This is a genomic window from Salinicola peritrichatus, assembly GCF_003206715.1.
GTDB classification, from domain to species: Bacteria; Pseudomonadota; Gammaproteobacteria; order Pseudomonadales; family Halomonadaceae; genus Salinicola; species Salinicola peritrichatus.
On the sequence record NZ_PZJU01000053.1, the window covers coordinates 1 to 56,246 of the forward strand.

Consider the following 56,246-nt stretch of genomic DNA (forward strand, 5'->3'; position numbering starts at 1 on the left):
ACTTGACCACTACAAGAGCCGAAGCCCTTGAGCGGCTTGACGTGACTATGTTTACCGCCGGTCTGAGCCAGATGCAGCGCATAGCCGAAAACGTCTTGGACATCTTCAGGCATGGCAAGCAGGTCTTTCTTGCTACTGGCGCCCCAGTAAAGCGGTTTGATGTCCTTCGCGTCCATGATAAGAAATTATACCTATACGGGTATAATGGCAAGGCGCCATTCGGTAATACCCGCATTTCCCGCTTCCGCCGCATTCCTACCAAGCTTTTCCCGCTGCCGGTACCAAGAATATCGGGCATGGCGGCGCCTTTGCCGTGCTTATACTGATCCTATCGACGTATCGAGCGGAGCTGCCATGAAATCGATCTTAGTCGTCGGGGTTGCACTGTGTCTGGCGGGCTCCGCGGCGTTTGCTGGGGGAGGCGAAGAGACGGAGGACTGTGCCAACTTCCGCTGCCGCTATGGCGATGTCCCACGTGGCGATCCGCCACTGATCGCGGAGCCCTTCACGGCGTTCTATACAGAGGCAGTGGTTCGTCCCATGACTCCATACCGAAATTTGAAGATGCCGATACCGCCGGAGAAGGGACGGGAGAAACAAAACAGGCAACGTGAACAAGTCGTGAGAGAGAGTCGAAATTAGCAAAACTTGTACAATCGGTTCGATTTATAGCAGTGCTAATGAAGGCTTGACGCAAGAGACGCATTACTACGCTTTGTAACAACAAAGCACTCATAATTATCAGGAATTCGCTTTTTCTCAGTTCGCCAAAACCATAGGCTGAGCGAGTCCATTGGATGGATGCTCGCTAGGAAGGTTGAGACACGGAAGTTTCACGCCACGGACGTTCGGAACGCGAGGGCCGTAATAGCCAGCACTGTCGGCATGCTGACTGAGGGTCCTGGCACCTACGTCATGATCCTCTTTTACTCAGGCCTTGTACCGCTGCGGTGCAAGGCCCTTTGCGTTGTCTGAAACTCTCGGTTGCGATCGGAGGTGTTGACTTGACTTGGGTTATCGTCGAGGAGCATAGCGCCTGCCACGGTGGGCATGCCCGAAGGTGGCAAGGGATACCAAATGCGAATGGTTGCAATTTCTCTATTCTCTTTTAGGCTGTAATCCCTTTTGTCATGAAACTGAGGATCCTACGACCCTTAGCCAATCTAACGGCGTTTGCGCCGAGGACTGGATCTGAACCCTGATCACAAACCCGGAGGTGATTGGATGTCAGTACAGACCGCATCCCCTAAATCCCAGACCGCTTGGACGAAGCCGGATCGTTATCCGACACGTTTGCGCCAGCCGCAGGACGCGCTCTGGCGTCAGCGTCAGGAAGACGTCGTCAAGGGACGCCATCTCGATGGCCCCCTGAGCGACGAGCAGCTCGATCGCTTCGAGCGCGATGGCTTTCTGTTCGAACCCAACTTCCTGGATCCCGCGGAAGTCGACGCGCTGAAGGCCGAATTGGCCTCCCTGCTGGCGCGCGACGATTTTCGCGATCGGGATTTCTCGATCACCGAACCGAACAGCCATGAAATTCGCTCGCTGTTCGCGGTTCACTTTCTCTCCCAACGTTTCTCCCAGTTGGCGAACGACGAACGCATGGTCGGCCGCGCCCGCCAGATTGTCGGCGGCGATGTCTACGTGCACCAGTCCCGGATCAACTACAAGCCCGGTTTTCACGGCAAGGGCTTCAACTGGCATTCGGACTTCGAAACCTGGCACGCCGAAGACGGCATGCCGGAAATGCATGCCGTCAGTGCCTCGATCGTGTTGACCGACAACCACCACTTCAACGGTCCGCTGATGTTGATCCCCGGTTCGCACAAGGTATTCGTGCACTGCCTGGGCGAGACGCCGGAGGACAATCACAAGCAGTCGCTGAAACAGCAGGAACTCGGCGTGCCGAGCAACGACGCCCTGCGCGAGCTGATCGAAGCCAACGGTATCGAGGCGCCGGTCGGCGAGGCTGGCGGGCTGCTGCTGTTCGACTGCAACACGCTGCATGGCTCCAATGCCAACATGTCGCCGGATCCGCGCAGCAACGCGTTCTTCGTGTACAACCGCCGTGACAATGCCTGCGTGCAGCCGTTCGGCGCCAAGCGCCCGCGCCCGTCGTTCCTGGCTCATCAGCCGGACGAGCAGTGGACGCCGCAACAGGGTACGCACTGAAGCCGCATGCTCAATCGTTAACCGAGCCTGGTTGGCGTGATGCCATAAGCCGCCGTTGGGGGTAGACTCGATGAGTCGCCGCCAACGGCGGCTTCTTCGTTTCGGGTTCTTCGTTCGTCTGTTTTCGTCATCGTTCATTGCCTAAGGAGCGCTGCATGGCTTTCACCACTCGATTCATCGACGGTCGCGACACCGGTCTACCGCTCGGCAAGATTCTCTGCGTCGGGCGCAACTACGCCGAGCATGCCCAGGAGCTCAACAATCCGGTACCCAGCTCGCCACTGCTGTTCATGAAACCGGCCACCAGCGCAGTCGAGCTCGAGGAGCCGATCGAGCGCCAGTTTAAGTATGGCGAAGTGCATTTCGAGACCGAGCTGGCTCTGCTGATCGGCAAGCGCCTGAGTGCGGTGAGTGCGGACGAAGCGATGGATGGCGTGGTCGGCGCTGGCCTGGCGCTGGACCTGACCTTGCGCGACGTGCAGTCGAAACTGAAGGAGAAAGGGCATCCTTGGGAACGCGCCAAGGCTTTCGACGGCGCCTGCCCGCTGTCGCGCTTCGTGCCGGTCGAGGGCGATGTCGACTGGGATGCAATCACCTTCCATCTCGACATCGACGGCAAGCGTCAGCAGAGCGGCAAGACCAGCGACATGCTCTTCGGCATGCCGGCGCTGCTGGAAGAGATGACCCGCACCTTCACCCTGGAGCCGGGCGACGTCGTGTTGACCGGTACGCCGGCTGGTGTCGGCAAGCTTCCGCGTGACGCCGTGCTCGGGCTTTCACTGTCGCTGGGGTTGGATGTGGGCACGCGCACGCGATAAATTCGGCTACGAGCGCAAGAGCTGTAAGCCATAAGCTGGAAGAGCGGCACTTCGTGCCTGGAAGAAGAAACAAGCGCCGCTTCGCGGCTAGAAGAGAGAAGAACGGTGCTTTGCATCTGGAAGATATAAGATGATTTCTTCCCTCTTCCCTCTTATTACTCCAGATAGGTATAACCGCTCAGGCCGGCGGAGAGTTCCTCGACGAACAGTTCGCGCTCCTCGACGCTCAAGGGGCTGGCGATCAATTGCTCGGTCAGTTGCTGCTTGAGCGCTTCGGCATCGAAGTTGACGTAGCCCAATACGTCGGCGACGGTGTCGCCCTGCTGTACGTGAGAAAGCCGCCATTCGCCATTGTCATCGAGCGCGACATCCACCGAATCGGTATCGCCGAACAGATTGTGCAGGTCGCCGAGAATTTCCTGATAGGCGCCGACCAGGAACAGCCCCAGCAGCTTGTCGTCGTCATCGTCCCATTCCGGTAGCGGCAGAGTGGTTTCCAGGCCCTGGCCGTCGACGTAGAGATCGATCCGGCCGTCGGAATCGCAGGTGATGTCCTGGATCACGCCGCGTCGGGTCGGGGTGCGGTCTAGCCCGGTCAACGGCAACACCGGAAATACCTGATCGATGCCCCACACGTCCGGCAAAGACTGAAACAGCGAGAAGTTGACGAATAGCTTGTCGGCCAGCTTCTCGGCCAGTTCGTCGGCGATCTCGCGATGCGCGCGGTTGCGGTTGTCGAGGCGGTCGCGCAGGCGCTGGCAGGCGGCGAAATAGACCGACTCGCCCTCGGCGCGGGCCTGAATGTCGGCCAGCCCGAGCACGAAGCGATCCTGCAGTTCCCCCACCGCCTGTACCACATCGTGATAGGCCTCGACCAGATCGCGCGGCTCGCGCATGCCCTCCAGGCGGTCGTAGACCCGCCACAGCTCGTCGACGTGCGGGTCGTCCTCGATCCGACGCTCCGGCTCGAGATGGCCGAGACGTTCCTCGCCGATGACGTTGGTCACCAGCACGGCGTGGTGGGCGGTCAGCGCGCGGCCGGATTCGGAAATGATCTGCGGGTGCGGCAGATCGTGGGTTTCGCAGATCTGGCGGAACGCCCATACCACATTGCTGGCGTACTCGCGCATTGAGTAGTTGATCGAGCAGAAACTGCGCGAGCGGGTGCCTTCGTAATCCACGCCGAGGCCGCCGCCGACATCCACCGTATCCACCGGGGCGCCGAGCGCGCGCAGGCTGTGGTAGAAACGCGCACACTCGCGCAGGCCGCGCTGAATGTCGCGGATATTGGCGATCTGCGAGCCGAGGTGGAAATGCACCAGCTGCAGGCTGTCCAGCGCATCGGCGTCGCGCAGGCGCTCGGTGATGGTCAGGACCTGGCTGGCGGTCAGACCGAACTTGGATTTCTCGCCGCCGGTATCCTGCCACTTGCCCTTGCCGACGGAGGAGAGGCGCGCGCGCAGGCCAATGCGCGGCTTGACCTGCAGCCGCTCGGCCTCCTCGAGAATCAGGCTCAGCTCGGAGTACTTCTCGACCACCAGATAGACTTTGTGGCCGAGCTTCTCGCCCATCAGCGCCAGGCGGATGTACTCGCGATCCTTGTAGCCGTTGCAGACGATCAGCGAAGGACCGTCACCGGAGAGTGCCAGCACCGCCATCAGTTCCGGCTTGCTGCCGGCCTCCAGGCCGACCCGACCGTGACCACGCTCCTGGGTGGCGAGGATCTCCTCGACCACGCGGCGCTGCTGATTGACCTTGATCGGATAAACCGCGGTGTAGTTACCCTGGTATTTTTCTTCGCGCATCGCCTGGTCGAAGGCCATGCACAGCTGTTCGACACGGTCATGGAGAATATCGATGAAGCGCACCAGCACCGGCAGGCGCAGCCCGGCATCACGCAGCTTGTCGACCAGGGTATCGAGCACCAGTGTCGGGCCGGGCACTTCCGTTCCCAGCGGGCGCACCAGCGTGCGGCCCTGATCGTCGACATCGAAATAACCGCTGCCCCACTGATCGATGTTGTAGGTGCGGCGAGCCTGTGCGGCGGGGGAAGGATTCGTCATGCAACTCTCCGGTCGACCGGCGGTGAACTCCCGGCGTGAAGAGTGGATGAAGGCCGGGGGTGCGAATGGCGCGCATTATGCCGTCGCGAGCGGGCCGCGACTACCAGTGTCAGAACAAAAGCTAGTCGAAAGCCATGAGAGGTAAAGCCGCCGTTCAGTTGGCGGATTAGGGAAACGCTGAATAAATTGGCGAGCAGGATGAAGCGCAAGGCGCACGGAGCGCAGACTCGAAGCGAAGCGGAGAGAACGTTCGAAGGACGGCCCCGAAGGGGCGAGAAACCGCAGGTTTCGAGTCAACCGGAGCCTATGAGGTATATGTGAGGATTCGACCGGGCTGGCGCTCCAGCACCGCGCAACGTAGCGATTCGCCTGCGCAGACATTTAGGCAGAGTTTCCTTAGGGCAGCCGGGGAGCGCCAGCTTCAATACGGCGCAGCAGCAGGTCACGGAAGCGTGCCGGATCGTGGGGCGTGATGTCGTGCGCGGGCGGGTCGACGTGGATCACCAGCAGTCGCGAAAGCCAGTAGCGCAACGCCGTCATGCGCAGCATGGTCGGCCATAGCGCCCGTTCTCGCTCGGTCAGCGGGCGATGCTCGCAATAGGCGCCCAGAATCGCCGCGTAACGCTCGGCGTCGATGTCGCCGGCCTCGTCGCTGGTCCAGTCGTTGATCACGATCGCCAGATCGAACAGCAGATCGCCGGTGCAGCCGTTGTAGAAATCGATGATCCCGCCGAGGCGGTCGCCGTCATAGAGCGTGTTGTCGCGGAACAGATCGCCGTGAATCGCGCCCCGGGGCAGCTCGACTGCGTGGAAGGCCTCGCGATAGACGGCCAGTTCCCCGGTCATCAACGCCTGGTCGCCTGCCGACAGGAACGGCAGCACTTCGCGGTGGCGGCGCTCCAGCCAGTCCAGATCGCGGGGATTGCGGCGGTGTCCGGAGAAACGCTGCGAGACCTGGTGCATCCGGCCCAGCGCATGGCCGAGCTGGGCGCACTGGGCGAGATTGGGATCGCTCGGATGGCTGCCCGGCATGCACGGAAACAACAGCGCCGGCCGTCCTGCCAGCCGTTGCAGCGCCACGCCATCGCGATCGTGAATCGGCCCCGGTACCGGCAGCCGATGCGCGGCCAGATAATCGAGCAGCTCGACGAAGAACGGCAGCTCCTCGAACTCTCCCTGCTCGAACAGCGTCAGCACCCACTTGCCGCGTTCGGTGGTAACGAAAAAGGTGCTGTTTTCGGTGCCGTGCGGGACGCCCTCGAGCGCCTCGAGGCTGCCGACGGTAAAGCGTTCGAGGAACTGGGCGACCTGGGCGTCGCTCAACGGGGTGAATACGGCCATGGGCTATCGGATCTGAAGGCGGAAACCGTGCATTGTAGCGGTTGGAACGACGCTCTCCTACCGCCGATCTATTCCTTGCGGACCCAATCGGGGACCGGAACCTGGGCGGATTCCCGGCGCTCGAAATTGCCGTCGCCGCTGGCGTCATAGAGATAGTAGGCCTTGCCGCTCCTGGGAATCACGCGGATGGCGTAGAGCCGGCCGTTGACCCTGTACTCCTCGACCGTGCGGTCGGCCTCGCGCTGCGTGGTGATGTCGGGCTGGGGCGTGGTCTGGGCCAGTGACGGCAGGCTCACGGCGCCGGCCAGGAGCGCCAGCAGCACCGTGGTTCGCATCAATCGTGTCATCAGGGCTCCTTCTGTCCCCGCCGTCGGGGGCTCGCCGTCGGAATTTGGCCCAGTGTAGCGCTTTGCGCCGTTACCGCGCAGCGGGACGAACGACCCTCATCCTGACGCCGGGCGATGGCTTGCGTATCATGACGACATCGAAAGCCAGCCACGGATCCCGCAGCTCATGGCAGATGCCCCCATCGTCCTCGTCGACGGCTCGTCCTATCTCTACCGCGCGTTCCACGCCCTGCCGCCGCTCTCCACCTCCGACGGCCAGCCGACCGGTGCTGTCCGCGGCGTGCTCGCCATGCTCAAGAGCCTGATCAAGCAATACCCGGACAGCCCCATGGCGGTGGTGTTCGACGCCAAGGGCAAGACCTTCCGCGACGAAATCTATACCGACTACAAGGCGCATCGTCCGCCAATGCCGGACGATCTCCGCCCGCAGGTCGAGCCGCTGCACGAATGCGTGCGTGCCCTCGGCCTGCCGCTACTGTGCATCGAAGGCGTCGAGGCCGACGACGTCATCGGCACACTGGCGCGGCTCGCCACCGAGGCCGGGCGCGACGCGGTGATCTCCACCGGCGACAAGGACATGGCGCAACTGGTCAATGCCCATATCACCCTGGTCAATACCATGAAGGGCGAGACCCTGGACGTGGCCGGCGTCGAGGCCAAGTTCGGCATCCCGCCGTCGCTGATCATCGACTATCTCGCGCTGATGGGCGACAAGATCGACAACATTCCCGGCGTGCCGGGGATCGGCGAAAAGACCGCACTGGGACTGCTGCAAGGCGTCGGCGGCGGCCTGGATGCAATCTATGCCGACCTCGACAAGATCACGACGCTCGGCTTCCGTGGCGCCAAGACGATGCCGAAAAAGCTCGAGGCGCATCGCGAGCAGGCCTATCTTTCCTATCAGTTGGCGACGATCAAGACCGACTGCGAGCTGCCGGTGGGGCTCGAGGATCTGCATCTGGCGGCGCCGGATCGCGAAGCGCTGAAGGCGCTCTATACCCGGCTCGAATTCAAGAACTGGCTCGCCGAGCTGCTCGAGGGCCGCGATGAGGGCGTCGACGACGTCGGGGCCGGGCAGGCGGGCAGGTCCGAGATCACCGAAGAGGTCACGCTGACCAAGCCGGCGCGTCACGACCAGACGCTGCTGACCCAGGCGGAGTTCGACGCCTGGCTGGCGCGGCTGAAGAACGCCGAGCGCTTCTGTTTCGACCTCGAGACCACCAGCCTCGACTACATGGAGGCCGAGATCGTCGGTATCGGCCTGTCGCTCGAGCCCGGTGAAGCCGCCTACATTCCGGTGGGGCACGACTATCTCGACGCCCCCGCGCAACTCGATCGCGCCGCCGTGCTGGCGGCACTCAAGCCGGTGTGGGAAAACGCACGGATCGGCAAGATCGGCCAGAACCTCAAGTACGACATCTCGGTGCTGGCGCGCTACGACATTCGCGTCGCCGGCGCGTTGACCGACACCATGCTCGAGTCCTACGTATTGAACTCCACCGCCACGCGCCATGACATGGATTCGCTGGCGTTGAAGTATCTCGGCGAGAAGACCATCAGCTTCGAGGAGATCGCCGGCAAGGGCGTCAAGCAACTCACCTTCAATCAGATTTCGCTCGAACAGGCGGTGCCCTACGCCTGCGAGGACGTCGACATCACCCTGCGCCTGCACCGCGAACTGCGCCCCAGGGTCGAGGCGGCGGGTCGGCTGGCCGAGGTGCTCGACAACATCGAGCGGCCGCTGATCCCGGTGCTCTCGAGCATGGAGCGTAACGGCGTGGCGCTGGATGCCGGTCGACTGCATGCCCAGAGCCAGGAGCTGGAAATCCGGATTCGCGAGCTGGAAACGGAGGCGTTCGATCTCGCCGGTCGCGAATTCAACCTCGGTTCGCCCAAGCAACTGGCGGAGATCCTGTTCGACGAACTGAAGATTCCGGTGATCAAAAAGACGCCCAAGGGCGCGCCGAGTACCGCCGAAGCCGTGCTCGAGGAGCTGGCGCTGGATTATCCGCTGCCCAAGCTGATCATGGCCCACCGTGGCATGACCAAGCTGAAATCGACCTACACCGACAAGCTCCCCCGGCTGGTCAATCCCGCCACCGGCCGCCTGCACACCAGCTATCACCAGGCGGTGACCGCCACCGGCCGGTTGTCGTCGAGCGACCCCAACCTGCAGAACATCCCCATTCGCACCGACGAAGGACGCAAGATCCGCCAGGCGTTCGTCGCCCGCGAGGGATACCGCATCGTCGCCGCCGACTATTCGCAGATCGAACTGCGCATCATGGCGCACCTCTCCGGCGACCGCGGGCTGCTGGAGGCGTTCGCCAACGACCAGGACATCCACGCCGCCACTGCCGCCGAAGTCTTCGGTGTGGCGCTGGACAAGGTCATCCCCGATCAGCGGCGCAGCGCCAAGGCGATCAACTTCGGTCTGATCTACGGAATGAGCGCCTGGGGGCTGGGACGGCAGCTGCGTATCGAACGCAATCAGGCGCAGACCTACATCGACCGCTATTTCGACCGCTACCCCGGCGTGGCCCGCTACATGGAGCGCATTCGCGCCCAGGCGGCCGAGGATGGCTTCGTCGAAACCGTGTTCGGGCGCCGGCTCTACCTGCCCGAGATCAAGGCCCAGAACCACGCCCGCCGCCAGGCCGCCGAGCGCACCGCGATCAACGCGCCGATGCAAGGCACTGCCGCCGACATCATCAAGCGCGCGATGATCGACGTGCACGACTGGCTCGATCCGGCCCAGGGCAGGGCCGAATTCGACGCCTGGATGGTGATGCAGGTGCACGACGAACTGGTGTTCGAGGTGAAGCAGGAACAGGTCGACGACTTCATCGGCGCCATTCGCCAGCGCATGCAGAACGCCGCCGAGCTCGACGTGCCGCTGATCGTCGACGCCAACAGCGGCGCCAACTGGGACGAGGCGCACTGAGGAGGCTCGAGCTTTGGTCGCGGCGACCCGAAGACCGTTGGCGGCGTGCTAGGCGCTTGCCTTTTTCGAATGATGACAACGACGGAGGGAGAGCGCGCATGGCGCAGTTGGAACGGGATCGAGTGCGGGCGCATCTGGCGGCTGATGCGCCGCCGACAATGGATGAGCGGGCTCGTGAGCACTATCGTACGCGTATCGCCGAGCGGCTGGAGGCGCGCAATGCGGCGCTGGTGGCGCACTACTACACCGATCCCGAGATCCAGGCATTGGCGGAGGCGACCGGCGGTTGCGTCGCCGATTCGCTGGAAATGGCACGTTTCGGCAAGAACCATCCCGCGACGACGCTGATCGTCGCCGGGGTGCGCTTCATGGGCGAGACCGCCAAGATACTGAGCCCCGAGAAGCGCGTGTTCATGCCGACGCTGGAGGCGACCTGCTCGCTCGACATCGGCTGCCCGGCCGAGGCTTTCTCCGATTTCTGCGACCAGCACCCGGAGCGCACGGTCGTCGTCTACGCCAATACCTCGGCGGCGGTGAAGGCGCGTGCCGACTGGGTGGTGACCTCGTCGATCGCGGTCGAGCTGATCGACCATCTCGACCGCCGCGGCGAGAAGATCTTGTGGGCGCCGGATCGTCATCTGGGCAATTACGTTCGCGAGCGAACCGGCGCCGATGTGCTCTGCTGGGACGGCGAATGCATCGTCCATGACGAGTTCAAGGCCAAGGGGATTCTCGATCTCAAGGCGCTACATCCCGAAGCTGCCGTGCTGGTGCATCCGGAATCGCCCGCGTCGGTGGTCGGGATCGCCGACGAGGTCGGCTCCACCTCGCAGCTGATCGCCGCCGCCCAGCGCCGCGACAATCCCGCGTTCATCGTTGCCACCGATCGCGGCATCTTCTACAAGATGCAGCAGTTGATGCCGGAGAAGACGTTCATGGCCGCGCCCACGGCGGGCAATGGCGCTACCTGTAAGAGCTGTGCCAACTGCCCGTGGATGGCGATGAACGGGCTCGAGAACACGCTGGCGGTGCTGGAGGATGCCAACGGTTGCGGGCAGGAGATTCATGTCGACCCCGGCATCGCCGAGCGCGCGCTGGTACCGCTGAACCGCATGCTCGAATTCGGCGCCGAATTGCGACGCCGTTGAGCCGTCTGCCAACCGATACGAAAGCGCCCGCCCTAGTCGAACCGAGACGGGCGGTGCTTCCTTGCGGCGATGATCCTGCGGTGCGAATCAGAAGTGGTAGTTGATGAAGGCGCCCGCCCGCCACTGTGTCGCATCGCCGATATCATCGACGATCGGGCTATCCTCGGCATCGCCGGTCAAGCGGGCCACGCCGACCAGACCGGTAACCGACCACTGGCGCGTGATGTAATAGCTGAGCGAGGCATCGGCGCCGACCGCGAAATAGCCGTCGTCCGGATCGTAGGCACTGATGCCGGAGCGCGCGCTATCACGATTCGAGACGCCGAACAGATCATCGGTCCAGGCCGCGCTGGTGTACTCGAAACGCGGGCCGATGGTGAAGGCGGCACGTTCGCCGAGACGGGTCACGTAGGTCGCTTTGAACTTGAGCCGATGGCCATCGAGATCGCCAGTGAAAGGAGTCTCCGCCGAGGCACTGTAGCGCCAGGCGTCATCGAGATAGCTCACCCGCAGCCCGGCGGTGGCGCCGCCGTCGACCTCGTCCAGATCATCGATGTCGCCGGTGTCGTCGCGGCCGAAGGTGTAGCCGATGAACGGCGCCAATCGCCATTTGTCCTGACGGACCACATTCCAGCCGATGCCATCCGTCACGCTGACGAAGAAGGTATCGCCGTAGCTTAAATCCAGTGACGGCCAGGCGTTCCATTCGTAATCGTCACTGCCCAGGTAATCCGGGCTATAGATGGCTCCGGCGCCGATGGTGCCTTCCCATTCGGGTTGGGCGGCGAAGGCAGCCGAGCTGACAGCGATACTGCTCGCGGCAAGCGCCAGTTTCCAGGCGAACTTCTTCCGTGAATCGATCATGTCATTCATCCTCGAGGCGGGTCTCGGTTCGTGGCGAAAACATACGGCAGGCTCGGAGAAAAGGCCAGTTCACGCCATGCCCTGCGCTTGTGCTGTCATCGATGATTGGTTGCGCTGCGGCGCTGCGAGTCACGGTGCGAGCGTCGCTTCTACCAGCTCCTGCATCGCCTGTTTCAGCGGAGCCACGGCGGGGCAGTCGCTGGCACCGTGACGTTCGGCAATCCAAGCCGGGTCGTTGTAGCCGAGCCAGGTCTGGCCGTCACTGTCCTGCCACACCAGTGCCTTCATCGGCAGATCGATACCCGCGGTCTGGGCGCACTGCATCAATGGGGTGTCACTCTTGGGGTCGCCAAAGACGATGACCTCCGAGGGCAGCAGCGCCATGTCGCGGGACATCGCGCCCTGGCGATGATCGATGCGGGCGAATACCGTCATACCACTGGTGCGGGCCTGTTCGGCGAAGCGAACGGCGGTGTCGTGCACGCTGGCGTCGCTGGGTTGGACGATCAATCCGGGCACCGGGGTCGCCGGTTCCTGTGCGATGGCGAGGCCGGCGATGCCCATTGCCACGGCGGCCAGTGTTCCCATGACGGTGCGTCGAAAGGCGAATCGGATCATTGAGGTCCCCTGAAAAAACGGTCAGCCAGTATTCGTGGAGCGGTCGCATTCCAGGCGCCGAGCTTAGCGGAACTCGATCTCCCTGTGGGAATTTCGCGACAGAAATTTCTTCGCGGCGGGCGAGTTCGGCCACGCCTGTCTATGCTGAGGCGAGAGGCGGCGCCAGCGTCCTGACAGCGCAGGCTGCCAAAGCGTCTCGAGGCGAGACGTTCGCTCCGTCCCGGTCCTGTCCGGGGCCGGCACTGAAAACGAAAGCTAGCACCGAACCGTGACCCACCGCAGTGACGCACCCAGGCGTTGCGGTTCCCGACATCTGATGAGGAGCCGGCATGATGGATGATTCCGCGCATTCCCCCAATCGTTCTTCGCAAACCAGCGATACCCTGACGGTCAATCTGACGCTCAATGGTGAACCGATCGCCCTCGAGGTCGAGCCCAACGTGGTGCTGCTCGACGCCCTGCGCGAACGCCTCGACCTGACCGGCACCAAGAAGGGCTGCGATCACGGCCAGTGCGGCGCCTGTACCGTGCTGATCAATGGCCACTCCGCCAACTCCTGCCTGACCCTGGCGGTGATGCACGAGGGCAGCGAGATCACCACCGTCGAGGGCCTGGCCCGCGACGGCCGGCTCCATCCGGTCCAGGAGGCCTTCCTCGAGCACGACGCCTACCAGTGCGGCTACTGCACGGCGGGACAGATGATGTCGACGGTGTCGATGTTCAATGACAAGCGCATCGGCACGGACGATGCTTCGGTCAAGGAGGCGCTGAGCGGAAACATCTGCCGCTGCGGCGCCTACAAGAACATCCTGAGTGCGGTGCAGAGTGCGCGCCAGAAAGTCGGGGAGGCCTGAGCCATGCGTCACTTCGCCTATCAGCGCGCCGGGGATGTCGCCGAGGCGACCGCCCTGCACGGCAGCGACCGCAGCGCCGATTTCATCGCCGGCGGCACCAACCTGATCGACATGGTCAAGCTCGATATCATGCGCCCCGAGCGCCTCGTCGACGTCAATCGGCTGCCGCTGACCGCGATCGAGTCCCTCGACGACGGCCGCCTCAGGATCGGCGCGCTGGTCACCAACACCGACCTGGCCTACGACGAGCGCATCCAAGCCGACTACCCGGTGCTCTCCGAGGCGCTGCTGTCCGGCGCCTCGACCCAGCTGCGCAACGTCGCCACCACCGCCGGCAACGTCATGCAGCGCACCCGCTGCCCCTACTTCCGCAACCCGTCGCGGCCGTGCAACAAGCGCGAACCCGGCTCGGGCTGCGGCGCGCTCGACGGCATCAACCGCAACCACGCCGTGCTCGGCGTCAGCGACAAGTGCATCGCCGTCCACCCCTCCGACATGTGCGTGGCGATGGCCGCGCTGGGCGCGACCGTCACGGTCGAAGGCCCCAGTGGCGTGCGCGAGATTCCCTTCGAGGAGTACCACCTGCTGCCGGGCGATACCCCCGAGCGCGAGCACGCCCTGAGCGACGGCGAGCTGATCACCCATGTCACCCTCGATGCGCCGATCACGGGCGCCAAGGGCCACTATCTCAAGCTGCGCGACCGCGCCTCCTTCGAGTTCGCGCTCGCCTCCTGCGCCGCCGTGGTGACGATGGACGGCGACACCGTCCGCGAGGCGCGCATTGCGCTGGGCGGCGTCGCCACCAAGCCGTGGCGCTCTTTCGAGGCGGAAGCGGCGCTCAGCGGCCAGCCGGCCAGCGAGGCGACGTTCAAGCAGGCCGCCGAGGCGGCACTGGCCGGCGCGGTGGCGCACCGCGACACCGCGTTCAAGATTCCGCTGGCGAAGCAGGCGATCGTCCGCGCCCTCACGACGGTGACCGCACAATAAGGAGGCTCCAGCATGACTGAGACAGTTATCGGCCACCGTACGGCCCGCATCGACGGTGAACTCAAGCTGACCGGCAAGGCCGATTACGCCGCCGATCACAACCTGCCCAACCAGGTCTACGGCTATCCGGTGCCGAGCACCATCGCCTGCGGCAAGCTGCTCGGGCTCGACCTCGACGAGGCGCGGCAGGCGCCCGGTGTGATCGACATCGTCCACCGCGGCAACTTCCCGCAGCTCCAGCCCTCCGACAACAACCCGGCCTGCGGCGCGGCGGCGCGGCTCTATCGCTCGCCGAGCACGATGGGGGAGGAGAACAAGGTCGGCGAGGTGCGCCTGCCGTTCGAGGACGACGGCATCCACTACGAGGGCCAGTACATCGCCATGGTGATCGCCGACACCTTCGAGCACGCCCGCGCCGCGGCGCGGCTGGTCAAGGCGCGCTACGAGGTGCACGAGGCGGTGCCGGGGCTCTTCTACACCGACGACGAGGGCGAGGAGGCTGGCGACGAGGCAGTGTCGCGCGGCGATCCCGCCGGGGCGTTCGATGCGGCGCCGGTCAAGCTCGACCAGACCTATACCATCGCGATGGAGACCCACGTGGCGATGGAGATGCACGCCTCGATCGCGCACTGGGAAGGCGACCGGCTGACCATCTATGAATCCACCCAGGGCGTGGTGTTCCAGCGCAACGCCCTGGCGCAGATCTTCGGCATCCCGCCCGAGAAGGTCACCGTCATCGCCCACTACATCGGCTCGGGCTTCGGCAGCAAGCTGTTCATGTGGCCCCATGCGGTGATCACCGCGGTGGCGGCGCAGAGGGTCGGTCGCCCGGTCAAGACGGTGCTGTCGCGCCAGCAGAACTTCTGCAACGCCGGCAACCGTCCGGCCTCGCGCCAGCACATGCGCATCGCTGCCGACCGCGACGGCAAGCTGTTATCGATCCGCCACGACAGCTACAACGAGACCTCCTTCGTCGATGAATATACCGAGTCGATCGGCAGCGGCACGCCGCGCGTCTACGCCTGCGACAACGTCTCGGTGTCGCAGCGCCGGGTCAAGGTCAACCACGGCACGCCGACCTCGATGCGCGCGCCGGGCGAGGTCTCGGGCAGCTTCGCGCTGGAGTCGGCGATGGACGAGCTGGCGATCGCGCTCGACATGGACCCGCTCGAGCTGCGGCGCAGGAACTTCGCCGACCGCGACCCCTCCGCCGATCTGCCGTGGTCGGGCAACCATCTGCGCGAATGCTGGGACGACGCCTCGCGGCGCTTCGGCTGGGACCAGCGCAATCCCCAGGTCGGCTCGATGCGCGACGGCCACGAGATCATCGGCTGGGGCATGGCGGATGCGACCTGGGAGGCGATGCGCAGCCACTGCAGCGCCCGCGTCGAGCTGCGCGCCGACGGCAGGGTGCAGGTTGCCTGCGGTACCCAGGACATCGGCACCGGCACCTATACCATCGTCGCCCAGACCGCCAGCGAGCTGACCGGCGTGCCGCTCGAGCGCATCGAGGTCAAGCTCGGCGATTCGATGTTGCCGGCAGGGCCGCTGTCGGGTGGCTCGATGGCGACCGCCACCGTCATGCCGGCGGTGGCCGGGGCGACGCGCAAGGCGATCGAGCGGCTCAAGCAGCTCGCCGTGGCCGAGGGTGCGCCCTTTGCCGGCAAGGAAGCCGATGCGCTCGAGTTCGAGAACGGCGCGCTCTCCGACGGTAGCCAGACGCTCTCCTTCGCCGAACTGCTCGACAAGCTGCAGCGCGGCATGGCCGAAGGGGAGGCCAGCGCGGCGCCCGGGGAGGAGAAGGACAAGTTCTCGTTCCGCTCGTTCGGCGCCCACTTCGTCGAGGTGCGCTGGGACCCGGGCATCTCGCGCCTGCGGGTCGCCCGCGTGGTCAGCACTATCGACATCGGGCGGGCGATCAATCCGCTCACCGCGCGCAACCAGGTCGAAGGGGCGATCGTGATGGGCATGGGGATGGGGCTGTTCGAGGCGACCGAGTACGACCCGGCGGGCAACATCTACAACAACAACTACGCCGACTACATCGTCCCGGTCCATGCCGACATCCCCGACATCGAGGTCGAGCTGCTCGACAGCCCCGACTACAACTTCAACGAGTTCGGCGCCCGCGGCGTCGGCGAGATCGGCATCACCGGCATGGCCGCGGCGATCGCCAACGCCGTCTACCATGCCACCGGCAAGCGCATCCGCGACATGCCGATCAAGATCGCCGACCTGATGGAGCCGTAGGCATTCTGGAAGCCTTGACGACCCCGTGAAGGAACAGATCGACGCAACGCGACACGCGGGATTCGATCGCCGCCCGCGAGGGCGGCGGCTCCAGTTGCAACAAGCGGATCAGTTGCCATTCGCCGAGCACCATGCCGAGAAAGATGCCGGCAAGCTCGACGGTGTCGCAACAGGGCAGGAGGCCACGTTCCATGCGACGACCGAAGTAGTCCGCCAGGGCTTCCCGCACGCGCCCCGGACCCGCCCCGAAGAAGAGCCGGGCCAGTTCGGGTTGACGCGGACACTCGGCAACCACCTCGCGGTAGAGGCCCAGGGCCTCGTCGTCCATTATCTTGATCAATAGACTGACACCGAGGCGCTGAAGTGCCGATTCGATGGGAAGATCGTCGATACTTTCCGAGGTCAGCGTATCGTAGATATGATGCGAGCGCCGTCCGATCACCGCCTGGAACAGGCCTTCCTTGTTGCCGAAATGGCGGTAAAGGGTCGACAGCGAGCCGCCCGCCTCGGCGACGATGTCGTTGACGCTGACCTGCCCGTAGCCACGCTCCAGGAACAGCCACTGGGCCGCATCCATCAACGCCTCTCGGCGTTGGCGGCCACGCTTGGTAGTGGGGGGCGCTGGGGCGCTGGCACGATCTGACGTCATGTTTTCCTCTTACGGACGATGCGCTACCGGCATCGGAGCGATGTTGTTGACGAATCGAGACGTTTGGAAACGATTTCGACGGGCTGGGTCGGTGGTGTTTTTTAAAAGATAGTGTAGCATACACTACACATTGTGCAGTCCTGTGATCCCGGCATGAAAATCAAGAAGACGATTTATTCGGCATTGGCGGTGCTGGTTCTACTGGTGGTGGCGCTGGTGTTCGTGTGGCACTGGTGGCACACCGGGCGCTACTTCATCGAAACCGACAATGCTTATGTGCAGACCGACAGCGTAGCGGTTCGTTCGGAGATTACCGCCCGGGTCACGCAAGTGGCGGTGGACGATAATCAGCGCGTTCAGCGTGGCGATCTGCTGGTCCAGCTGGACGATCGCGATACCCGCAGCCAATTGGCCCAGGCCCAGGCCCAACTGGCGGTGAGCAGCGCCAACGTCACCCAGGCCCAGCGCCAGGTCGAACTCGACCAGGCGAGCATCGACGAGGCCCAGGCTCAGGTGGTGGCGGCGCAGTCCGATGTCGCCCAGGCGCGCCAGCATCTGGAACGTTCGCAGTCACTGGCGGCGCGCGACTACGCCTCGCGTCAGCAACTGCAGGACGATCAGGCCGCGCTGCGTGTCGCTCAGGCGACGCTGGCCGCGCGTCAGGCCAGCGTCGAGTCGGCCAAGCGTCAACTGACCGCGGATCAGGCCGCGATCGACAGCGCCGAGGCCAATCGCGAGGCGGCCCGGGCCGACATCGACTATGCCCAGAGCCAGTTGGAGAAGACCCGCATCGTCGCCAAGCGCGATGGAGTGATCGGTAATCTCGCCATCGAGCCCGGCGATCTGGCCCAGCCTTCGCTGACGCTGATGCAGCTGGTGCCGGTCTCCAGCGCCTACGTGGTGGCCAACTACAAGGAGACCCAGATCGAGCGCATGCGCGTGGGGCAGCCGGTATCGCTCGAGGTGGATGCCTATCCGGACATCGAATTCACCGGCCGTATCGTTAGCGTGGCGCCGGCCACCGGGACCCAGTTCAGCCTGCTGCCGCAGGACAACGCCACCGGCAACTTCAACAAGATCGTGCAGCGGGTGCCGGTGAAAATCCTGGTGACCGGCCCTGAAGACCAGTTGTGGCGACTGCAGTCGGGGCTGTCGGTGGTGCCATCGGTGGATACCCGCGAGGTCGACGGCCAGGCGATCTACTTTGATCCAGGCCCGGGGCTGCCTGATGCGGATTCCGGCCCCGGCCTGGACGACGAGCCGCAATGAGAGGTCGAGCCGCAGCAATGGGAGGTAAGGAGGCATGAGCGAAGTGGCGGCTCCCTCCAACGGTGGCGGCCCGCAGGAAATGCCGCCGTGGCACTACCGGTTCGGGTTCATTGCGGCGGTGTTCGGCATGTTCATGGCGATCCTGGACATCCAGATCGTCGCCAGTTCGCTCAACGAGATCCAGGCCGGCGTCTCCGCCTCGAGCGATGAAATCTCCTGGATCCAGACCTCCTATCTGGTCGCCGAGATCATCATGATTCCGCTTTCCGGCGTGCTGATGCGCTGGTTGTCGACGCGGGTCGCGTTCGTCATCTCCTGTGTCGGCTTCACCTTGGCCAGCCTAGGCTGCGCGCTGGCATCGAGCATCGAGCAGCTGATCGTATTGCGGGCCATCCAGGGCTTCATGGGCGGGGCGATGATTCCGATCACCCAGGCGGTCAGCTTCTCGTTGTTTCCGCGTCGGGCAATGGGCGCCGTTCAGGGCGTGATCGGCATGGTGGTGACCATGGCGCCATCGATCGGGCCCACCGTCGGCGGTTACGTCACCGAACTGTTCAGTTGGCACTGGCTGTTCCTGGCCAACGTGGTGCCGGGGATCCTGGTCAGTCTGGCGGCGTGGCGTTTTCTCGATATCGACGAGGGCGACAAGAGCGTTGCCCGGCATCTCGATCTGCGCGGCCTGGTGCTGATCGCGTTGTTCCTCGGCAGTCTCGAGTTCGTGCTCGAGGAGGGTCCGGGCGACGACTGGTTCGCCAGTGACCTGATCCTGTGGATGAGCGTGCTCTGCGCGGCTTCCTGCATCGGTTTCTTCTGGCGGGTGCTGACCTACCACGAGCCGATCGTCAATCTGCACGCCTTCCGCAATCTCAATTTCTCCATCGGCACCGGGCTGGTGTTCGTCATCGGCATCGCGATGTATGGCCTGGTCTACCTGATGCCGCTGTTTCTGGGCGGCGTGCGGGGCTACTCGAGCCTGCAGATCGGCGAGGTGATGTTCGTCACCGGGGTGGCGATGTTCTGCACCGCGCCGATCGTCGGCCGCCTGACCAACTCGGTGGATCTGCGCGTGTTGCTGTTCTTCGGCCTGCTGCTGGTCGGCATCGGCACCGCAATGAACTCGAATCTGACCGATGAGTCCGGTTTCTGGCAGTTCTTCTGGCCGCAGATCGTGCGCGGCATCGGCATGATCATGTGCATCATCCCTGCCGCGCGCATCGCCATGGGCACGCTGCCACCCCAGGAGCTGGGCAATGCCGCCGGCCTGTTCAGCGTGATGCGCAACCTCGGCGGCGCCGTCGGCCTGGCGATGCTCGATACCGTGCGCGACTGGCGCGAGGACTATCACTGGAACCAGCTGATCCCGGCGCTCAATGACGGGCGCGTCGTGGTCCAGCAGCAGATCGAGCAGTACCAGTCGATGCTGATGGGACACGTGGTCGATCCCTACCACAGCGCGGTGGCGATGCTCGGCCAGCGTTTCGGCGTGCAGGCCCAGGTGCTGGCCTACAACGATATCTTCCTGTGGCTGGGCTGCATCTACCTGCTCAGCGTACCGCTGGTGCTGTTGCTCAATAAGATCGAGCATTGATCCGGCTGCGCCGGAGCTGTAAGCCGTAAGCGATAAGCCGGAAGAAAAGACAACATCATGGCTACGGGCACCGGTTTCGGGACACTGTAGACAGCGGTTTCAAAGCGCCATGCTCAACGCGACCGCGGCCAGCAGCGCCAGATAGATTCGGGCATGCAGGCCATCCGCCAATTTCGCCGCCAATGGCAGCGCGGCCTGGATGCCGAGCAGGGCGCCGAGGGCCAGGGCCGTGCCGGCGCCCACGTCGACCAGGCCGATCTGGAACATGCCGGGGCGCGACGCGGGAGGTATCTGCACGGCATAGGCAAGGGTTGCGCTCAGCGCGATCGGCAACGTCAGTGGATTGGCCATGGCAGCGGCCTTGACCATCGGCAGGCCGGCCCGGCGCATCATCGGCACCGTCATCACGCTGCCGCCGACACCCAGCAGCGACGACACGCCTCCGATCAGCAACCCGGACCACAGCGAACGTCGGGGCGCAGGAAGGCGCCGGGTATTCACGGAATGTTCGAGCGACAGGAAGTGTCGGCGACGCAGGCAGTCGACGATCGTCACCAGCAGGTAGATCACGAAAGCCCAGCGCAGCCAGTCGTCGTCCAGGCGCGGCGCCAGCAGGGCGCCCAGCCCCGCGCCCAGCGCCATCGGCAGAAGCAGTGGTCTCAGTCGTGCCCATTCCAGATTTCCCGCCCGCGCCTGGCGATAGCTCGCCCAGCTGGCGGTGAATACCATCACCGCGGCCGAGGTGGCCACCGCGGTGGGCATGGCCGCGTTCGAGGCGCCATACAAATGGTAGAGCAATGGCACGATGGCGAAGCCTCCGCCGAAACCGAACAGAATCGTGGTCATGCCGGCGAGCAGGCCGCAGCCGAGCAGTAGTAGTGAGAAAAGCATGTCGAGTTTCCCTTGGTGGCGCTAGCGACAGACTCTAGTGCTGGCCGCGATGGCCGTCTTTCGCGTATCGTCCATTCATCCTCGTGAACCGGCCATAATCCAGCCATGCGCAACGTTCCCTTGGCGCGATTCGATGCGCTGCCACAGCGGGTGCTGCCTATCCGTACCGATTACCCGCCGGCCACCCGGCTCGACTGGCACCGGCATCGCCGATCGCAATTGCTCTACGGCGCCACCGGCGTGATGCAGGTGGAGACGCGGTCCGGCAAGTGGACGGTTCCGCCGCAGCGGGCGGTATGGATCCCGGCGCAGGAGTCCCATCGCGTATCGATGCGGGACGTTTCGACTTGCAGCCTCTATATCCAGCCGGAGATCGTCTGTCGGACGCCGTCCACGTGCGAGGCGATCGCGGTCTCGCCGCTGATGCGGCAATTGCTGCTGGCGGCTTCGGAAGTGGCGATTCCGCATGACGAGCACGGACGCGACGGTGCCCTGATGGACCTGCTGCTGCATGAGATCCGCCTGGCCCCGGCACTGCCGTTGCACCTGCCGATGCCGGAGGAGGAGCCGCTGCGCGGCCTGTGCCGCGCTTTCCTGGCACGGCCGGACGCGCACCTCACGGCCGCTGCCTGTGCCCGCGAACTGCATTGGAGCGAGCGCAGCTTTCGTCGCCGGTTTCGCCGCCAGACCGGGATGGGTTTCCTCGACTGGCGGGGGCGGGCCTGCGTGTTGCAATCACTGCCCCGGCTGGCCGCCGGCGAGAGCGTTACCCGGGTGGCGCTGGATGCCGGTTACGACAGCGCGAGCGCCTTCTCCAGCGCCTTTCGGCGAATACTGGGATGTCCGCCTTCTCACTATCTGCCGTGCAAGCCGCTGGAGGGTCGATGACTGTGCATTCCAGCGCGTGGATGATTCAATAGCGCGATCTTTTCGCTGTCGAACGTCTCGGGAAATCGCCATGAGCACACCACAACCGCCCAAGCCGGGCGCCGACGAGCCCATCCGTACCTTGTTGCGCCTGATCGGCAGCTTCGCCGCGCCGGTGGTGGTCTACCTGGTGGTATGGGAAGTGGTGGCGCGCTTGGTCCTGCCCAACGTTGCCGAGTCGGGGCGCAGCTTCGCCATCAATCTGTTCAGCGTGTTGATTCCCTGCGCCGGGGTACTGGTCAGCGTCTATCTCGCCGGGATCAAGGCCGGTCGTCTGCTCGGCGGCGGCGTGATGAGCGTGTTCTTCCTCTATCTCTACGTTTCGTCCGGGGTCGCCTTCAGTTGGCTGCCGGTGCTGTTGACTCTGGGTGGCGTGGCGCTGGCGGTGGTGCTGGCGCGTTACTGCCCGACCATGAAGCCCGATCTCAGCGGCGCCTTCGGCTGAGCCGATGAACGACCTGACCGCCTGGTTGCGCGAGCGACGTGCCGAACTGATGGCGCGGCGCTGGCGTGGGGTGACATGGATCGCCGAGGATGCCGAGGCGGGTGTCGCCAAGGCCGCGCGCTGGGTCGCAGCCGGCGATTGGCGGGCGCCGTTGTGGATCGGCCCGGAGCTGGCCGAGGTGCCGTCCGGCGTGTCGCGGCTTACCGCCTCGCGGGTGCGTAGCCGGCTGGGCAGCGAGCACGATCTGGTGGTGTTCGATGCGGTCTCCGTCGAGGCCGGATTCGATCCCGATGCCTTCGGCGCGATCAGCGGCAGCGTCGTGGCCGGTGGCTGGTTGCTGCTGTTGACCCCGCGTCATTGGCGAGCGTCTCTCTTCCTATCCGATGTGACGCGCTGGCGGCCGGATGCCGACTATCGCCGCCTGGCGCACTGGCCCCATGCGCCCGATTCCCTCGCTGCCCGTTACCTGCAACGGCTGGCCATGCGCCTGGGCCAGGCTTCCCATGTCGCCCACTGGTCAGGGGATATCGAGTTGCCGAGCATGCCGGCGTTCAGCATTTTCGAGCCTGGGACAACCAACGTCGCACTCGACGATCCCGACTGCCTTACCCGGGACCAGGCCGAGGCGGTCCAGCGTTTGGTCCGCCTGCGCCGGCGCCGTCCCGTGGTACTGATCGCCGATCGCGGGCGCGGCAAGAGCGCGGCGCTGGGGATTGCCGCCGCGCGTCGGCTGCAGCGGGGCGAGAGCCGCTTGTGGGTGACGTCCTCCAGCCGCGAGGCGGTCGAGGCGTTGTTCGAACGGCTCGCTGCCTTGCTGCCCGCCGGGCGGCGTGAGGCGGAGCGCTTCGAGGTCGTCCTCGAGGGGCGCGACTGCCGCGTCGAATGGTTGGCGCCGGAGCGGGTGATACCGGCGCTGGCCGCCGCCGATATCGATGCCCGGTCCCCGCCGACGTTGTTCATCGACGAGGCGGCATCGATTCCCGCCGCACGCCTGGTCAGTTGGCTGCGGCAATTTCCCCGCATCGCCTTCGCCACCACCGTGCATGGCTACGAAGGTACCGGCCGCGGTTTCGAGGTCCGCCTGCGCGATGCCCTCGACCGCCTGACGCCGGAGTGGAAGCGGCTCACGCTGCAGACGCCAATTCGCTGGGGCGCCAATGATCCACTGGAAGCGCTGACCCGCGAGCTGTTGTGCCTGGATGCCGAGATTTCCGCGCCGCAGGCGCTCGCAAGCGCCGTCGCTGAAAATGCCGTCTGCCATGCCTGGTTGGATCGCGCCGCCCTGGCGCGTGACGAAACCCTGCTGAATCAGGCTTTCGGCCTGCTGGTGCAGGCGCACTACCGCACCGCACCGAGCGATCTGCGTCAACTGCTCGACGGTCCCGATCTACGCTTGCTGGCGGCGATGGCCGGCGACACCCTGGTCGGGCTCTGCGTGGTACAGCAGGAAGGCGGCTTCGACGCCGAACTCGCCGCCGACATCCAGCTTGGCCGGCGCCGTCCGCGCGGTCATCTGCTGGCCCAGTCGCTGGCGATGCATGGTGGTCACATCGAGGCGGCGACCGCACGCTGGTGGCGGATCATGCGGATCGCCGTGCATCCGGCGCTGCGTCGCCGGGGCGTCGGCGGACGACTGGTCGCAGGCGTCGCCGAAGAGGCCGGGAAGGCCGCCATCGACCGGCTCGGCGTGAGTTTCGGCGCCGAGCCCGGCCTGATGCGCTTCTGGCGCGGGCAGGGTTTTCATACCTTGCGCCTCGGGCTGACCCGCGAAGCGGCTAGCGGCGAGCCGGCGATGATGATGGGACGAGGCCTGACGCCTGCCGCCCGCGCCGATCTCGGCGATCTGACGCGCGACTTCGAAACGCTGCTGCCGGATCTGCTGGCGGAGGAGCTCGACGACATCGAGCCGTTGGTCGCGGCGGGCTGGCTGCACGAAGGTGCCATCCTCGAGCCGGACGATGAAACATGGGCACGGCTGGCCTGGTTTGCCGCTGGCGGTGGCGAACTGGCACTGGTGCGTCCCTGGTTGCGGCAAGCCTGGCTGGCATGGTGGCGTCGACAGCCGCTGGCCGCGCTGCCCACGGCCATCGAGGCGGACGTGATCCCGGCGCCAGCCGAGGGCGGCCCAGGCAGCGCTTCCGCCATCGCGGCCTGGGTGGCGGCGCTGTTCCAGCGGCATGACGCTGCGCTCGCGCGCGGCGGCAGGCGCGATCGTCAGGCGGTGGCGAGAGCGCTGGTCCGGCACCTGCTCGAAGACGCGGGGGGCTTGGGTCATGCGCCAAATATGGTCAAGTCTCGACCGGACGAGTAAGGTGTTGGCACCTCAAAAACGAGCCGCGGTCCGCTGCCGGCTCGGGTTTCATTCATCACTCTTCGACACCCGTTGCGGTGACATGCTCGCCGCACGACGAGGCTGGAATCGATCATGAACGACCATCTGCTGCAGTTGTCTCCCGAGCCCGTCTGGCGCCATTTCCGCACCCTGTGCAATACGCCGCGGCCCTCCGGCCACGAGGCCAGGCTGGTCGAGACGCTGGAACGCTGGGCCGACGACAAGGGCCTGGCCCACGACCGCGACGGCTACGGCAACCTGCGCATTCGCAAGCCGGCCAGTCCCGGTTGCGAAGGGGTGCCCGGCGTGATCCTCCAGGGCCATCTCGATATGGTCACCCAGGCCAACAGCGATCACCCGCACGACTTTCTCAACGATCCGCTCGATACCTACGTCGAGAACGGCTGGCTGCACGCCCGCGGCACGACCCTGGGGGCCGACAACGGTCTCGGCGTCGCCGCCGCGCTGGCGATCCTGGAGGCGGAGGATATCGCCCACGGTCCGCTCGAGGCGCTGTTCACCCTGGAGGAGGAGACCTCGCTGCAAGGCGCGCTCTCCCTCGACGAAGGCTGGCTGGAAGGACGCTACCTGCTCAATCTCGATTCCGAGGATCGCGGCGAGGTCTACATCGGCTGCGCCGGTGGCGCGGATGTGGTGATCGACGCCGATCTGCCGATGCGCGGCTGCGACGACGGGGAAGTGCTGCGGCAGATCGCGTTGACCGGGCTGGTCGGCGGTCACTCGGGAGCCGATATCCACAAGGAGCGCGGCAACGCCAACCAGTTGCTGGTACGCGCGTTGCGGGCGCTGGAGCCGTTCGAGATCCGGCTGGTGGACTACCATGGCGGCACCCTGCGCAATGCGCTGCCGCGGGAAGCCTTCGTCACCATCGCCGTCGACGAGGACGCCCTGCCGGCGCTGGAGGAGACGCTGGCTGACTTGCAGGCGCTCTATCGCGAGGAACTGGCGGGTGTCGACGATAACGTGACATTGACGCTGTCGCCGGCAGCGGTTTCCTGTGAAGATGCCGAGGCGCTGACCGATACCGCCACCCAACTGCTGGTATCTGCCTTGCATGCTGCGCCCTATGGCGTCGAACGCATGAGCGTCGAGGTGCCGGGCGTGGTCGAGACTTCCAACAATCTCGGCGTGGTGACGCTGGAGAACGGTCGTTTTCACCTCTGTGCCTTGGTACGTTCGCTGCGCGACAGTGCCACGCGCAATCTGGCCGACCGTTTCGCCGCGCTGTTCGGTTTGATCGGCGCCAAGACAAGGGTCGAGAACGTCTATCCGGGTTGGACACCGAGTGCCGACAGCACCCTGTTGACCCGTTTTCGCCGCATCCACCAAGAACAACTGGGGCAGGACCCGGCGGTCAAGGTGATCCACGCCGGGCTCGAGTGCGGCATCATCGGTGGCAAGTATCCGCAGCTGGAGATGATCTCCTTCGGCCCGGTGATTCGCGGTGCCCACTCGCCCACCGAGCGCACGGAGATTGCCTCGGTGGAGGAGTTCTGGCGCGTGCTCAAGGCGCTGGTGGCCGACATTGCTTCCGGCAAGGCCGCCTGAGGAAACACTGCATAAATGTCTGCGCAGGCGAATCGCTGCGTTGCGTGGTGCTCGACGTATTTATTCAGTGTTTCCTTAATTAATTAAGCCACGATTTGCTGCGTGGACGAATCACGCCGGCATGTCGTTGGCCCTGGCATCGCGCGACCAGACCCGATGCTGCCCCATCGCTTTGGCAAAGGCCGTGAACACGTCGTCCACGCCGGCACCGAGGAAGATGCCGTCTTCCTGTGTGGGCACGTTCGCCGCGGACAGTAGATCCTTGCCCTCGCCGATGGCGGCGATCGCCTTGAGGTGCTTGTAGGCTTCCTGGACGTAGTAGCGTCCCTGACCGGATTGCGACAGCGTCTCGACGCTCTCTGCCCCGCCGGCGACGATCACCGAGTCCAGGGTCACCGAGGGCTGGCCGTTGAGCATGGCGTCTGGCGCCACCGTCTGGCCGCTCGCGGTCTTCACCGGCGCCATGCTGGGCGCGATCACCATGCCTTCGGCACCTTCGGCCTCGAGCTTGGATTTGATGGCCGCCACCTGATCGCCGTCGACGCCATCGGCGACCAGGATGGCCACCTTGCGATACTTGATGTTGCCCGGCAGACGCGCCATCAGGCTCAGTGCCGGCGACTCCTGCTGTGAGCTGGTGCCCAGTTCGTCGTCCGATGCTGGCTTGCTGGAAGGCGCTTCGATGCCATGGTTTTCACCGACCCGCCGCGCCAGTTCGAGATCGATATTGGGCAGGATCTCCTTGATCACCCGCTCGCGAATCCACGGCCGCTGCACCTTGGAAAGCTCGAAGGTATAGGCGGCGATGATGTGCTCCTTCTCGACATCGGTCTGACTATTCCAGAACAGTGTCGCCTGGGAGTAGTGATCGCCGAACGATGCGCTGCGAGCGCGGATCTTGTTGGCATCGACACGTTCGTAATAGGTTTCGAATCCGCCATCCTCCGGCGCTGGCGGGGTCTCCTTGGGCCAGCCGCCGTCGATCGAATTGGGCTCATAGGAGGCCTGGCCCTTGTCGATCGTCTGGCGGTGCATGGAGTCGCGCTGGTTGTTGTGAAATGGCGCTACCGGCTGATTGATCGGAATCTCGTGAAAGTTGGGCCCGCCCAGGCGCAGCATCTGGGTATCCAGATAGGAGAACAGCCGGCCCTGCAGCAGCGGGTCGTTGGTGAAATCGATGCCCGGCACGATATTGGCCGGATTGAACGCCACCTGTTCGGTCTCGGCGAAGTAGTTGTCCGGATTGCGGTTGAGCACCAGCTTGCCGATGGGGGTGACCGGTACCTGCTCCTCGGGAATGATCTTGGTCGGGTCGAGCAGGTCGAAATCGAACTTGTGCTCGTCCTCCTCCTCGACGATCTGCACTCCGAACTCATATTCCAGGAAGTTGCCGTTCTCGATGTCTTCCCACATCTGACGGCGGTTGAAATCGGGATCGCGGCCCCACAGCTTCTGCGCCTCGTCCCAGATCAGCGAGCAGGTACCGGCCAGGGGCTTCCAGTGGAACTTGGCGAAACGCGCCTTGCCCTGCTTGTCGATCAGGCGGAACGTATGCACGCCGAAGCCTTCCATGTAGCGGTAGTGGCGCGGAAAGGCGCGGTCGGACATGGTCCACAGCACCATGTGGGTGGACTCCGGCATCAGCGAGACGAAATCCCAGAAGGTGTCGTGGGCCGACTGCCCCTGGGGGATCTCGTTGTGCGGTTCGGGCTTCACCGCATGCACGAAGTCGGGAAACTTGATCGCGTCCTGAATGAAGAACACCGGCAGATCGTTGCCGACCAGATCCCAGTTGCCTTCGTCGGTATAGAACTTGGTGGCGAAACCGCGCACGTCGCGCACGGTATCGTTGGAGCCCCGCGAGCCCTGCACCGTGGAAAAGCGCACGAATACGGGGGTCTTCTTGTCGGGGTCCTGGAACAGGCCGGCCTTGGAATACTTGGCGGCTTCCGCGTAAGGCTGGAAATAACCATGCGCCGCCGCGCCGCGGGCGTGCACGATGCGCTCTGGAATGCGCTCGTTGTCGAAGTGATTGAGCTTTTCGCGGAAGATGAAATCTTCCAGCAAGGTCGGGCCGCGCTCGCCGGCCTTCAGCGAGTTGTGGTTGTCAGCGATCCGAACGCCCTGGTTGGTGCGCAGGTCGTGCCCCTCGGCATCGCTGCGGTACTTTTCCAGATTCTCCGACTTGCTCTGCTCGGTGGTCTTGAAGTCCGTATCGTTGGGGTCGCCACGGTTGGAGGACGTATGAGGATTGTTGGCCATCAATGTCTCCTGGTTGGAATCGACGGCAAACGCTGCCGATGTGTCGTCATCTCGATCGACAACGAATCGGAGCCTTTGCCTGTGTTTATTTACCTGGGGTTTTATTTACCTACATATATTTATGGCGCCTTTTCCTTAGCAATAGTTGCCGCCCCAGCCAGTGGCAAGGTTCGATTCCGCTACTGTTAATCTGCGTCAATCCGTTTCCGCGGCCCTATTGCCGCTGATCCCGACGCACCGCCTCCAGACCCTCCTCGGAAATGAAACCTTTCGACAACGCATGCTCCGCCATGCTCACGCTATCGCGGGCCAGTACCAGCTCGCAGCCGGTATGGCGGACCTCGTTGGCCAGCACCTCGATGGCCGCGTCGCGCTCGGGGTCGTTATCGACCTTGCGGATGTAGATGGCGCGCACGCGCTCGGGATGGGCCTTGACGATCTCGGTGTAGACCTCGGGGTCGTGCTGGCCGCTGTCGCCGATCAGGATGAACGGCAGGTCCTCGTAAAGCGACAGCATGTTCTGAATCACGTCGGACTTGTGCTCTTCCGCCCTGCGCGGCCAAGGACGCTTCAGGCTCAGGCCCCATTCGCGCAGGAACAGGATCGGGCCGGCCGGAATGCGATTCATGTTGAAGAACATCTCGAGCATTTCGTAGATGCTCCAGGGGCCGCGGGAGACATACAGCATGGGCCGCTTGCGGTTGCCCTCGGCACCGCCATAAAGCGCGCGATAGAAGGCGGCGACGCCGGGGAACGCCGTGCGCCGATGGGCCTTCTCCATGAACAGCCGATAGAGCATCTTCAGCTTGTTGGCGACGCCCGTGTACATCACGGTGTCGTCGATGTCGCTGATCACGATCAGATCGGTGCTGACGGGCGGGATGTAGACCTCGGTTTCGGTACTGATGGCATCGTCTTCGGAGATCACCTCGAGCTTGGCGGTGTGCCAGATCGCCTCGGCCGGCAGCGAATGGGTAATCTTTACATGGGCATAGAAATAGCCGTCGCGGTCGGTGGTGACGGTCGCCTGGGTGGCGCCCAGGCGAATGTCGACGCGGGCGTCGGCAACGCCATGGCGCACCACGCGGCGTGCGACATCCACCAGGTCGCGCATCACGCCGGCTTCTTCCCAACGCATCAAGCGGCCGGGCTGACGGAAGACCCGGCCCATGATGAAGGCTTCCCGATGCGATCCGTAACCGCGGTAGGGATGCACGATGACACCGCCGCGCCCTTTGTCGCGGCGCATTGGCCGGATGAATAGACGAACCAGTTTCTTGATGAAGTGCAGCGGCTTGGCGATCAGCAATCGCGGTAACGAGCGGGATTCCGAAGTGGACGTATGGGTGGAGTGGGGCACGGTCGCTGCATTCCCTTGGCTCAAGTCTGCTGAAAGTATGGGAAGCTTGGTGGCATCCTGCAAAAACCGCCGGGAGCGGTGCTTGACGTCGCGCAACGACGGCCCGAAGGGAGCGCACAAAAAACGCTCGCCGATTGGCGAGCGTTTCAGGGCCTCGATGAGCGTTCAGGCGTGCTGTTTGCTGTGGCGGCCTTCGGCCAGCTCCTCGAGCAGCTTGCTGTTGAAATCATCGAGATCCTTCGGCGTGCGGCTGGTGACGAAACCGCTGTCGACGACGACGGACTCGTCGAACCACTGGGCGCCGGCATTCCGCAGATCCTGGGCAACGGAGGGGACGGAGGTCATCTTGCGACCTTCCACCACGCCGGCGTTGATCAGGATCCAGGGAGCATGACAGATCGCCGCAACCGGCTTGCCGGCTTCGAAGAAGGCTCTGACGAAGCTCAACGCCTTTTCGTTGAGACGCAGCGCATCCGGATTGAACAGCCCGCCCGGCAATACCAGGGCGTGATAATCGGCGGCGTTTACCTCGTCGAGACTCTTGTCCGCTTCGTAGGTGTCGCCCCAGTCGGTTTCCGCCCAGGCACGAATGCCCTTGCCGTCCGGGGAGATGACATGCGTTTCGACACCCTGGCCCTGCAGTGCGGCGCGTGGTGAAGAGAGTTCGGCTTCCTCGAAGCCGTCGGCGGCGAGAATGGCGACGCGTTTGCCATTGAGTTGCTGAGCCATCGTGACCTCCTGGTCTTGATGTGTCGGTGAGTGAACAAAACCCATGGGCCATCCCGGTCCACGTCCACTGAGTTTGGGATAGTCTCGCGGAAGTTCAAGCGGGAATTGCCGCTGGCCCGAGGCGCCGCTTGCGTTGGCGGGCGATCCGGCGGAAGGTGACACCCGGCAAGAGTGGCAAGTCGAACAGGGGGCAAAGACGATGAATGGCGAAGCGGGCGCATGGGCGCCGCAAGTGGTGGGGTGGATCGTCGCCGTCATCGGCTGCGGGCTGGTCGTTGGCGGCCTCATGGCCTGGATATCGCGACGCCGTTTCGGTGCTGAACGGGCGGCGCTCGAGGCGCGCCTGCAGAACAGCGAGGCGCAATGCCGGCAGCGGGAACAGGAGCTTGCCCAGAGCGATGCCCAGCAGGACGATCTGCGCGAACGCCAGGCGGAACTGCAGCGCCAGCTGGCTGGCCGCGAACAGCAGATAGAGACGCTCACCGAGCGACTGGCGGACATTCGCGAGCAGTACGGCCGTCTCGAGACCCGGTTCGAGCAGCAGCAGAGTCAGCACGCCGAGCAGTTGCAGTTGCTGGAGCAGGCCAAGGCCCGTCTGGGGCACGAGTTCGAATCGCTGGCCGGGCGCATTTTCGACGAGCGAAGCCGCGCCTACAGCGCCCAGAGCCGCGACAGCCTGGAGGCATTGCTCAAGCCGTTCCGCGAGCAGGTCGCCGGCTTTCGCCAACGGCTCGAGGAGATTCACGGCCAGGAACTGCGCGAACGCACCACGCTCAAGGTGCAGATCGACCAGCTGGCGACCCTCAACCGCCAGATCACCGAAGAAGCCGCCAACCTGACCCGCGCGCTCAAGGGCGACAAGAAGATGCAGGGCAACTGGGGCGAGGTGATGCTGGAGTCGGTACTGGAGCGCTCCGGTTTGCGCCGCGATATCGAGTATCGCCGCGAAGTCTCGATCGACGGCGAGCAGGGGCGTCAGCGGCCGGACGCGGTGATCTACCTGCCCGACGACAAACATCTGATCGTCGACGCCAAGGTATCCCTCAACGCCTACGTGCGCTACGTCAACGCCGAGGACGACGACGAGCGCGAACGGGCGCTGAGGGCCCATGTCCAGGCCGTGCGCGCGCATATCGACGCCCTGGCGGGACGCGACTATCCGCGCCTGCCGGGGCTGCGTTCGCCGGACTTCGTGTTCCTGTTCATGCCGGTCGAGCCCGCTTTTGCGGTGGCGTTCCAGCATGACGAGACGCTGTTCCAGGACGCCTTCGCCCGCGACATCGTGGTGGTCACGCCGACCACGCTATTGGCCAGCCTGCGTACCGTGGCGAGCCTGTGGAACCTCGAACGCCAGAACGAGAACGCGCGGCATATCGCCGACCGCGCCGGCAAGCTGCTCGACAAGTTTCAGGGCTTCGTCTCCAGCCTCGAGGATGTCGGACGCCACCTGGGGCGTGCCCAGGGCAGCTTCGACCAGGCGATGGGGCGCTTGTCGACCGGGCAGGGCAGCCTGATTGGCCAGGCGCTGGCGCTCAACAAGCTCGGCGTGCGCATGAAGCGGGACCTGCCGGCCAACCTGACCCGCAATGCAACAGCGGACCCGGCGGACGAGGCGTCAGCGGAGATTGCCGCCACCGATTCCCCGGACGCCGGGCAGAACGACAACTAAAATGCCGCCCGCAGGCGGCATGAGAATGGCTGACAAAGTCTCCGCACGTCGCCAGAGTCTCCATGCGCCTCCCAGGACCGCGCTGGACGACAGGTCGCCAAGCCGGGTCTTGCGACACGGATGTCGCAAGAGGCGCGCCGGGACAGGGATGTCCTTGCGCGCCGACCCGAAGCGCAAGCGACTGATCGGCCAGGGTTTCGCGGTCTTGTGGCGCTAAAAAAGAGGGGGAGCGGCGAGGGGGCGAGCGTTAAGCCCCCTCGTCCACACGAGCGATAGGTGGGATAAAACTACGGCAGTTGTAAGCTCACCTTGCCAGAATGCGCTGCCTTGGCAAAGGGATTGTCATCAGGCTGATGCCGCCCGCAGGCGGCATCGCGTTCTGCCAGATAATCTCTCAGCCAAGATAGGCGTTGAGCATCCACACCGTCTTTTCCTGCTCGCGGATATAGTCGCTGGCCAGCGAAGACGTGCCTTCGTCGTCGGCGTCGCCGGCCTGGGAAAGGATGTCGCGCTGCAGTTCGATCAGGACCTGGAAGCCTTTCACCAGGCCCTGGACGCACTGCTTGCCGTCGGATACCTGGGTGTCTTCCTGGATCTGCGATACCTTGGCGTAGTCGCTGTAGGCGTGCAGCGGCTGATAGCCCAGGGTCAGGATGCGTTCGGCGACTTCATCGACCTTGGTCAGCAGATCGGTATAGATCTCCTCGAACTTGGCATGCAGTTCGAAGAAGTGTTCGCCCTTGACGTTCCAGTGGTAGCCGCGGGCGTTCATGTAGAAGATCTGGTAGTTGGCCAGCAGGGCGTTGAGTTTCTCGGCCAGCTGTTCGGCGCTGGAGGCGTGTAGACCAATGGCGTTGGTGTCGGACATGACTCTTCTCCTCGGATGGCGGTGATCGAATCCAGGGCATAGTTTAGGCGTCCTGACGCCCGCCGCCCAACGAAACCTCGGTATGGCTTGAATATACGGGAGCGGGCAACTGCCTTCCCCGTTGCGGTCACCATCGTGGACGCCGGTCCACGGATGAAACACGAGCGCTCGTTCAGCTTCCGGCGACCCGCCACAGGCGTGCCAGAGTGCGGGCGCGGTCGCTCAGCAATTCGCCGCAGCGGGCAAGCGCCTCGTCCAGTGTGATGGGGCCGTCGGCGAGGGCGAAGGCGGCGGTGATGCCGTAGTCGAAAGCCGCCTGCCACTGGTCCCCCAGGCGCCCCGCCAGCACCACGGTAGGTACGCCGAAGCGCTCGGCGCGGCGGGCGATGCCGATCGGTGTCTTGCCGGAAAGGCTTTGGCCATCCAGTTGTCCTTCACCGGTGATCACCCAGTCGGCACCGGCGAGCAGGCTGTCGAAGTCGACCTGATCCATCACCAGCTCGATACCGGGGCGCAGCGCGGCGCCGAGAAACGCGCGGGCGGCGAAACCCATGCCGCCGGCGGCACCGGCGCCGGGCAATTCGCGAAAATCCTCGTCCAACGCCCGGGCGGCGTGATCGGCGAAATGCGCCAGTGCCGCGTCGAGCCGCGCGACATCGGCCTCGCTGGCACCTTTCTGCGGACCGAATATCGCGCTGGCGCCGCGCTCGCCAAGAAGTGGATTATCGACATCCACGGCTGTCTGGACTTCGAGCGAGGCCAGCCGCGGATCGAGGCCGTCGAGGTCGAGTGTCGCCAGATCGGCGAGCGCCGCACCGCCGGGCGGCAGGCGATTGCCTTCGGCATCCAGCAGCCTGGCGCCCAGCGCTTCCAGCATGCCGGCACCGGCATCGTTGGTGGCGCTGCCGCCGAGGGTTAGGACCAGCGAGCGGGCGCCGGCATCCAGTGCGGCACCGATCAACTGACCGACGCCGAAGGTGGTGCTGTGCAACGCGGTACGTTCTTCGCGTTTGAGCTGCTGCAGGCCGCTGGCTTCGGCCAGTTCGACGAAGGCCGTGTGCGATTCGGCATGCCAGCCCCAGGCCGCCATCGCAACGCGGCCCAGGGCATCCTGCACTTCCGCTTCGCGACGCTCGGCGCCGGTCGCCGCCAGCAGGGCATCCAAGGTGCCTTCGCCGCCATCGCCCATCGGGCATTGAACCAGCGTCGCTTCGGGCCACTCCTGAGCGATGCCGGTGGCAATGGCGGCGGCGGCGTCACGCGCGGAAAGGGCATCCTTGTAGCTATCGGGGGCAATGATGATCTTCATGCTGATCTCCCTGGCAGTGGAGCGAATTCTTGTCGATGGGGATCAGCATAACGTCGTTCGTCACTGGGGGCGATGGAGCGAACGGGTAACGGAAGGGAAGGGCATGGTCTCTCCGGCCATGCGCCGAAAGTGCATGGACCGGTGAGCGGGCAACTGGCATGCTGAACGCTGTTCGTAATCGCCTCGGATGAGGGACGCCATGAACGCACCGCGATGCCGTAGCGCTCACTGGATAACGGCGGGCCTGGCGCTGGGACTGCTCAGCGGCTGCCAGTCGCTGTCCGCACCGGAACCAACCGCCGCCAACAGCAGTCATAATCTACCCGCCGCTTGCAGTTGGCCCGCCACGGGCGAACCGCTCGAGCGTTTGCGGGCGACGCGAGAGGCTCTCGAACATCAGGGCTACGAGATTCTCGATACCGACGCCAAGCTGGGGCTGGTCAGTGCCGAGCGCAAGACCGCGCAGCCGGGTTTGGGCGCCGTCGATCGCCCCTTCGGACGCACCGGTTTCTGGGGCGGTTTCGGCCTGGGGGGCCGGCATGGCTATTCCCTGGGGGTCTTTCAAGGTTTCGGCGGCGGCTACAACACCGATCCGGTGCAGATCGAACGGGTTTCGGTGGTCACGCCGGATTCGACCACCTTCGTCGATCGCGACTCGCTGGTCGTCGACTACAACGGTTACCTGATCGACGCGCGTTCCTACAACCATCCGACCTTCTGCCAGCAGTTGCGTCAGGATATCGAGGCGCAGCTGTCGGCGGGCTCGACAGGAGAGGCGACGCCATGACACGAAGGATCGCGAGCCGATTGTCGGCAGGCGGGGTGCTGCTGGGAATGCTGCTATTGGCGGGCTGCGCAGTGACGCCGCAGGATCAGCCTCGCAGTATCGCGGTGCAGGCGGACGCGGACGAAACGCTCAAGGCGACGCTCGCCATGCTGGCCGAGCGCAGCTTCGTGATTCGCCATGCCGACGGCGATCTGGGGCAGATCGATGCAGTGCTGGCCTCGCGCTCGGGCTATGAAATCCACGCCGAAGTCACCAGCGGTGGCGAACGTCCGCCGGGACTGGCGCTGCAGAATGGCTCGACCTATTTGACCTTGAGCGGCCGTCGGGGCGGGCATCCGTTGGGAGCCGAATCACTGGACCCGTTGTTCATCGATGTACAGACGCGCCTGGGGTCTGTTGCCGTTTCACGCACGGCCGCGCCGGAGCCAGTTTTTGTGCGGGACAAGGAATGAGGAGAGTAGTTTGTTCAGTACATCCCTATACTTCACCCCTTCGGGGCTGACGCGCAAAAACGCTCCAGGCGTTTTTGTGGTCATTTCAAAAGAACGACGAATAACGCAGTACCGCGCGAAAACTGGCCCGGCCCTTCGGGTTGCGCGGCAAATGGCGCCATGCGGCGTTGCGGGATTTGACAAGGGAACCACCCTTCTCGCGCATCCCGCGCCTGGCCTGGCACCATTTGACGCAGCAACGCGATTCGCGCTGAAACGGTAACAGCCCCCAGGATCATTGCCTTGAATCGAACGTTTTCTCGCCAGCCAAGAATTCTGGGGTGGCTTTGTATGGTGTTGTTGGGAGTTTCACCGATGGCGATGGCCCATCCGCACGGCTGGGTCGATATCAGCGTCGAAGGCATGTTCGATGACCAGCGACGGTTGACCGCCTTGCGTCAGCAGTGGCGCATGGATCCATTCTACAGCCAGGTGGTGATGGAAGACATGGCGAAAGTGGAGGGCGACACCAGCATGGAGCAACGTCTCGATGCACTGGGCGTGGAGATTCGCAACAATCTGGCCAAGGAGAACAACCTCACCCACATCACGCTCGACGATCAGCCGGTCGCGCAGGGAACGGTCAGCGACACCAATACGGAGTATCGCGGTGAGCGACTGGTGTTCAGCTTCGTGCTGCCGCTGGCCAGGCCACAACCCATGTCTGGCCATACCCTGCGCTATCAGGTCTATGACGCGACCTACTACATCGAGATGGTGCACGAGGCCAACGCCGACGGTTCCGAGCCCTTGCCGGATGCCTTGACCCTCGACCATGCGCCGTCGGGCTGCACCACGCGAATCATCAAGGCCAAGCCTGATCCGCAGAAAGTGATGGAAGCGGCGATGCTCGATCAGGGCGCGACGGGAGAACCCAACCTGGGCCACTTCTTCGCCGAGACCGGAGAGATCCAATGTCCAGTGTGAAGCCCTGGCTCATGGTGCTGGTGCCGATGGCGATGGTGGTGACTGCCGGCGTGGGGCTTTATCACCTGGGCTGGTGGCAGCAGGGCGCCGTCCACGTCGTACTCTGGCAGCGCGATCTCTACCATGCACTGACCGCGGCGATCACTCGGATCGATCAGGCCCCCGGTTTGGCCACCTGGAGCGTGCTGCTGGGTGTCAGTTTCGCCTATGGCGTTTTCCATGCCGCCGGGCCGGGCCATGGCAAGGTGGTGCTGAGCACCTATTTGGCATCCCAGGGTGGTGCCTGGCGGCGAGCCATCGGCCTGTCGGCGCTGGCCTCTCTGCTCCAGGGCGCGGTGGCCATCGCACTGATTGCGGTACTGGTGTACGGGCTCGGCTGGTTGACGCGCCAGGCGATGGCGACCACCGATCAGGCCGAACTGGCGAGTTTTCTGATGGTGACACTGGTCGGGCTGTGGCTCTGCTGGCGTTCGCTCACACGTCTCTATCGGTCGGCGGCCATGCGACAGCATTCAGCGACGCCAACGCCGGCACCAGAGCCGGCGTTTCGGCCCGTCCCGACAGGGGATCGGGGCCTGCAGCATTCCCACCATGCGCACGGCGCGGAATGCGGCTGCGGCCACGACCATCACGTCGACCCAGCGACCGCCGGCGACTGGCGCGTGGCGCTGATGACGGTGCTGTCGATCGGCATCCGTCCTTGCAGCGGCGCCGTACTGCTGCTTGGCGCGTCGGCGCTGCTCGGACAGTTCGGCAAGGGCGTGGTCGCGGTGCTGGTGATGTCGCTGGGCACCGCGTTGACGGTCTCGTCATTGGCGCTGCTGGGCGTGTTCGCCCGCGACTGGGTCAGGCGCCATCTCTCGCCGGTGGCCGGCAATCGGCCCTGGCAGGCCTGGATCGGCCTGGCCGGCGGCGCGGTCATCCTGACATTGGGAGTGTCGCTCAGTCTGGCCCAGTGGCGGCAGCCGTTGTCGTCACCAGCACCGTTTTTGGGAGCGCCGACGGCGCAACAATCGGCGCCATCCTCTGGAGGGCTTGGCCCGTTCGGGCGAGGCTGAAGACGTGATGGGGCTAGACCAGCCCCGCCTCGCGAGCGAGCCCGGCGATTTCCTGCCGGCGCGCCTCCAGCGCGGCTTCGCCGTAGCTCTTGGCCTGGCCGTGGCCCCAAACCGGCCCCGGCCAGGCGTCGTCGTCCTTGAACCGCACGATGACGTGCAGATGCAACTGCGGCACCTGGTTGCCGAGGGTCGCCACGTTGAGCTTGTCGCCGCCGTAATGGCGCATCATCGCCTCCCCGAGCCGAGTTGCTTCCTGCCACAGCTGCGCCTGGTCCTGCGTCGTCAGGTCGTAGATTTCGACCACCTCGCTGCGCTGCGGAATCAGAATCACCCAGGGATAACGCGCGTCCAGGTTCAGGCGTGCCTGGCACAGCGTCAGGTCGGCGACGTGAACGCTGTCCTGCTGCAGGCGTGAATCGAGCGTAAACGTTGGCATCTCGGCTCCAGGGATGGGAGGAAAGAGGCCACTTTACGACGCTCGGTCATCGAGCGTCGAGCCGAGCCATGACGAAAATCGATGGTAGAATCGGGCCGCGCCGGTACGCGATGTCCGGTGTTTGATCGAAAGGAGACGAACAATGAAAAGGTGGGTTCGTGTATTGCTGGCGGGCTGCCTGATGCTCGCCTTGAGCGCCTGCAATACCATGCATGGGCTGGGCAAGGATATCGAGCGCGGCGGCGAGAAGATCCAGAACGCCGCCAACTAGTAACCAGCGCCTCATGGTCGCTCGCGCTGATGTCATGCAACGAGGTTACGCGCGTTATTGCGACATTCTGCTATTTTTAATGGCAGGCCCGGACAAGAGGGCCCGGGTGAGTCGAAATCTCGCCCTTCGAGAAAACGTTAAGGAGGACGACAACATGAAACGCCTGATTGCTCTCTCCCTGTTCGCACTGTTCAGCGCAGGCATCCTCGCTGGTTGCAATACTATCGGTGGCGCCGGTAAGGATGTCGAAGAAGGCGGTGAGGCGGTACAGGACGCCGCCAGCTGATCCGCAGGATGCCCGGCCTCCAGTGCCGGGCTATACGCTCACCCTTCGGGCCAGCCTTCGGCTGTTACTCCCTACAGTCGTTGCCCCTTGTCTGGCCATCACTCGTCGATTTTTCAGACAGAGCTTAGTTTGTCAGTATTCTTGCATTCGGATTTTGACCAGCCTTTCCCGCCCAGCCCCAGTCTCCGGAGTGCTATCGTAGTCGGCAACCGTATCCCGTGAACCTTCCGCCGCTTGGCCGGAGTCTTGTCATGTCTTCATCCATCCCTGTCTCTTCCGACGATCCGGGGCGCAAGCGCGCCCGCGGGGTAATCGATGGCATACCGACTGCGTTCGAGGACGTCAGCCGGCAGCCGCTCGATGCCTTGCCCGGCCCTCAAGAGCGGCCGATCTCGATCGTCTTCAACGACACCGCCTACGCGACGGTGCTGGCGACCCCGAAGCAGCTCGAGGCGCTGGCCGTCGGCTTCGCCTATAGCGAGGGCGTGATCGATCGTTTCGACGATGTCGAGGCGATCGACAGCGAGCCGAGCCGCCACGGGGTTCGGGTGCGGATGCGGGTGGCGGAGCGCATTGCCCGGCGTGCTGCCAGTCAGTCCCGCGCAACGTTGTCGACCAGCGGCTGCGGTGCCTGTGGCGTGCAGGAGGAGTCCCAGCTGTTGTTCGGTCTCACGCGGCTAGCGAGCATGCCGCTGCCTCGGCCCGAGGCCATCAATGCGGGACTCGATGCCCTGCGCGCGGAGGCCACGGCGGGAATGCATCTGGCGCTCGGCATCGACGGCGACGGCGCCGTGGCCACCATCGGGCGCGATATCGGCCGCCACAACGCGCTGGACAAGGTGATCGGCGCCAGCCTGATCGCCGGTGCCATGCCTACGCTGGTGATGACTTCCAGCCGCTGCAGCCTGGAACTGGTGCAGAAAAGCGTCAGGGCGGGAATTCCGTCGCTGGCCACGCTCTCTTATCCCTCGCGGCTCGCCATCGAGGTCGCCCGCGCCTGCGGCCTGACTCTGATCAACTGTCATCGGGGCAAGCGGCTCGAGCTTTTGAGCCGCGGCGACCGCTGAGCCGCGGCGGTGCGCCGTCCCGCTCGGCGAATGCCTCCGACCCATGCAACGACATCCGGAATGCTCGAGGCGTGGTATACTTTGGTATTAGGCCGCTAACCTCGTTGGCAAAGCGATAGCGCCTCCGCTTCGCGGAGACCTGGCCGCGATTTCCAGCCGGCTTCGACCCCAGCCTCTCGGGCAATCTCCCCGCAGCGCGCCGACCGGCGCACTGCCGCTGCCGATGTGGCCGGCCGCAGTCATCAGAATGCGCAAGGAGCATCATGTCCCAGTCCCATCAGACGTCACGTCAGGATACGTCGCGCGACGGCGTCAATGCCGATCCCAAGGTTTTCGACTATCGCAACCCGGCCGGTGGCTGGGGCGCGTTGAAATCGGTCGGCAAGCATCTGCTGCATAGCCGTTCGCCGGCGCTCAATGCCCGCTCGCTGTTCAAGCTCAATCAGCCGGACGGCTTCGACTGTCCGGGCTGTGCCTGGGGCGACCCGGAGCACGGTTCGTCGTTCGAATTCTGCGAGAACGGGGTCAAGGCGGTGACCTGGGAGGCGACCGCCAAGCGCGTCACGCGGGAATTCTTCGCCAAGTACAGCGTCAGCGAACTCAAGACCTGGGACGACTACCGGCTCGAGGATCAGGGGCGGCTGGTCGAGCCGATGCGCTACAACGCCGAGACCGACCACTACGAGCCGATCGCCTGGGACGCCGCGCTCGAGCTGATCGCCGCCGAGCTCAAGGCGCTGCCCACGCCGGACGACGCCATCTTCTATACCTCCGGCAAGGCGGGCAACGAGTCGGCCTACGTGTTCCAGCTGCTGGCGCGGTTGTACGGCACCAACAACCTGCCGGACTGCTCCAACATGTGCCACGAGGCCAGCGGTGTGGCGCTCAATGCGGCGCTGGGCACCGGCAAGGGCAGCGTGCGGCTGGAGGACTTCGAGCAGGCCGAGGCGATCTTCGTCTTCGGCCAGAACCCCGGCACCAACCATCCGCGCATGCTCGGCGTGCTGCGCGAGGCAGCCGAGCGCGGCGCCACCATCGTCAGCTTCAACACCTTGAAGGAGCGGGGGCTCGAGAAGTTCGCCGACCCGCAGAAGCCGTTCGAGATGCTGCACAACGGCAGCCATCGCATCAGCAGCCACTACTTCCGGCCCAAGCTGGGCGGCGACATGGCCGTGGTACGCGGCATGGCCAAGGCGCTGCTCGCCCGCGACGCCGCCGGTGAAGACGTGCTCGATCACGCCTTCCTGGCCAACCACACCGCGCACTTCGAAGCCTATCGTGCCCGGGTCGAGGCGACCGAGTGGGCCGCGCTGGAGGCCCAGTCCGGGCTGATGCGTGACGAGATGGAGCAGGCCGCCGAACTCTATGCCCGCTCCAACGCCACCATCGCCTGCTGGGCGATGGGCATCACCCAGCATGTGCATTCCGTGGCGACGGTGCGCGAGATCGTCAATCTGCTGATGCTGCGCGGTAATCTGGGCAAGCCCGGTGCCGGTACCTCGCCGGTGCGCGGCCACTCCAACGTTCAGGGCGACCGCACCATGGGCATTTACGAGAAGCCGTCCACAGCGCTGCTCGATGCGCTGGAGGCGAAGTACGGCCGACCGATGCCGCGCAAGCACGGTGTCGACTCCGTCGCGGCGGTGGAGGCGATGCGCGACCAGCCCGGCAAGGTCTTCATCGGCCTGGCCGGCAACTTCACCCGCGCCATTTCCGACAGCGTTGTCACCGAAAAGGCCATGGCCAACTGCCGGTTGACCGCGTTCATCAGCACCAAGCTCAACCGCAGTCATCTGATCACTGGCCGGGAAGCGCTGATTCTGCCCTGCCTCGGGCGCAGCGAGATCGACCGCAGCATCGATCGCAACGGAGTCGTAGGCAAGCCGCAGCTGATCACCGTCGAAGACTCGATGAGCATGGTCCACGGCTCCGCCGGTATCAACAAACCGGCGGACAAGGCGCTGCGCTCGGAAATTGCCATCCTCACCGGTATCGCCGAGCGCTTGTTCGATAAGGAGAGTCTGGGCAACGGAGTGGTCGACTGGGCGGCGATGCGCGAGGATTACGACGTGATCCGCGAGCACATCGCCGCAGTGATTCCCGGCTTCGCCGATTTCAATTCGCGGGTGCGTCAGCCACGCGGATTCTGGCTGGTCAATCCGGCCTTCGAACTGCGTTTCCCCACCGCCAGCGGCAAGGCCGAGTTCTCCGACGATGAATTACCAGCCGAGGTGATGCATCAGCAGCTCGCTGCCCGCGACGGCTGGCTGACACTGCAGACGATGCGCTCCCACGATCAGTACAACACCACGGTCTACGGCTACAACGATCGTTATCGCGGCATCGAGAACGGCCGCCAGGTGATCTTCCTCAACCGCGACGACATCGCGCGTCTCGGCTTCGAGGCGGGCCAGTGGGTGGACCTGATCGGTGAATCCGAGGATGGTGTGACGCGCCGCGTCGACGGCTTCAAGATCGTTGCCTACGACACGCCCCAAGGGTGTGCGGCCGCCTACTATCCGGAGACCAACCCGCTGATTCCGCTCGACCATAAGGGCGAGCAGAGCCACACCCCGGCATCCAAGTCGATCGCGGTCAGGCTCGAGGCGAGCAAGCGGCTTGCCTGATTCGGGCGGCCCCGATGGCCTGCAGCGCCAGTTCGAGGCGCTGCAGGCCGCCCATCCCGAACTCGAGCCGCTGGCGGTGCTGGTGCTGTTGGCGGTTCGACAATCCGATTCGCCAAATGGTGTCACCACGGCGCGGCTGTCGCGGCGCCTGGGCATCGAGCACGCGCTGATCCGGCGGGCGGCTGCCGAACTCGAAGCCCTCGGCTGGATCGTCACCGAGCCGGTTGGCGGCGCCAGCCCGGCGCTGCGGTTGATATCGGCAAGAGAGCGGGCGCCGAGCGACGCTCAATCTCCAAACGCGTAGTGCCGCTCCAGGCGCTCGAACAGCAGGTCGGTGACGATCGCCAGCAATCCCACCAGCAGCGCGCCCTGGATCACGTAGGCGAGATTGTTGCCGACCAGCCCGGCGATCAGCGGCGTGCCCAGGCTCTTGGCGCCGACGGTGGAGCCGATGGTGGCGGTACCGATGTTGATGATCACCGAGATACGCACGCCGGCGATGATCACCTGCATCGCCAGCGGCAGTTCGACGCGCATCAGAATCTGGCTGGCGCTCATGCCGTTGCCGCGCGCCGCTTCCAGCGTCGTCGCCGGCACCGTGCCGAGCCCGGCGATGGTGTTCTGGATCACCGGCAGCAGGCCATAGAGCGTGAGCGCGATGATCGTCGGCGCAAAGCCGAATCCGGCCAGCGGTACGGCGATGGCGAGCACGGCGGCCGGCGGAAAGGTCTGGCCGATGGCCGCCAGCGACGACACCATGGGCTCGAACTCGCGGCCGGCGGGCCGGGTGACGAACAGGCCCGCGGCGACGCCGACGACGACCGAGATCAGCGACGACACCAGCACCAGGCCAATGTGCGCGAGCATCAGGTTGAGGAAGCTGTCGCGGCGGTAGAGCGGGTTGCCGAGGTCGGGAAACAGCGCGCGGAACAGCGGCTCCAACTGGGCCATGCCGAGTGTCAGCGCGACCAGCAGCACGATCAGCGCACCGAGCCGCAGGTTGCCGGCGGCAGCGGCGCGCAGGCGTGGCACGCCCGGGATCGTGCCGTTCATGAGGCCGGCATCCCGTTCGCGGCCTGAATCCCCATGATGCCCTGCATGCCGACCTCGCCGATCAGTCGGCCCTGATCATCGATCACCGGCAGCACCATGACCCGATACCACACCATGCGCGAGAGCGCTTCCTTCATGCTCATCTCCGGCGTCGCGGTCCACTCCGGCTTGACCTCGGTGCGCTCGCTGTCGTCATCCAGGCGCGCGCCTTCCAGCGCGATCGGGCGGCCGGCGTCGTCGAGCTGCCAGCAGTGGTCGAGTCCGGGCAGGGTGGCGTGGTGTTCGAGACTCGGAGCGCGCTGATATTGATGCACCCAGCGCCTCGAGAGCAGCTTGAGGCCGAGATCCGCCTGGCCGATGAATTCACGCACGAAGTCGTCGGCGGGGGTCACCATCATCTCGATCGGGCGGTCGTACTGCACCAGCCTGCCGTGGTTGAGCAGCGCGATGCGGGTCGCCAATTGCAGCGCCTCGTCCATATCGTGGGTGACGAAGACGATGGTCTTGCCGGTCTGCTGGTGGACGCGCTTCATCTCGGCCTGGAGCACTTCGCGGGTGAGCGGGTCGACCGCGCCGAAAGGCTCGTCCATCAGCAGCACTTCCGGGTCGGCGGCGAGCGCGCGAGCGACACCGACGCGCTGCGCCTGGCCGCCGGAGAGCCGATGCGGATATTGGTGGCGGAATTCGACAGGATCGAGGTGGAACATCGCCATCAACTCATCGACACGGTCGTCGATGCGCGACTTCGGCCACTTCAGCAACTGCGGCACGGTGGCGATGTTCTGCGCTACCGTCCAGTGCGGAAACAGCCCGGTCGACTGGATCGCATAACCGATGCGCCGGCGCAGTTGCTCCGCCGGCAGGTCGGTGACATCGTCGCCGTTGAGCACGATGCGACCGCCGGAGAGTGGCACCAGCCGGTTGATCATCTTCAGCGTGGTCGACTTGCCGCAGCCGGAAGGGCCGATCAGCACGCCGAATTCGCCGCTCTCCAGCGTCAGCGAGATATCGTCGACCACCCGTTTGCCGGCGTAGGTCTTGGTCAATCCTTTCAGCTCAATCATCGATCTTCCTCAGCGTGCATCTGCCGGCCGGCTCAGCGCGACCAGTAGCCGCAACGCGAAATCGGCGACCACGGCGAGCACGATGGTGGGAACCGCGCCCAGCAATACCAGGTCGATGGCGTATTGCCCCAGTCCCTGGAAGATGAACGCGCCGAAGCCGCCGGCGCCGATCAGCGCGGCGACCACGGTCAGGCCGATCGCCTGCACGGTGACGATACGCAGCCCCGACAGGATCACCGGCAGCGCCAGCGGAATCTCCACCCGCCACAGAATCTGGCGGGGCGTCATGCCCATGCCGCGGGCGGCTTCCAGGGTCGCGCCCGGGACGCCGGCCAGCCCCGAATAGGTATTGCGCACGATCGGCAGCAGCGAGTAGAGCACCAGCGCAATGATCGCCGGCGCCGCGCCGATGCCGCCGATGCCGAGATCGCCCAGCCAGGGCAGCGCCTTGCCAAGTGCCGCGAGTGGCGCGATCAGCAGCCCGAACACGGCGATCGAGGGCAGCGTCTGAAACACGTTGAGTACGCTGAACAGCCCGTTGCGCAGGCGTTCGCGCCGCCTGGCCAGCAGCCCCAGCGGCAGCCCGACCACCAGCGCTGGTACCAGGGCGCCGGCGACCAGCAATAGATGCCGCACGAGCTGGTCGAGGAAGTTGTCACGCTGGTTGGCGAACTCGCGCATGATCGACAGCGGCGCCAGCAACTCGCCGGCGAAGCAGGCGATGACGATCGCCAGCGCGGCCAGCCCGTAGAGCGCCCGGCGTGCCAGGCCGAGGCGCAGCCGCTGTAGCGCGTCGATGGCGATCAGCGCGCAGACGAAGAGCAGAATCCAGAACGTCGCCCCCTGGGAAACGCGCGCCGCCGGCGAGGCGTCGACCAGCGCGCGGTGGGCGTAGTCGCCGAGGGCGTAGAAATCGAGCGCCAGCAGCGGCAGGGTCGCGATCAGCGCGAGCCGGCTCGAGGCGCGCCCACCCAATGGTTGGGACAACGCGGCCAGCAGCAGGGCGAGGCCGATCAGCGTCAGCCCGCCGAGCTGCCAGGCGGATAGCGCCTGCCACAGCATCACTGGCTGGCCGGATACCAGCCGATTGGGCGACAGGTTGGCAAAAGGCAACAGCGCGGCGCCGGCCACTGCCGCGATCAGCAGCGTCAGCAGTACCCGGTTGCCGACCATCCGTCGGCTACCGTCGTGCATGGCGAGTGCCATGGGTGGTCAGTCCAGCAGGCCCTGCTCGACAAGATAGTCGTGGGCCACCTGATCCGCCGGCAGCCCGTCGACCTGAATGCGCCCGTTCAGCGTCTGCAGCGTCTCGCGATCCAGCGACTCGAACACCGGCTTCAGCAGTTCCTCGATCTGCGGATAGGTTTCGAGCACCGTCGCGCGTACCACCGGCGCCGGGGCGTAGACCATTTGCACGCCCTTGGGATCGTCCATCACCTTGAGTCCGGCGGCGGCGATGGCGCCGTCGGTGCCGTAGACCATCGCCGCGTTGGTGCCGCTGGTGCCTTCGGCGGCGGCGCGAATGGTCGCGGCGGTGTTGCCGCCGGAAAGCACCAGCAACTGATCTTCGTCGAGGGAGAAGTCGTAGGCGCGCTGGAAGCTGGGCAGCGCGGCGTCGCTTTCGACGAACTCCGCCGAGGCGGCCAGCTTGACCTCGCCGCCGTCGCTCACCCAGTGGCCGAAATCCGCCATGCTGGAGAGATCGTTGTCGTCGGCGATGTCCTGGCGCACGGCAATCGCCCAGGTGTTGTTGGCCGGCGCTGGCGTCAGCCACGCCAGCTGGTTGGCTTCGCGATCGGCATCGCGGATCTTGTCGTAGCCGGCCCGGGCGTCCTTCCACGCCGGATCGTCGGCGGTGTCGGTGAAGAAGGCGCCGTTGCCGGTGTATTCGGGATAGAGATCGATGTCGCCGGAGAGCAGCGCCTGGCGCACGATATTGGTCGGGCCCAGTTGCAGCCGGCTTTCCACCGGCAGGTCGGCGTTCTCCAGTACCTCGACGATCATGTTGCCGAGTAGCGAGCCTTCGGTGTCGATCTTGGACGCCACCCGGATGGGCGTCCGGGAATCCTGGGCGGCGGCCGGGCCGATGCCCAATCCGATGGTGAGAGCGGCGGCGATGAAGCTGGCGGTCAGCGAGTGGCGCATGATGGCGTTCCTTGGCGATCGGGTTGTGCTCGTGGCACGCCCTGGTAGGTTGTTTGGCCTGAGTCTAGCGGCCCAGTCTCCGGCAGACCAGCGATGGCGTTTCCGACCTTAGCTGTTAATCTTGCCAGGACACTACCGTTTATCCATGAGGAGCGAGCAATGAAGATTCCCGGCGCGACGTTGATCTTGAGCGGCCTGCTACTGGCGGGATGCAGTACGGCTCCCGCACCCGACGAAGCACCACCGCCGCCCGACGTCAAGTCCGTGCCGGAGGACGCCTGTGGCGCGCAGACCGTCGGCAGCCTCGTCGGTGAAACCTTGACCGACGCCCGCTACCAGGAGATCGCCGATCGTTCGCGGGCCGAGACTCTGCGTGTCCTCGAGCCCGGCAAGGGCTATACCATGGATTACCGTTCGACGCGGCTCAACATCAAGGTCGACAAGCAGCGCAAGATCACCGATCTTGCCTGCGGCTGAGCGTCTCCGCGTCGGGCCCTGTCCGGCGCGATGCGTCCTGGCGTTCACGGGCGGTGAGCGCCGGGCTCAGCTCGTTCTTCCAGCGCTGTACCGCCACCTGCTCCTTGAGCAGTTCCAGCATATCGATCAGCACCTGCTGGGTGACCTTGTCGGTGGCGGGGTCGACCTTGAGCCAGGCGTCGATGCCGCTGCCGACCAGATCGGCCAGCAGCGAATGAAAGCGCGGCGAACGCAGGCCGTCGACCGCTTCGTGTACCACGCGGCTGGCGACGTCGCTCAGGCTGCGTTCGAGCCCGTCCGCCACTGCATCGCCCAGCGGCATCCGCCGTAGCCGGCGCAGCTCGGCATTCTCCTCCAGCGTGCGTGCCACCAGCGCGGCCACGTAGCGATGAATCTCGCGGTGGTTTTCGGCGTAGCTGTCGTCGATGGTGCGTTCGAGGCGGGCTGCGATCTCTTCGACCAGCGCTGCCTTGCGTGGCTGTATCACTTCCCGCGACACCCGCTGGGCCAGATGCTCGCTGTGGCGAACTTCGTTCTGCAGATCGCTCAGCAGGTTGATGGCGACGCGATCCGATAGCTCCTCCATCAACACGCCGTAGTAAGTGCGATAGAAGCGATAGCTCCGCCAACCGGTGATATCGATCACCCCCAGCCGCTGCAGACGGATCATCAGCGAGACCACGCGCAATATGCGCAGCAGGCGGAAACCGGACAGCGGAATGCAGCCGAGCACGTCATACCAGTGCACGAAGGGGTAGAAGAACCAGCGCGCGTAGCGGCGCTGGACGATGGCGATGATCCAGCCCAGCAGCACGTCGAGCAGGAAGATCGCGACGAAGCACAGGTCGATCTCGGCGAAGTTGGCGCGGATGGTCGTTGCGTAGGCGTCGTGCAGCCCTGGGGCGACAGCCGCGAAAGCGGTATTCAGCGGCGCGATCAGGTAAAGGCTATCGAACAGCAGCAGCGCCAGGTTGATCGTCACCAGCACGAGAATGGCGAAATCCCAGGCCAGCAGCAGGCGCTCGCTGAGGCGGCCGTTCAGACGCTTGGGGCGCGAAGTGGCGGTATGGGACATCGAACGTCCTTGTTCGTGATGGGGAACAGGACAGCGTCAGCCGTCGAGCGCTCCCGTGGGGTAAACCTTGTGGTATTCGTCCATGGCGTTGCGCTCCTCTTCGGCGGCCTGCTTGCGCAGCTTCTTGCGCAGTGCGGCCTTTTCGAAGCGTAGCTTCTGCAACGGGGTCTTCAATTCCAGCGGAGGCACGCCCACCGGTTTGCCGTCGCTATCGACCGCGACCATGGTCAGGTAGCAGCTGTTGGTATGGCGAATGACCCGCTCCTGGATCGATTCGGCCAGCACCTTGATGCCGACTTCCATCGACGAGCGGCCGACATGATTGATCATCGCCAGGAAGGTGACCAGTTCCCCGACGTGGATCGGCTGCTTGAACAGCACCTGGTCCACCGACAGCGTGACCACGTAGCTGCCGGCGTAGCGGCTGGCACAGGCATAGGCGACTTCGTCGAGCTTCTTGAGAATCGCCCCGCCATGGACCTTGCCGCTGAAGTTGGCCATGTCGGGCGTCATCAGAACGGTCATCGACAGTTCATGCTGTCGCGGCAGATCGTCGGGCGTCACGGTTTCCTCGCATCTATCCGGCCATGTTGTTGTATCTAGGCCAGATGTATCATGTTTGACCGCAACTGCCCATCCATCGGCGCGATAGCCGATGCCCGCTCGAGGCTAGAAAAGCGTGAGCCCAAGGCCGATCACCACCCCGGTCACCACCAGCTGGATCAGGCAGAAACCCATGATGTCCTTGGCGTTGAGTCCGGCGATCGCGAGTACCGGCAGTGCCCAGAACGGTTGCAGCAGGTTGGTCCAGGCATCGCCCCAGGCCACGCCCATCGCCACGCGCGAGACGTCCGCGCCGAGCGCTTCGGCCGCCGGCAGCATGACCGGCGCCTGAACCGCCCACTGGCCGCCGCCGGAAGGCACGAACAGATTGACCACGCCGGCGCTGATGAACGACCAGAACGGCAGGCTGTCGGCATCGGAAATGGCGACGAACACTTCGGACAGCGACTGCGCCAGGCCGGATTGCATCATGATGCCCATGATCCCGGCGTAGAACGGGAACTGGATGACGATGCCGGCGCCGCCCTTGATCGCTTCGTTGAGGCTCGCGAGCAAACTGCGCGGCGTGCGATGGAACACGATCGCGAGCGACAGAAACAGGAAATTGACGCTGTTGAGGTTGAGCCCGCCGCCGGCGAAGAGAAAGTAATAGACCAGATAGAGCAGGCCCGGGATACCGACCAGCCACGAGAGCAGGGTGCTGTTTTCGAGTCGATCCGCCGGGCGGGCGGTCGCGTTGTGCTCGTCAGTGCTCGGTTCGGCCAACTGGCTGGCATCGACGTAGACGCTGTCGCTGTCGTTCGGCAGCATCCAGCGATTGATCAACGGCATGATCACGAACAGGGCCACGACGATCAGCAGGTTGTAACCGGCGAAGATGGTCTGCGAAGTGGGAATGATGCCGATCTGGTCCTCGGTGAAATGGCCGGGCGTGGCGATGGTCAGCGGAATCGAGCCGGCCAGCCCGCCGTGCCAGACGACGAAGCCGGAGTAGGCGCTGGCGATCAGCAGGCGGTAGTCGACCCGTATGCGGCGGGCCAGGGCCTTGGCGAACAGCGCGCCGATGACCAGGCCGAAGCCCCAGTTGATCCAGCTCGCGGCGAGCGACACCAGCGTGACCAGAACGACGGCACTGCCCGGCGAGCGCGCAATGCCGGCCAGGCCGTCCAGCACGCGCTTGACCGGTGGCGAACTGGCGAACATGAAGCCGGTCACCAGCACCAGCAGCATCTGCATCGAGAACGACAGCAACCCCCAGAAACCGTCGCCCCAGTAACGCATGACCGCCAGCGGCGACTGCTGCTCGAAGAGCATCGCGGCCAGCGCGGCGATGATCGTCAACAGCAGCACGAAGATGTAGGGATCGGGCAGATAGCGCTCGACCAGCTTCACGGCGGGGCGTGAAAGTCGCTGTAACATGATGTGATCTCTCGTGGGAAAACGTTAGCGCGAGCCTAACGCATCCACGGAGTGCCCATCAGTCAACCTTGGTCGAGGTAGCGTCTTGATTCTCGCGGTATTTCAGCGCGCGACGCGGGGGACCAGCGGGTTTTGCGATAGTGCAGGTAGCAGGCGCCGAGCGACGCCGAGCGCACCAGGGTGAAGCACAAGAAGGCGAACCACAGCCCGTGATTGCCGAAATCCCGGGTCAGCCACCACACCGGCAGGTAGCAGGCGATGGCCAGCCATACGGTGTCGCGCATGGCGCGGCTCTCGGTGGCGCCGATGAACACCCCGTCGAGCAGATAGCTCCACACCGCGATCGCCGGCATGGCAATCATCCACGGCAGATACTCGGCGGCGGTGGCGCGTACCTCGGGAAGATCGGTGAGCAGGGCGATCAAATGCCCGCCGCCGACGGCGAAGACCAGCATCGCCACCCCGGCCACCATCAGCGAGAGCTTGCCCGCGGCGCGCACGGCGTCGCCGAAGTCGTCCCAGGCGCGCCTGCCCACCGAACGTCCGGTCAGCGCCTCGGCGGCATTGGCGAAGCCGTCGAGGGCGAATGAGGTGAGCATGATGAATTGCAGCAGCACGGCATTGGCGGCCAGCGTGGTATCGCCGAAGTCGGCGCCCTGGGCGGTGAAGAACGCCTGGGCGAACAGCAGCCCCAGCGTGCGCACGAACAGGTGCCGGTTGACCCGGAGCAGCGCCGAGTAGTGCGACCATGCCCGCAGCGCGCGGCGCGAAAGCTCGCCGCCGAGTCCGCGACAATGCACCGCGACGCGCCATAGCCCGAAGGCCAGCGCGCTATAGTCGGCAATCAACGAAGCCCAGGCGACGCCGTCGCTGGCCAGGCCGAAACCGACCACGAACAGCAGGTCGAGGGCGATATTGACGCCGTTGGTCAACAGCAGGATCGCCAGCGTGATGCGGGTCTTCTGCTGACCGATGAACCAGCCGAGGATGGCGTAGTTGGCCAGCACCGCCGGGGCCGAAAAGATCCGGATGTGGGCATAGCTGGCGGCCAGCGACATGGCCGCTGCACTGCCATCGAGCAGCCACAGGCCAAAACCGATCAGCGGTTTCGACAATAGAATCAGAACGATCCCGATCGCGCAGGCCATTACCAGCGACTGCGCCAGCAGCAGGCGTACCTCGCTGTCGTCTTCGCGGCCCACCGCCTGGGAGGTCAGTCCGGTGGTGCCCATGCGCAGAAAGCCGAAACCCCAATAGAGAAAGCTGAACAGGGTGGCGCCGAGCGTCACCGCGGCGAGATAGCGCGAATCCGGCAGATGGCCGACCACGGCGGTATCCACCAGGCCGAGCAGCGGCACGGTGACATTGGACAGGATGATCGGCCAGGCCAGCTTCCAGATATGGCGGGTGGTATAGCGGCGGCTGGGTTGGTGATCGGAAGCGGTGCGGCCCACGGTGTTCCTTGCGGCTCAGACAGAGCTTGGTTTACGGCTAGACAGAATACGCCGAAGCGCCGTGTCCCGCGACGTCGCGTTGCACTCGGCGCTATGCGACCACGAACGTTATCGCCGCCCGGATGGGCGGCGATGGTCAGGGAGCCGTTCTGCAGGGATCCGGCGTCGACTTCAGGCGGCAACGATGATTCTGTACTTCTCCATCAGCTGCTCCTTGGTCTCCTCGCGCTCGGGGTCGAGCGGAATGCAGTCCACCGGGCATACCTGCTGGCACTGCGGTTCATCGAAGTGGCCGACGCACTCGGTGCAGCGATTGGGATCGATGACGTAGATCTCTTCGCCGGGGGAGATCGCATCGTTCGGGCACTCCGGCTCGCAGACATCGCAGTTGATGCATTCATCGGTAATCATCAAGGCCATATCAATGTCCTCGCGGCGTATCGACGCCGTCTGCCGAAAAGCGCCGGCGCAGCGCTTCTGCCACGCTCGGCGACACGTGTTTGGAAACGTCCCCGCCCAGGCGTGCGATTTCGCGCACGATGGTCGAGGAAATATAGGAATTCTCGATCTCCGGTGTCAGGAACAGCGTCTCGACGTCGGGAGCCTGGGCCCGGTTCATGTTGGCCAGCTGCATCTCGTACTCGAAATCGGATACCGCGCGCAGGCCGCGCAGGATGATGCGCGCGTCGAGGCGCTCGAGCAGCTCGGTCAGCAGCCCGTCGAAGCCGATGACCTCGACATTGGACCACCGGGCGACGACATCCCGGGCCAGCGCTTCACGCTCGTCGAGCGGCAGCGTCGGCTGCTTGCGCGGGCTCTCCGCCACGGCGATCACCACCTTGTCGAAGATCCGTGCCGCACGCTGGATCAGATCGCGATGGCCGTTGGTGATCGGGTCGAAGGTGCCGGGGTAGACCACGGTGTTCATGCGAGTGACTCCGCGCTGACAGGGATTCAGGCTCAGTCCAGTGTACCGAAAGGATTGTCGGCCTTCAGTGACACCGGTCGTGCGTATCCCGGAATCCGGATGGCATCCCGGCCGACGTCCAGTTCCGGCCCCTCGAGAACGCCCTCGCCGAAGCGATAGATCACCTCGAAGCGGCCGGCACTGGCGAGCTGCTCGTAGCGTTCGGCGGCGTCCAGCGTCTGCTCGCGGCGTCGGCGCCAGTCGTCCAGCGCGCGCTGGCCGTGACGCTTGGCCAGCAGGCGCTCGGTAACCTGGGGCGAGAGCAGCAGGCCGGTGGCGTTGTTGCCGCCGAAGCCCTTGGCGTTGATGAAGCTGCAGTCGGCGTCGAATCCGAGCGGCTCGCGGAAAAAGCGCAGGCGTTCGGCGAACACGTCGTCGGCCACCGCGTCCAGGGTCGGGATGCCGGGAACCCAGCCGTGGTCGAAGGTGCCCAGGGCGCTGGCGATCTGGTCGCCGGCGGCGCTGCCCTGGGAGTGGCCGATGAACGCCTTGATTGCCGCCACCGGCCAGTCGTCGATGCCGTTGGCCCGCGCCACCTGGTCGAAGATATGCGACTCGGTGGTGCGATTCTTGGGCGTGCTGGTGCCGTGGGCATGCAGATAGCTGCGCCGGCGTACGCTCTCTTCGCCGAGGATCGCCGTCGCCAGCGAGACCGATTTGCCGAGGGTGATGTAGTTGCCGATACCGGGAGCGGAGATCGAGCGCTTCCAGCCGTCGGCGTTGACGTGAACCTCGGGCACCGAACCGAGAATCTGGGCGCCGGTCTCGAGCGCCAGGGTGTCATCCATCAACAGCACGAACTGCGAGGCTTCGGCGATGGTGAAACCGCAGTTGCGCGCGAACGGGCGGCAGGCGCGCTGGTAATCCTCGTCGGTCAGCAGCTCCAGGGCGTCGAGTGCCTTCAGGCTGTGATCGTCGGCCAGCGCACTCATCGCGCGGAAGCCTTCGATGATTTCCGGCGTCACCGGCGCGTCGCTGGTACCCACCATGACCATGCGCCGGCGGCCCTGGCGAATGTCCTCGACGCCCAGGCGCAGGTTGTAGAGGAAAGTGGCGCAGGCGCCCTGGATCGCGCCGGTGGCGCCGACGCTGCCCAGCACGTAGGCGTTGAGGAAGTCCGCCGGCATCTGACCATAACCCAGCGGCATCTGTTTGGAGGTCGTGCGGTTACCGGTGACGAAGCTCTTGAGCATGCCGCCCCAGCCGGCATCGTCGAGCTGGCCGATGGAGTTGCCGGCGTAGACGGCGATGGCGTCCGGATCGAGGCGATTGCGCAGCGCGTCCCAGTCGAGCCCGCTCTGGCCGAGACAGTCGCTGGCGCCGAAGATCGCCATCGACAGCCCGCGCGGGTGATGCACGCTGCGGTAATAGGCATCCGGCGCGAAACCCTGCGGTAACTGGCCGGCGGCGCGCACCAGGGCCTGGCGGCGTTCGGGCAGCAGCGCCTCGAGCGCCCCGGCCGGCACGCTGACCTCGACCGTCTGGCGATCGAGCTCGCGAACCTTCCAGCCCGCCGGCAGCGGGTGGGGCAGCTGGCGCCGCGAGGTGGTGAAGTTCAACGGCGCATCGAACGTCATTGCCATCTCGCGATTGCCGGGAATCCCGGCCTCGCCGAAGTCATCGTCTTCGATGCGCCGGATCAGCGTATGCTTGAGAATGCGGTCGCGGTAGCGCTCAACGATCTCGCGCTCGCCGAGCACGTCGCCGTCGCTGCTCTGCCAACTGCCATCCTCGCGCTGGATGACCAGTTGCATCAGCGTCGCCAGCGCGACCAGTGTCTGCGTCTGTGCCGTCTCTGGCAGCACTTCGAGAATCGTGCGGCGGTAGGCGTGGTGCCCGGAGGTTCTACCTGCGGCATTGATGCCGCCCATGCCGACGATCACCGGTAAATGTGACAAGCCACGTCCCTCATGAACGTTGGAGCAACAGGTCTTCGAGACATGGGGATGACGCAGCTACGAAAAAAGGCGTCTCCCGCCGATGGCGCGGATGCCGGGGCGTGTTCGACAAGCAATGCCGAATAACGTGCTCCGACGAAAACCGTGTCTGACAAAACAACGAATCGCGCATGCCATCGAAGGCCGTATTGCCTAGATTGGCTGAATGTGGGCACGGATGATACACCCGCGTGCGGGCGCCGTCATGCCGACGCCAGCATAGGTGAAGATTGAAGCGGCGGCGGGATCGATGTTGCCGAGGCTGCTAGAATGGGCAGTCTTCTCGAATCGTAAGCGTCATCGCCATGCAAGCCTTCTCGCGCGCCATCACCACCAATCAGAACGGTCCCCACAAGGATCTCGCCCGGCGCGTCGAACGCGCCCGCGAGAGCGAGTGGCAGCGGCCACCGGCCGGGCATACGCGCGAGGCTTTCGAGCACGCCGCGGATTGGCTGGCGGCAAGCGGGCGGGCGCTGATTCTCGATGCCGGCTGCGGCGTCGGGCTTTCGACCCGGCGCCTGGCCGCGCGCCATCCCGAACATGCGGTGATCGGGGTCGATCGCAGCGAGCTGCGGCTCGCGCGCGATCACGGCCCGCTGCCCGACAATGCGCTGCTGGTGCGTGCGGACTTGGTCGACTTCTGGCGGTTGGCGAAGGCGGCCGGCTGGCGGCCGGAGCGCCACTATCTGCTCTACCCCAATCCCTATCCCAAGGGCGCGCAGTTGAAAAAACGCTGGCATGGACACCCTGTCTTTCCCGTGCTGATTGCGCTCGGCGGCCGCTTGGAGTTGCGTTCCAACTGGGCGATCTACGTGTCGGAATTCGCACTCGCGGTGAAAATGCTGTGCGGCCTGGAAGGCCATGTGACGGCATTCGCACCGACCTCTGATTTCCTGACGCCGTTCGAGCAGAAGTACGCCGAAAGCGGCCAAACGCTATGGCGCTATCGCGTCGATCTCGACTGTGCTTCCCCGCAGCAGGAGCCCGCTTCATGAGTTACCTTTTGCTGGCCTTGGCGATCGTTGCCGAGGTGGTGGCCACCAGTTCGCTCAAGGCCTCCGACGGCTTTTCCCGCCTTGGGCCGAGTATTCTCGTGGTGCTGGGCTACGGCTTCTCGTTCTATGCCTTGTCACTGGTGCTGAAAGCGCTGCCGGTGGGGATTACCTATGCCTTCTGGGCCGGGCTCGGGATCGTCCTGGTGACCCTGATCGGCATCGTGGTCTATGGCGAGAAGCCTGATCTGCCGGCCTACCTCGGCATGGGGCTGATCATCGCCGGGGTGGCGATCATACAAATTTTCTCGCGCCTCTCGTCGCACTGAGCGTGGATTCGTTGGTACGCTCGCTCTGTCTTTCGACATTCTTTTTCATGGACGAAGCGAGCGTGCCACTATGCAGCGATGGTTGTATCGGAGTTCCCTGGTTGCCTGTCTGTTATCTCTCTCATTGTTCTCCATCGCTGCCCAGGCGACCGGTTTCGATCACGTCGCCCGGCTCGCCGACAAGGGCTTCGTGATCAGTGCCGAGGCACGCCTGCTCGACAGCGATGAAGTCCTCGGCGCCCTCAACCCGACCCAACCGCTGTCGCCGGCGTCGGTGACCAAGCTCTACACCGCGGCGGCGACGCTCGATCGCTGGGGCCCGCAACATCGTTTCACTTCGCGCTTCGTCTCCACCGGCTCGCTCGATGCCAACGGCGTGCTGCATGGCGATCTGGTGTTCGAGGGCGGCGGCGATCCGGCGCTGACCTCGGAGACATTGTGGCGTCTGATCCAGAAGCTGCGCGAACGCGGCGTCGAACGCGTCGATGGCCAGTTGGTGGTGAGCCAGTGGCGTTTCGGGCCGGTGGCCTGCGTGACCAGCGATCGC

Annotated in this window: 51 protein-coding genes (1 of these 51 running past the window's edge); 27 read left to right on the plus strand and 24 right to left on the minus strand. The window is 64.8% G+C overall.

Going from position 1 to position 56,246, the window contains the following annotated elements:
- Positions 1-1,224: 1,224 nt before the first annotated feature.
- Both thpD and DOM57_RS17840 read left to right on the plus strand, forming a co-directional pair.
- Positions 1,225-2,172 carry an ectoine hydroxylase gene (gene thpD / locus DOM57_RS17835; RefSeq protein ID WP_110650538.1) on the plus strand — a complete coding sequence of 316 codons (948 nt, stop codon included), beginning with the start codon at positions 1,225-1,227 and terminating at the stop codon, positions 2,170-2,172.
- Positions 2,173-2,327: 155 nt separating this feature from the next.
- Positions 2,328-2,990 (plus strand): fumarylacetoacetate hydrolase family protein, encoded by a 663-nt coding sequence (locus DOM57_RS17840; protein WP_110650539.1) that lies wholly within the window; start codon positions 2,328-2,330, stop codon positions 2,988-2,990.
- A 155-nt stretch (positions 2,991-3,145) separates the two neighbouring features.
- Here the strand turns inward: DOM57_RS17840 and speA are convergent, their stop codons facing one another.
- The 3 genes from speA to DOM57_RS17855 form a co-directional block, all read right to left on the minus strand.
- On the minus strand, positions 3,146-5,053 hold the full coding sequence (speA, locus tag DOM57_RS17845; RefSeq protein WP_110650540.1) for a biosynthetic arginine decarboxylase: 1,908 nt from the start codon (positions 5,051-5,053) through the stop codon (positions 3,146-3,148).
- 396 nt (positions 5,054-5,449) lie between these two features.
- Complete coding sequence (locus DOM57_RS17850; RefSeq protein ID WP_110650541.1) at positions 5,450-6,394, minus strand: homoserine kinase; 945 nt, start codon at positions 6,392-6,394, stop codon at positions 5,450-5,452.
- Between the two features lie 68 nt (positions 6,395-6,462).
- Positions 6,463-6,741: a DUF2782 domain-containing protein gene (locus DOM57_RS17855; protein WP_204353024.1), complete on the minus strand. Its 279-nt coding sequence runs from the start codon at positions 6,739-6,741 to the stop codon at positions 6,463-6,465.
- Positions 6,742-6,907: 166 nt separating this feature from the next.
- Between DOM57_RS17855 and polA the strand changes: the two genes are divergently transcribed.
- Both polA and nadA read left to right on the plus strand, forming a co-directional pair.
- A complete protein-coding gene (polA, locus tag DOM57_RS17860; RefSeq protein WP_110650542.1) occupies positions 6,908-9,685 on the plus strand; it encodes a DNA polymerase I in 2,778 nt (925 codons plus the stop codon).
- A gap of 98 nt (positions 9,686-9,783) precedes the next feature.
- The gene (gene nadA, locus DOM57_RS17865; protein ID WP_110650543.1) at positions 9,784-10,833 is read left to right on the plus strand and encodes a quinolinate synthase NadA; all 1,050 of its coding nucleotides are present in this window, start codon (positions 9,784-9,786) and stop codon (positions 10,831-10,833) included.
- Positions 10,834-10,920: 87 nt separating this feature from the next.
- On the opposite strand, the gene DOM57_RS17870 is transcribed toward nadA, so the two are convergent.
- Both DOM57_RS17870 and DOM57_RS17875 read right to left on the minus strand, forming a co-directional pair.
- Positions 10,921-11,697, minus strand: coding sequence for a MipA/OmpV family protein (locus DOM57_RS17870; RefSeq protein ID WP_204353025.1), 777 nt, complete (start codon positions 11,695-11,697; stop codon positions 10,921-10,923).
- Between the two features lie 129 nt (positions 11,698-11,826).
- Positions 11,827-12,315 (minus strand): DUF302 domain-containing protein, encoded by a 489-nt coding sequence (locus DOM57_RS17875; protein WP_204353026.1) that lies wholly within the window; start codon positions 12,313-12,315, stop codon positions 11,827-11,829.
- A gap of 329 nt (positions 12,316-12,644) precedes the next feature.
- Between DOM57_RS17875 and DOM57_RS17880 the strand changes: the two genes are divergently transcribed.
- The 3 genes from DOM57_RS17880 to DOM57_RS17890 are packed head-to-tail and all read left to right on the plus strand — an operon-like array spanning position 12,645 to position 16,406.
- Complete coding sequence (locus DOM57_RS17880) at positions 12,645-13,169, plus strand: (2Fe-2S)-binding protein (protein ID WP_110650544.1); 525 nt, start codon at positions 12,645-12,647, stop codon at positions 13,167-13,169.
- A 3-nt stretch (positions 13,170-13,172) separates the two neighbouring features.
- On the plus strand, positions 13,173-14,156 hold the full coding sequence (locus tag DOM57_RS17885) for an FAD binding domain-containing protein (protein ID WP_110650545.1): 984 nt from the start codon (positions 13,173-13,175) through the stop codon (positions 14,154-14,156).
- Between the two features lie 12 nt (positions 14,157-14,168).
- Positions 14,169-16,406: a xanthine dehydrogenase family protein molybdopterin-binding subunit gene (locus DOM57_RS17890; protein ID WP_110650546.1), complete on the plus strand. Its 2,238-nt coding sequence runs from the start codon at positions 14,169-14,171 to the stop codon at positions 16,404-16,406.
- On the opposite strand, the gene DOM57_RS17895 is transcribed toward DOM57_RS17890, so the two are convergent.
- Positions 16,378-17,055, minus strand: a complete 678-nt coding sequence (locus DOM57_RS17895; protein ID WP_110650547.1) for a TetR/AcrR family transcriptional regulator — start codon at positions 17,053-17,055, stop codon at positions 16,378-16,380. The genes DOM57_RS17890 and DOM57_RS17895 overlap by 29 nt on opposite strands.
- Before the next feature lie 153 nt (positions 17,056-17,208).
- On the opposite strand from DOM57_RS17895, the gene DOM57_RS17900 reads away from it, so the two are divergent.
- Complete coding sequence (locus DOM57_RS17900) at positions 17,209-18,324, plus strand: HlyD family secretion protein (RefSeq protein WP_110650548.1); 1,116 nt, start codon at positions 17,209-17,211, stop codon at positions 18,322-18,324.
- A 34-nt stretch (positions 18,325-18,358) separates the two neighbouring features.
- Positions 18,359-19,912 (plus strand): DHA2 family efflux MFS transporter permease subunit, encoded by a 1,554-nt coding sequence (locus DOM57_RS17905; RefSeq protein ID WP_110650549.1) that lies wholly within the window; start codon positions 18,359-18,361, stop codon positions 19,910-19,912.
- 99 nt (positions 19,913-20,011) lie between these two features.
- Here the strand turns inward: DOM57_RS17905 and DOM57_RS17910 are convergent, their stop codons facing one another.
- Positions 20,012-20,803 (minus strand): sulfite exporter TauE/SafE family protein, encoded by a 792-nt coding sequence (locus DOM57_RS17910; protein WP_110650550.1) that lies wholly within the window; start codon positions 20,801-20,803, stop codon positions 20,012-20,014.
- Positions 20,804-20,908: 105 nt separating this feature from the next.
- Here DOM57_RS17910 and DOM57_RS17915 point away from each other — a divergent pair, with 105 nt between their 5' ends.
- From DOM57_RS17915 to DOM57_RS17930, 4 genes are all read left to right on the plus strand, one after another.
- Positions 20,909-21,691: an AraC family transcriptional regulator gene (locus tag DOM57_RS17915; RefSeq protein ID WP_110650551.1), complete on the plus strand. Its 783-nt coding sequence runs from the start codon at positions 20,909-20,911 to the stop codon at positions 21,689-21,691.
- Positions 21,692-21,761: 70 nt separating this feature from the next.
- Entirely contained in the window at positions 21,762-22,175 is a 414-nt protein-coding gene (locus DOM57_RS17920) for a hypothetical protein (RefSeq protein ID WP_110650552.1), read from the plus strand.
- A 4-nt stretch (positions 22,176-22,179) separates the two neighbouring features.
- A complete protein-coding gene (locus tag DOM57_RS17925; protein WP_110650553.1) occupies positions 22,180-24,486 on the plus strand; it encodes a tRNA(Met) cytidine acetyltransferase TmcA in 2,307 nt (768 codons plus the stop codon).
- Between the two features lie 114 nt (positions 24,487-24,600).
- Positions 24,601-26,076, plus strand: a complete 1,476-nt coding sequence (locus tag DOM57_RS17930; protein ID WP_110650554.1) for an aminoacyl-histidine dipeptidase — start codon at positions 24,601-24,603, stop codon at positions 26,074-26,076.
- 111 nt (positions 26,077-26,187) lie between these two features.
- Here DOM57_RS17930 and katE read toward each other — a convergent pair whose 3' ends face one another.
- From katE to DOM57_RS17945, 3 genes are all read right to left on the minus strand, one after another.
- Positions 26,188-28,443 carry a catalase HPII gene (katE, locus tag DOM57_RS17935; protein WP_275425986.1) on the minus strand — a complete coding sequence of 752 codons (2,256 nt, stop codon included), beginning with the start codon at positions 28,441-28,443 and terminating at the stop codon, positions 26,188-26,190.
- 109 nt (positions 28,444-28,552) lie between these two features.
- Positions 28,553-29,587 carry an App1 family protein gene (locus tag DOM57_RS17940; protein WP_110650585.1) on the minus strand — a complete coding sequence of 345 codons (1,035 nt, stop codon included), beginning with the start codon at positions 29,585-29,587 and terminating at the stop codon, positions 28,553-28,555.
- Between the two features lie 276 nt (positions 29,588-29,863).
- The gene (locus tag DOM57_RS17945; protein ID WP_110650556.1) at positions 29,864-30,427 is read right to left on the minus strand and encodes a type 1 glutamine amidotransferase domain-containing protein; all 564 of its coding nucleotides are present in this window, start codon (positions 30,425-30,427) and stop codon (positions 29,864-29,866) included.
- A 199-nt stretch (positions 30,428-30,626) separates the two neighbouring features.
- On the opposite strand from DOM57_RS17945, the gene DOM57_RS17950 reads away from it, so the two are divergent.
- Positions 30,627-32,096, plus strand: coding sequence for a DNA recombination protein RmuC (locus DOM57_RS17950; protein WP_110650586.1), 1,470 nt, complete (start codon positions 30,627-30,629; stop codon positions 32,094-32,096).
- 394 nt (positions 32,097-32,490) lie between these two features.
- On the opposite strand, the gene DOM57_RS17960 is transcribed toward DOM57_RS17950, so the two are convergent.
- Together DOM57_RS17960 and DOM57_RS17965 are read right to left on the minus strand one after the other, a co-directional pair.
- Positions 32,491-32,964: a Dps family protein gene (locus tag DOM57_RS17960; protein ID WP_110650558.1), complete on the minus strand. Its 474-nt coding sequence runs from the start codon at positions 32,962-32,964 to the stop codon at positions 32,491-32,493.
- Positions 32,965-33,136: 172 nt separating this feature from the next.
- Entirely contained in the window at positions 33,137-34,273 is a 1,137-nt protein-coding gene (locus DOM57_RS17965; RefSeq protein WP_110650559.1) for a glycerate kinase, read from the minus strand.
- Between the two features lie 199 nt (positions 34,274-34,472).
- Between DOM57_RS17965 and DOM57_RS17970 the strand changes: the two genes are divergently transcribed.
- From DOM57_RS17970 to DOM57_RS17990, 4 genes are all read left to right on the plus strand, one after another.
- Positions 34,473-35,060, plus strand: coding sequence for a hypothetical protein (locus DOM57_RS17970; protein ID WP_110650560.1), 588 nt, complete (start codon positions 34,473-34,475; stop codon positions 35,058-35,060).
- Positions 35,057-35,512 carry a hypothetical protein gene (locus DOM57_RS17975; RefSeq protein WP_162619588.1) on the plus strand — a complete coding sequence of 152 codons (456 nt, stop codon included), beginning with the start codon at positions 35,057-35,059 and terminating at the stop codon, positions 35,510-35,512. The genes DOM57_RS17970 and DOM57_RS17975 overlap by 4 nt, the downstream gene beginning before the upstream one ends.
- A 354-nt stretch (positions 35,513-35,866) precedes the next feature.
- Positions 35,867-36,478, plus strand: a complete 612-nt coding sequence (locus DOM57_RS17985) for a DUF1007 family protein (RefSeq protein WP_239496309.1) — start codon at positions 35,867-35,869, stop codon at positions 36,476-36,478.
- Positions 36,466-37,536 (plus strand): nickel/cobalt transporter, encoded by a 1,071-nt coding sequence (locus tag DOM57_RS17990; protein WP_162619589.1) that lies wholly within the window; start codon positions 36,466-36,468, stop codon positions 37,534-37,536. The genes DOM57_RS17985 and DOM57_RS17990 overlap by 13 nt, the downstream gene beginning before the upstream one ends.
- A 13-nt stretch (positions 37,537-37,549) precedes the next feature.
- Here DOM57_RS17990 and DOM57_RS17995 read toward each other — a convergent pair whose 3' ends face one another.
- Entirely contained in the window at positions 37,550-37,972 is a 423-nt protein-coding gene (locus tag DOM57_RS17995; RefSeq protein ID WP_110650564.1) for an HIT domain-containing protein, read from the minus strand.
- Positions 37,973-38,114: 142 nt separating this feature from the next.
- On the opposite strand from DOM57_RS17995, the gene DOM57_RS18000 reads away from it, so the two are divergent.
- The 5 genes from DOM57_RS18000 (at position 38,115) to DOM57_RS18020 (ending at position 42,527) form a co-directional block, all read left to right on the plus strand.
- A complete protein-coding gene (locus DOM57_RS18000) occupies positions 38,115-38,243 on the plus strand; it encodes an entericidin A/B family lipoprotein (protein ID WP_110650565.1) in 129 nt (42 codons plus the stop codon).
- A 154-nt stretch (positions 38,244-38,397) separates the two neighbouring features.
- Positions 38,398-38,529, plus strand: a complete 132-nt coding sequence (locus tag DOM57_RS18005; protein WP_110650588.1) for an entericidin A/B family lipoprotein — start codon at positions 38,398-38,400, stop codon at positions 38,527-38,529.
- Positions 38,530-38,780: 251 nt separating this feature from the next.
- On the plus strand, positions 38,781-39,596 hold the full coding sequence (locus DOM57_RS18010; RefSeq protein ID WP_110650566.1) for a formate dehydrogenase accessory sulfurtransferase FdhD: 816 nt from the start codon (positions 38,781-38,783) through the stop codon (positions 39,594-39,596).
- Between the two features lie 263 nt (positions 39,597-39,859).
- A complete protein-coding gene (locus tag DOM57_RS18015; protein ID WP_110650567.1) occupies positions 39,860-42,223 on the plus strand; it encodes an FdhF/YdeP family oxidoreductase in 2,364 nt (787 codons plus the stop codon).
- Entirely contained in the window at positions 42,216-42,527 is a 312-nt protein-coding gene (locus tag DOM57_RS18020) for a MarR family transcriptional regulator (protein WP_162619590.1), read from the plus strand. The genes DOM57_RS18015 and DOM57_RS18020 overlap by 8 nt, the downstream gene beginning before the upstream one ends.
- Here DOM57_RS18020 and DOM57_RS18025 read toward each other — a convergent pair.
- From DOM57_RS18025 to osmF, 4 genes are read right to left on the minus strand one after another with little or no spacing between them, the layout of a single operon-like run.
- Complete coding sequence (locus tag DOM57_RS18025) at positions 42,509-43,276, minus strand: ABC transporter permease (protein WP_110650569.1); 768 nt, start codon at positions 43,274-43,276, stop codon at positions 42,509-42,511. The genes DOM57_RS18020 and DOM57_RS18025 overlap by 19 nt on opposite strands.
- Positions 43,273-44,340, minus strand: coding sequence for an ABC transporter ATP-binding protein (locus tag DOM57_RS18030; RefSeq protein WP_110650570.1), 1,068 nt, complete (start codon positions 44,338-44,340; stop codon positions 43,273-43,275). The genes DOM57_RS18025 and DOM57_RS18030 overlap by 4 nt, the downstream gene beginning before the upstream one ends.
- Before the next feature lie 9 nt (positions 44,341-44,349).
- A complete protein-coding gene (locus tag DOM57_RS18035; protein ID WP_110650571.1) occupies positions 44,350-45,546 on the minus strand; it encodes an ABC transporter permease in 1,197 nt (398 codons plus the stop codon).
- A gap of 6 nt (positions 45,547-45,552) precedes the next feature.
- Positions 45,553-46,485: a glycine betaine ABC transporter substrate-binding protein OsmF gene (gene osmF / locus DOM57_RS18040; protein WP_110650572.1), complete on the minus strand. Its 933-nt coding sequence runs from the start codon at positions 46,483-46,485 to the stop codon at positions 45,553-45,555.
- Positions 46,486-46,644: 159 nt separating this feature from the next.
- Between osmF and DOM57_RS18045 the strand changes: the two genes are divergently transcribed.
- Positions 46,645-46,962 (plus strand): I78 family peptidase inhibitor, encoded by a 318-nt coding sequence (locus tag DOM57_RS18045; protein WP_162619591.1) that lies wholly within the window; start codon positions 46,645-46,647, stop codon positions 46,960-46,962.
- Here DOM57_RS18045 and DOM57_RS18050 read toward each other — a convergent pair.
- The 7 genes from DOM57_RS18050 to DOM57_RS18080 all read right to left on the minus strand — a co-directional run bounded on the left by DOM57_RS18050 (position 46,940) and on the right by DOM57_RS18080 (position 54,312).
- Positions 46,940-48,037 carry an ion transporter gene (locus DOM57_RS18050; protein WP_239496310.1) on the minus strand — a complete coding sequence of 366 codons (1,098 nt, stop codon included), beginning with the start codon at positions 48,035-48,037 and terminating at the stop codon, positions 46,940-46,942. The two genes, DOM57_RS18045 and DOM57_RS18050, sit on opposite strands and share 23 nt — an antisense overlap.
- A 36-nt stretch (positions 48,038-48,073) precedes the next feature.
- Entirely contained in the window at positions 48,074-48,562 is a 489-nt protein-coding gene (locus tag DOM57_RS18055) for an acyl-CoA thioesterase (protein ID WP_110650589.1), read from the minus strand.
- Between the two features lie 144 nt (positions 48,563-48,706).
- Complete coding sequence (locus DOM57_RS18060; protein ID WP_110650574.1) at positions 48,707-50,020, minus strand: short-chain fatty acid transporter; 1,314 nt, start codon at positions 50,018-50,020, stop codon at positions 48,707-48,709.
- A 62-nt stretch (positions 50,021-50,082) separates the two neighbouring features.
- Positions 50,083-51,474, minus strand: a complete 1,392-nt coding sequence (locus DOM57_RS18065) for an MATE family efflux transporter (protein ID WP_110650575.1) — start codon at positions 51,472-51,474, stop codon at positions 50,083-50,085.
- 171 nt (positions 51,475-51,645) lie between these two features.
- A complete protein-coding gene (locus DOM57_RS18070) occupies positions 51,646-51,894 on the minus strand; it encodes a YfhL family 4Fe-4S dicluster ferredoxin (protein WP_110650576.1) in 249 nt (82 codons plus the stop codon).
- Between the two features lies 1 nt (position 51,895).
- Positions 51,896-52,402, minus strand: a complete 507-nt coding sequence (gene coaD / locus DOM57_RS18075; RefSeq protein ID WP_110650577.1) for a pantetheine-phosphate adenylyltransferase — start codon at positions 52,400-52,402, stop codon at positions 51,896-51,898.
- Positions 52,403-52,434: 32 nt separating this feature from the next.
- Complete coding sequence (locus tag DOM57_RS18080) at positions 52,435-54,312, minus strand: beta-ketoacyl synthase (RefSeq protein WP_110650590.1); 1,878 nt, start codon at positions 54,310-54,312, stop codon at positions 52,435-52,437.
- Positions 54,313-54,683: 371 nt separating this feature from the next.
- On the opposite strand from DOM57_RS18080, the gene trmB reads away from it, so the two are divergent.
- From trmB to dacB, 3 genes are all read left to right on the plus strand, one after another.
- The gene (trmB, locus tag DOM57_RS18085) at positions 54,684-55,373 is read left to right on the plus strand and encodes a tRNA (guanine(46)-N(7))-methyltransferase TrmB (protein ID WP_110650578.1); all 690 of its coding nucleotides are present in this window, start codon (positions 54,684-54,686) and stop codon (positions 55,371-55,373) included.
- Positions 55,370-55,699 carry a DMT family transporter gene (locus DOM57_RS18090; protein ID WP_110650579.1) on the plus strand — a complete coding sequence of 110 codons (330 nt, stop codon included), beginning with the start codon at positions 55,370-55,372 and terminating at the stop codon, positions 55,697-55,699. The genes trmB and DOM57_RS18090 overlap by 4 nt, the downstream gene beginning before the upstream one ends.
- A gap of 70 nt (positions 55,700-55,769) precedes the next feature.
- On the plus strand, positions 55,770-56,246 hold the beginning of the coding sequence (gene dacB / locus DOM57_RS18095; RefSeq protein WP_110650580.1) for a D-alanyl-D-alanine carboxypeptidase/D-alanyl-D-alanine endopeptidase. Its footprint extends 972 nt past the window's final position; only the first 477 of its 1,449 coding nucleotides appear in the window; its start codon is at positions 55,770-55,772; the stop codon falls past the right edge of the window.

Excerpts from the sequence above, each read along its gene's own strand:
- DOM57_RS17970 (WP_110650560.1), top strand. The coding sequence starts at position 34,473 with ATGAACGCACCGCGATGCCGTAGCGCTCACTGGATAACGGCGGGCCTG.
- DOM57_RS18050 (WP_239496310.1), bottom strand. The coding sequence starts at position 48,037 with ATGTCCCATACCGCCACTTCGCGCCCCAAGCGTCTGAACGGCCGCCTC.
- DOM57_RS17870 (WP_204353025.1), bottom strand. The coding sequence starts at position 11,697 with ATGATCGATTCACGGAAGAAGTTCGCCTGGAAACTGGCGCTTGCCGCG.
- DOM57_RS17885 (WP_110650545.1), top strand. The coding sequence starts at position 13,173 with ATGCGTCACTTCGCCTATCAGCGCGCCGGGGATGTCGCCGAGGCGACC.
- DOM57_RS17960 (WP_110650558.1), bottom strand. The coding sequence starts at position 32,964 with ATGTCCGACACCAACGCCATTGGTCTACACGCCTCCAGCGCCGAACAG.
- DOM57_RS17850 (WP_110650541.1), bottom strand. The coding sequence starts at position 6,394 with ATGGCCGTATTCACCCCGTTGAGCGACGCCCAGGTCGCCCAGTTCCTC.
- polA (WP_110650542.1), top strand. The coding sequence starts at position 6,908 with ATGGCAGATGCCCCCATCGTCCTCGTCGACGGCTCGTCCTATCTCTAC.
- DOM57_RS17880 (WP_110650544.1), top strand. The coding sequence starts at position 12,645 with ATGATGGATGATTCCGCGCATTCCCCCAATCGTTCTTCGCAAACCAGC.
- DOM57_RS18045 (WP_162619591.1), top strand. The coding sequence starts at position 46,645 with ATGAAGATTCCCGGCGCGACGTTGATCTTGAGCGGCCTGCTACTGGCG.
- trmB (WP_110650578.1), top strand. The coding sequence starts at position 54,684 with ATGCAAGCCTTCTCGCGCGCCATCACCACCAATCAGAACGGTCCCCAC.
- DOM57_RS17940 (WP_110650585.1), bottom strand. The coding sequence starts at position 29,587 with ATGCGCCGCGACAAAGGGCGCGGCGGTGTCATCGTGCATCCCTACCGC.
- DOM57_RS18090 (WP_110650579.1), top strand. The coding sequence starts at position 55,370 with ATGAGTTACCTTTTGCTGGCCTTGGCGATCGTTGCCGAGGTGGTGGCC.
- DOM57_RS17890 (WP_110650546.1), top strand. The coding sequence starts at position 14,169 with ATGACTGAGACAGTTATCGGCCACCGTACGGCCCGCATCGACGGTGAA.
- coaD (WP_110650577.1), bottom strand. The coding sequence starts at position 52,402 with ATGAACACCGTGGTCTACCCCGGCACCTTCGACCCGATCACCAACGGC.
- DOM57_RS17920 (WP_110650552.1), top strand. The coding sequence starts at position 21,762 with ATGAGCACACCACAACCGCCCAAGCCGGGCGCCGACGAGCCCATCCGT.
- DOM57_RS17840 (WP_110650539.1), top strand. The coding sequence starts at position 2,328 with ATGGCTTTCACCACTCGATTCATCGACGGTCGCGACACCGGTCTACCG.
- DOM57_RS17910 (WP_110650550.1), bottom strand. The coding sequence starts at position 20,803 with ATGCTTTTCTCACTACTACTGCTCGGCTGCGGCCTGCTCGCCGGCATG.
- DOM57_RS18025 (WP_110650569.1), bottom strand. The coding sequence starts at position 43,276 with ATGAACGGCACGATCCCGGGCGTGCCACGCCTGCGCGCCGCTGCCGCC.
- DOM57_RS18030 (WP_110650570.1), bottom strand. The coding sequence starts at position 44,340 with ATGATTGAGCTGAAAGGATTGACCAAGACCTACGCCGGCAAACGGGTG.
- thpD (WP_110650538.1), top strand. The coding sequence starts at position 1,225 with ATGTCAGTACAGACCGCATCCCCTAAATCCCAGACCGCTTGGACGAAG.
- DOM57_RS18000 (WP_110650565.1), top strand. The coding sequence starts at position 38,115 with ATGAAAAGGTGGGTTCGTGTATTGCTGGCGGGCTGCCTGATGCTCGCC.
- DOM57_RS17930 (WP_110650554.1), top strand. The coding sequence starts at position 24,601 with ATGAACGACCATCTGCTGCAGTTGTCTCCCGAGCCCGTCTGGCGCCAT.
- DOM57_RS18060 (WP_110650574.1), bottom strand. The coding sequence starts at position 50,020 with ATGTTACAGCGACTTTCACGCCCCGCCGTGAAGCTGGTCGAGCGCTAT.
- DOM57_RS17995 (WP_110650564.1), bottom strand. The coding sequence starts at position 37,972 with ATGCCAACGTTTACGCTCGATTCACGCCTGCAGCAGGACAGCGTTCAC.
- DOM57_RS17900 (WP_110650548.1), top strand. The coding sequence starts at position 17,209 with ATGAAAATCAAGAAGACGATTTATTCGGCATTGGCGGTGCTGGTTCTA.
- DOM57_RS17875 (WP_204353026.1), bottom strand. The coding sequence starts at position 12,315 with ATGATCCGATTCGCCTTTCGACGCACCGTCATGGGAACACTGGCCGCC.
- DOM57_RS17975 (WP_162619588.1), top strand. The coding sequence starts at position 35,057 with ATGACACGAAGGATCGCGAGCCGATTGTCGGCAGGCGGGGTGCTGCTG.
- DOM57_RS17945 (WP_110650556.1), bottom strand. The coding sequence starts at position 30,427 with ATGGCTCAGCAACTCAATGGCAAACGCGTCGCCATTCTCGCCGCCGAC.
- DOM57_RS17925 (WP_110650553.1), top strand. The coding sequence starts at position 22,180 with ATGAACGACCTGACCGCCTGGTTGCGCGAGCGACGTGCCGAACTGATG.
- DOM57_RS17915 (WP_110650551.1), top strand. The coding sequence starts at position 20,909 with ATGCGCAACGTTCCCTTGGCGCGATTCGATGCGCTGCCACAGCGGGTG.
- DOM57_RS17985 (WP_239496309.1), top strand. The coding sequence starts at position 35,867 with ATGGCGATGGCCCATCCGCACGGCTGGGTCGATATCAGCGTCGAAGGC.
- DOM57_RS17965 (WP_110650559.1), bottom strand. The coding sequence starts at position 34,273 with ATGAAGATCATCATTGCCCCCGATAGCTACAAGGATGCCCTTTCCGCG.
- DOM57_RS17855 (WP_204353024.1), bottom strand. The coding sequence starts at position 6,741 with ATGACACGATTGATGCGAACCACGGTGCTGCTGGCGCTCCTGGCCGGC.
- DOM57_RS17950 (WP_110650586.1), top strand. The coding sequence starts at position 30,627 with ATGAATGGCGAAGCGGGCGCATGGGCGCCGCAAGTGGTGGGGTGGATC.
- speA (WP_110650540.1), bottom strand. The coding sequence starts at position 5,053 with ATGACGAATCCTTCCCCCGCCGCACAGGCTCGCCGCACCTACAACATC.
- DOM57_RS17895 (WP_110650547.1), bottom strand. The coding sequence starts at position 17,055 with ATGACGTCAGATCGTGCCAGCGCCCCAGCGCCCCCCACTACCAAGCGT.
- nadA (WP_110650543.1), top strand. The coding sequence starts at position 9,784 with ATGGCGCAGTTGGAACGGGATCGAGTGCGGGCGCATCTGGCGGCTGAT.
- DOM57_RS18080 (WP_110650590.1), bottom strand. The coding sequence starts at position 54,312 with ATGGGCGGCATCAATGCCGCAGGTAGAACCTCCGGGCACCACGCCTAC.
- osmF (WP_110650572.1), bottom strand. The coding sequence starts at position 46,485 with ATGCGCCACTCGCTGACCGCCAGCTTCATCGCCGCCGCTCTCACCATC.
- DOM57_RS18015 (WP_110650567.1), top strand. The coding sequence starts at position 39,860 with ATGTCCCAGTCCCATCAGACGTCACGTCAGGATACGTCGCGCGACGGC.
- DOM57_RS17990 (WP_162619589.1), top strand. The coding sequence starts at position 36,466 with ATGTCCAGTGTGAAGCCCTGGCTCATGGTGCTGGTGCCGATGGCGATG.
- DOM57_RS18035 (WP_110650571.1), bottom strand. The coding sequence starts at position 45,546 with ATGGCACTCGCCATGCACGACGGTAGCCGACGGATGGTCGGCAACCGG.
- DOM57_RS18010 (WP_110650566.1), top strand. The coding sequence starts at position 38,781 with ATGTCTTCATCCATCCCTGTCTCTTCCGACGATCCGGGGCGCAAGCGC.
- DOM57_RS18070 (WP_110650576.1), bottom strand. The coding sequence starts at position 51,894 with ATGGCCTTGATGATTACCGATGAATGCATCAACTGCGATGTCTGCGAG.
- DOM57_RS18055 (WP_110650589.1), bottom strand. The coding sequence starts at position 48,562 with ATGACCGTTCTGATGACGCCCGACATGGCCAACTTCAGCGGCAAGGTC.
- DOM57_RS17905 (WP_110650549.1), top strand. The coding sequence starts at position 18,359 with ATGAGCGAAGTGGCGGCTCCCTCCAACGGTGGCGGCCCGCAGGAAATG.
- DOM57_RS18005 (WP_110650588.1), top strand. The coding sequence starts at position 38,398 with ATGAAACGCCTGATTGCTCTCTCCCTGTTCGCACTGTTCAGCGCAGGC.